We start from the raw sequence: 56,634 nt of genomic DNA on the forward strand, positions 1-56,634 counted from the left end.
GGATGTGTGGTTTCTGCAGGTAATCAAGAAACTCCTTACCCTCCAGCTCTTTCACCGGCGCATTGAGCAGCCGTGAAATCGCCGGATTGGCAAAGCGGATCAGACCGTCCTCGCCCAGCACCAGAATGCCTTCGGCAGCGTTATCCAGCACCGAGGCATTAAATGCCCGCGCCACCTCCAGATCGCGAGTCAGTTGCTGCAAGGCGCGGCGATTGCGCTGATGCTCCAGCAGTGCTTGCACCTTGGGCTTGAGGATCTGCGGGTCGAAGGGTTTAAACAGGTAATCCACCGCCCCACTGGCATAGCCCTTGATCACGGCGTCCTGAGATTGCTCGTTGGCGGTGAGGAAAATGATTGGCGTGAGGCGCGTGCGCTGACTGCCGCGCATCAGCCGCGCGACTTCAAAGCCGTCCATGCCCGGCATCTGCACATCCAGCAGGACCAGATCGACGTCGTGTTCGAGCAGAATATTGAGCGCCTCAAAACCGGATGCGGCGGTCATGACGTGCCAATCCTGACGCTGCAGCAATGCGCGCATGCTAATCAGGTTTTCAGGGTAGTCATCTACGATTAAGAGGACAGAGCTGCCTTCACTTGGCGGGGGTTGCGCGCATTCCATGCTGCTTCTCTTGTCGGGACATCAGGTCGGTTCCGGAAAAAACCGCACACATACTGAGCGTTCACTCTAGTCTTGGATCCACAAAAGCAGTAGCTGTCATCAAGCCATCATTTAACGAATGACTGGTTTAGCCGACTAACGGTCACGCTTGAAGTCCCCTGAAACAGGGAAAGGTGGCATTTCGACAGGATGTTGACGTCAACTGTCCGCCGGACGGCCGTTAACAAACTTTCCCTCTACGCTTATAAAGGCCGCCCCAAAACGCGCGGGCTAGAGCATCTGGCACGTGCGTGCAGCGAAACTTGAGTGGAAGAACCGACATGATCGATCTCGCAACCTGGAACCTCAGCGTTCCCGTTGGCAGCCCGCCATATACCGTCGAAACCTCCAAACTGGTGAAAGGCTTCAAGGATCAATACTTCCATTCCGACACCGGCACCCTGTTCTTCTGGTCACCGGTCACCGGGTCAAAAACCGAAAACGCCATCTACCCGCGTACTGAATTGCGGGAGACCTACAGCAACGGCACCCTGCGAAATTGGTATTACCCGGACGCCGACAACCTGCTACGCGCAACCGTCACGGTCAACAAAGTGCCAAGCTCCGGCAAAATCGTCATCGGCCAGATTCATGCTTATGAAAGCCAGAAGCCGATGCTCAAGCTCGAGTACCAATACAAGACTAAAACCGAAACCGGCAACCTTGTAATCAAAGTCCGCATGCGCCCCGATGACGACGAAAGCCGCGTCATCACCCTCGCCACCGGAATCAAAATGGACCGCGAATTCAACTACCTCATCCACCTCAGCCCCGGCGGCGCGTTGGGCGTGAGTGCGGCGGGTTATCAGTGGGATTCACAGATCAGCGCGACGTGGCGTAACAAGCCGCTGTATTTCAAGGCAGGGGTGTATGTGCAGGACAACACCGGCTACACCAGCGAGGGTGGGCAGGTGACCTTCAGCAAACTCGATATCGATCACGACAAATAACCCGCGTTCTCCTGTAGGAGCTGCCGAAGGCTCGGGCCGCGATCGGACGATCTTTTGATCTTGTTTTTGATGCTAGAAAGACAAATCAAAAGATCGCAGCCTCCGGCAGCTCCTACATTTAAACAGGGTTGTTTAGATTGGTCGGCGGTTACTTCCCGAAGCCTACAACAGCTTGCGTCGTTGCCTACGGGTACGCCAGAATCCGCCGGCTTGTGCGCCTGGAGGGCCATCGGTAACTTGATTCGCGTCACTGATTTCCAGTGATCGGGTTTAGTAGCCCGTGGTGTTTTTCAGTTATGTGCGTAGCGCTTCAGTCAGCTCTTGCTGTCTGACTTGATGGTGGCTGTGTGCAGGGCGCTTCGGCGCGCCGGTCAATGCTGAATACTCCCCGGTCTACTAACCTGCGCACAGCTGCCACCCTTCTTTTAGTAGAGAGGGAGAAGCGGCTCCAACAGGAGTTTTCAGCTTATGACCAAATCAACGCCACACCCGCCGACCACCGACCCGGCCTCCCCGTACGAATCCCCCGACTCAAAAAAACTCAACGACGCCGCCGAACGCGCCCTCGACCACTACCTCAATCCCGCCGCCCACATAATGGCGAGCACCAACAACCCCGAACCCATGTACCTTGCCAACCCGAAGTACAACACCGAGTCCTTGCTGGCCAATGCCAGCGAAACGTTGGGCTCAGCCAGCGAAATGCTCAACAACTTCGCGGCGATGCTCGATACCTCGCACCGCAAGACCGCGCTGGGCATTGCGCAAGTCGTCATGCTCGGTGAACTGGCGGTGAATCAAGCGCTGGATCATGTTGAGTTGAAGGAATAGTCACCCACAAAAAACCCGCCTCTCGGCGGGTTTCTTGATTCAATGGTTTAACGCTCAGGCTTAGTTCACCTTGGCGTTCAACTCACCCTTCAGATAACGCTGGTACATCGCTTCCAGCGAGATCGGCTTGATCTTCGAAGCGTTACCGGCAGTGCCGAACGCTTCATAACGCGCGATACATACATCACGCATTGCAGTCACGGTGGCGCCGAAGAATTTACGTGGGTCGAATTCGCTCGGGTTGGTGGCCATCAGGCGACGCATGGCGCCGGTGGATGCCAGGCGCAGGTCGGTGTCGATGTTGACCTTGCGCACGCCGTACTTGATGCCTTCGACGATTTCTTCAACCGGTACGCCGTAGGTTTCTTTGATGTCGCCGCCGTACTGGTTGATGATTGCCAGCCACTCTTGTGGCACCGACGAGGAACCGTGCATCACCAGGTGGGTGTTAGGGATGCGTTTGTGGATTTCCTTGATGCGGTCGATGGCCAGCACGTCGCCGGTAGGTGGCTTGGTGAACTTGTAGGCGCCGTGGCTGGTGCCGATGGCGATGGCCAATGCGTCGACCTGGGTGCGCTTGACGAAGTCAGCGGCTTCTTCCGGGTCGGTCAGCATTTGGCTGTGATCCAGAACGCCTTCGGCGCCGATGCCGTCTTCTTCACCGGCCATACCGGTTTCCAGGGAACCCAGGCAGCCCAGCTCGCCTTCTACCGAAACGCCGCAGGCGTGAGCCATGGCTACGGTCTGCTGAGTGACGCGGACGTTGTAGTCGTAGTCGGTCGGGGTCTTGCCGTCTTCGCCGAGGGAACCGTCCATCATCACCGAGCTGAAGCCCAGTTGGATCGAGCGCTGGCAGACGTCAGGGCTGGTGCCGTGGTCCTGGTGCATGCACACCGGGATGTGCGGGAATTCTTCGATCGCGGCCAGGATCAGGTGACGCAGGAATGGCGCGCCGGCGTATTTACGGGCGCCGGCCGAAGCCTGGACGATCACCGGGGAGTCAGTCTTGTCAGCGGCTTCCATGATGGCGCGCATCTGCTCAAGGTTGTTGACGTTGAAAGCTGGAACGCCGTAGCCGAACTCGGCTGCGTGGTCCAACATCTGGCGCATGCTGATAAGTGCCATTGTGTGTGTCTCTCCCGGTTTGGGTCGTTAATCGTGCCAGCCTGCCGGAGCGGCGGCGGCTATTCAAGTGATTGCAGATCGGGGGTTGAGGCCCGGCCTGGTGATTCGGTGGTACCAAAATCTTGTGAACAACACAGAACCCCTGTGGGAGCGAGCCTGCTCGCGAAAGCGGTCTGACAGACACTGCATCATCGGCAATAAGATTGCTTTCGCGAGCAGGCTCGCTCCCACATTTGGATCTCCGTACATCAATTCAATCGTGTTACTCGGCTTTGCAGCCGCGGCCGATCAGGTCATTGGTGGCGACCCAATACACCAGGCCCTCCTCACCCTTGACGTGAAACGCCAGCATGCCGTCGCTGTACAGCGTGCCCGAGGCGCCCGGTTCTTCTTTCAGGCGATAGACCTGATCACCGCCACCCAGTCGAACGTCGACTTCCTTCTGGCCGGCATCGGCGTAACGCCAGAGCACTTTGGCCTGGCTGTCGCAGGTCCAGGTGGTCCAGTTATCCGCAGGGGCGGACGACTGAAACAGGTTCAACTGCGCGCAACCGCCCAACAATGCCAACGCCGCAATGGCGATCAAGCCTTTCATCCGTGTTCCTCGACTGACGACGCACGCCGCCAGTCCTGAGTTAAAGAGTCAGACCCGTCAAGGACAACCATGTTCCTTGGCCGGGGTTTGCGTCTCGTATTTGTCCAGACCGTCCGGCCCGGAACGCTTGTTCAGCACCGGGTTGGTCTCGGCCTGCCAGTCGGCCTGATAACAGCCTTTGTGCACCGCGTCTGGCGCAGGCGTAGGCTCGGCCTTCGGGTTGCTCCCGCAGGCCGCCAGCGTACCGGTCAGCAACAACAATGCTAACGACTTGACCATGTGAACACTCCTTTGCCTGGCCAAACGGGCGGCCTCAGGCCTTGGCCCGGCTTTCCAGGACTTCAACGGCTGGCAGCACTTTGCCTTCGACGAATTCGAGGAACGCGCCGCCACCGGTGGAAATGTAGGAGATCTTTTCAGCCACGCCATATTTATCGATGGCCGCCAGGGTGTCGCCACCGCCGGCAATCGAGAACGCATCGCTGTCGGCAATGGCCTGAGCCAGCACTTTGGTGCCGTTGCCGAACTGATCGAACTCGAACACGCCGACCGGGCCATTCCACAGAATGGTTTTCGACGATTTCAGCAGTTCGGCGAAGTTGGCTGCGGTTTGCGGGCCGATGTCCAGAATCATGTCGTCGGCGGCAACGTCAGCGATGAGCTTGACGGTGGCTTCAGCGGACTCGGCGAATTCCTTGGCAACCACAACATCAACGGGCAGCGGCACGCTGACCTTGGCGGCGATGGCGCGCGCGGTGTCGAGCAGATCCGGTTCGTACAGCGACTTGCCTACCGGATGGCCGGCGGCGGCAAGGAAGGTGTTGGCGATACCGCCGCCGACGATCAGTTGATCGCAGATCTGGCTCAGGCTGTTCAGTACGTCGAGTTTGGTCGAGACCTTGGAGCCGGCAACGATGGCAGCCATTGGTTGCGCAGGCGCGCCCAGCGCTTTGCCCAGTGCATCCAGCTCGGCGGCCAGCAGTGGGCCAGCAGCGGCGACTTTGGCAAATTTGGCCACGCCGTGGGTCGAACCCTCGGCGCGGTGAGCGGTGCCGAACGCGTCCATCACGAACACGTCGCACAGGGCGGCGTATTGCTGGGCCAGTTCGTCAGCGTTCTTTTTCTCGCCCTTGTTGAAGCGCACGTTTTCGAACAGCACGATGTCGCCGGCCTTGACGTCAACGCCGCCCAGGTAATCGGCTACCAGCGGCACTTCACGGCCAAGTGCCTTTCTCAGGTAGTCAGCGACTGGCTTGAGACTGTTCTCGGCCGAGAACTCGCCTTCGGTCGGACGGCCAAGGTGCGAGCACACCATGACGGCGGCACCTTTTTCCAGGGCCAGCTTGATGGTCGGCAGCGAAGCCAGGATTCGCGCATCGCTGGTGACAACACCGTCCTTGACTGGGACGTTGAGGTCTTCGCGGATCAATACGCGCTTACCTTGCAGATCGAGGTCGGACATCTTCAACACGGTCATGGGTCGCACTTCCTACGGTTTTTTTGAAGTTGCTGTTTGCAGATAGTGTTCTGCAACGTCCAGCATTCGGTTGGCAAAACCCCACTCGTTGTCGAACCAGGCCAGGATGTTCACCAGCCGTGGGCCGGAAACGCGGGTCTGACTGGCATCGACGATGGCCGAATGTGGGTCGTGGTTGAAATCACAACTGGCGTGAGGCAATTCGGTGTAGGCCAAAAGACCCTTGAGCGGGCCGCTGGTGGCGGCTTCACGCAGGATCCGGTTGACCTCAGTGGCGTCGGTCGCCGTGGCGGTCTGCATCGTGATGTCGAGGCACGACACGTTGACCGTCGGCACGCGTACGGCTTTGGCTTGAATTCGGCCGGCAAGTTCCGGCAGCAGGCGCTCGATACCGCGCGCCAGACCAGTGGACACCGGGATCACCGACTGAAACGCCGAACGGGTGCGGCGCAGGTCTTCGTGGTGATAGGCGTCGATGACCGGCTGATCGTTCATCGCCGAGTGAATCGTGGTGATCGACACGTAATCAAGGCCGATCGCCTTGTCGAGCAGACGCAACAGCGGCACGCCGCAGTTGGTGGTGCAGGAGGCGTTGGACACCAGCAGTTCGTCGCCGGTCAGGCAGTCCTGATTGACGCCGTAAACGATGGTGGCGTCGACATCCGCCTCGCTGGCCATCGGCTGCGAGAACAGCACGCGCGGCGCGCCGGCGTTCAGGAAACGCTGGCCGTCTTCACGGGTGTTGTAGGCGCCGGAGCATTCGAGCACCAGATCGACGTCCAGCGACGCCCAATCGATGCCTTCGGGGGTGGCACTGCGCAGGACCTTCACGCAGTTGCCATTAATATGCAGACAATCGCCCTCGACCCGCACTTCGCCGGGGAACCGGCCGTGGGTAGAGTCGAAGCGTGTCAGGTATTCGATGCTGGCCATGTCGGCCAGATCGTTGATCGCGACAATTTCAAACCCGGCTTTCTCGCCTCGCTCAAACAACGCACGCAAGACGCAACGACCAATCCGGCCGTAGCCGTTGAGTGCAACTTTGTAAGGACGCGGTTGAGGCATGGGGTTCTCGATTACCGTGGTGAATCAGGCAGTGCAATGTTGCCCGAACCAACGCTTTCGCGAGCAGGCTCGCTCCCACAGGGAAACGCGTTCCAATGTGGGAGCGAGCCTGCTCGCGAAGGCGCCAGCTCAGACGACATCTATCTGGATCAGTCTTCCAGCAGCTCTTCAGCCTGACCGAGGATGTTTTCCAGGGTGAAGCCGAATTCCTCGAACAATGCTGGCGCAGGCGCCGACTCACCGTAAGTGGTCATGCCAATCACGCGACCTTCCAGACCCACGTACTTGAACCAGAAGTCGGCGTGAGCCGCTTCGATCGCGATACGCGCGCTGACCTGCAACGGCAGGACGGCTTGCTTGTAGCCAGCATCCTGAGCATCGAACACGCTGGTGCAAGGCATCGAAACCACGCGGACCTTGCGGCCCTGCTCGGTCAGTTTGTCGAATGCTTGAACAGCCAGGCCGACTTCCGAACCGGTCGCAATCAGGATCAGCTCAGGCTCGCCTGCGCAGTCCTTCAGCACGTAGCCACCGCGGCTGATGTCGGCGATCTGGCCAGCATCACGGGTTTGGTGCTGCAGGTTCTGACGCGAGAAGATCAGCGCCGATGGACCGTCCTTGCGCTCCAGAGCGTTTTTCCAGGCCACGGCCGATTCAACGGCATCGGCTGGACGCCAGGTGTCGAGGTTCGGCGTAGTGCGCAGGCTGGTCAGTTGCTCGATCGGCTGGTGCGTCGGGCCGTCTTCGCCCAGACCGATGGAGTCGTGGGTGTAGACGTGGATCACTTGCTTCTTCATCAGCGCCGACATGCGCACAGCATTGCGAGCGTATTCCATGAACATCAGGAAGGTCGCGCCGTAAGGCACCAGGCCGCCGTGCAGGGTGACGCCGTTCATGATGGCGGTCATGCCGAATTCGCGCACGCCGTAATACATGTAGTTGCCGCTGGCATCTTCAGCGCTGACGCCCTTGCAACCTTTCCACAGGGTCAGGTTGGAACCGGCCAGGTCAGCCGAACCGCCGAGCAATTCCGGCAGCAGCGGGCCGAACGCGTTCAGGGTGTTCTGGCTGGCTTTACGGCTGGCGATGGTTTCGCCTTTGGCAGCGACTTCAGCGATGTAGGCCGAGGCTTTTTCGGAGAAGTCTGCTGGCAGTTCACCGCTCAGACGACGGATCAGCTCGTTGGCTTCGGTCGGGAACGCGGCGGAGTAGGCAGCGAAACGCTGATCCCACTCGGCTTCTACAGCGCGGCCGGATTCCTTGGCATCCCACTCGGCATAGATGTCGGCCGGGATTTCGAATGGACCGTGGTTCCAGTTCAGCGCCTGACGGGTCAAGGCGATTTCCGCGTCACCCAATGGGGCGCCGTGGCAGTCTTCTTTGCCTTGCTTGTTCGGCGAACCGAAACCGATGGTGGTCTTGCAGCAGATCAGCGTCGGCTGCGCGCTCTTGCGAGCGGTTTCGATGGCGGTCTTGATCTCTTCCGGGTCGTGACCGTCAACGTTGCGGATCACTTGCCAGTTGTAGGCTTCGAAACGCTTCGGCGTGTCATCGGTGAACCAGCCTTCGACTTCGCCGTCGATGGAGATACCGTTGTCATCGTAGAAGGCGATCAGTTTGCCCAGACCCAACGTACCGGCCAGGGAAGCGACTTCGTGGGAAATGCCTTCCATCATGCAGCCATCACCCAGGAACACGTAGGTGTGGTGGTCAACGATGTTGTGGCTCGGACGGTTGAACTGCGCCGCCAGGACTTTTTCCGCCAGCGCGAAACCCACGGCGTTGGCCAGGCCCTGACCCAACGGGCCAGTGGTGGTCTCGACGCCTGGGGTATAGCCGAATTCCGGGTGACCCGGGGTGCGGCTGTGCAGTTGACGGAACTGCTTGAGGTCTTCGATCGACAGGTCGTAACCGGTCAGGTGCAGCAGCGAATAGATCAACATCGAGCCATGGCCGTTGGACAGCACGAAGCGGTCACGGTCGGCGAAGGATGGATTGCTCGGGTTGTGCTTGAGGTAGTCGCGCCAAAGCACTTCGGCGATATCTGCCATACCCATAGGTGCACCGGGATGGCCGCTGTTGGCTTTTTGCACGGCATCCATGCTGAGGGCACGAATGGCGTTGGCACGCTCACGACGGCTAGGCATCGCTGATCTCCTGGGTGTGAATAGATTGAAACGGAAAAAAGGAGGGCATTTTCCCTCACCGGAGCGCCTCGGGGCAATGACAGATAGTCATCCGGAAGCGTTTTTCCAATGGATAGCGGCGGATTAGGCAGGTGAAACCTTTCCGCTATTGGTTTGTAGAGTTAACCATCTCGTGAGAAGTGCCATCTATCGAGCAATATCAAAACTTTTTGATATTGCCCTTGCGGTGCTTTGAGGCCGTCACTAGACTGCCAACCCTATGAACTTACGCGTGCCTTCCATTCGCCATGACGATTGCGACGAGCTGGCGGCCCTGTGCAAGGCCGGCGGCGATCCGCTGCGCCTGAATGTATTGCGCGCGCTGGCCAACGATTCGTTCGGTGTACTGGAGCTGGCGCAAATTTTCGGCATCGGTCAGTCCGGCATGAGTCATCACCTTAAAGTGTTGGCGCAAGCCGATCTGGTGGCGACCCGCCGCGAAGGCAACGCGATTTTCTATCGCCGCGCCCTGCCCCACACCGAATTGCTGGGTGGCAAGTTGCACGCCGCATTGTTAGAAGAAGTCGACAACCTGGTGCTGCCTGACGACGTTCAAGCGCGAATCACTCAGGTTCACGGGCAACGGGCAGCGGCCAGTCAGGACTTTTTCGCTCGGGTAGCTGAGAAATTTCGCGCCCAGCAAGACTTGATCGCAGGCCTGCCGCAGTACCGCGAAAGCGTGCTGGCGCTGCTCGACAAACTGAATTTCGATGGTGCTGCCACGGCCATTGAAGTCGGCCCCGGCGATGGCGCTTTCCTGCCGGAACTGGCGCGTCGTTTCAGCACCGTAACCGCGCTGGACAACAGCCCGGCGATGCTCGAACTGGCGCGTCAGGTATGCGTTCGTGAACAACTGGCTAACGTCAGCCTGCAATTGGCCGATGCATTGAACGGCACCAGCCTTCAGGGCGATTGCGTGGTGTTGAACATGGTGTTGCACCATTTCGCCGCGCCGGCCGAAGCGCTCAAGCACATGGCCGACTTGCTGCAACCGGGCGGTAGCCTGCTCGTGACAGAGTTATGTAGCCACAACCAGAGTTGGGCCAGGGAGGCCTGCGGTGATCTGTGGTTGGGGTTTGAACAGGACGATTTGGCCCGTTGGGCCACCGCTGCGGGACTCGTTCCCGGGGAAAGCCTCTATGTAGGCTTACGTAATGGTTTCCAGATCCAGGTCCGCCACTTTCAGCGACCGGCTGGCGACACTCACCATCGGTAAATTCAGGAAAAAATCGAGATGAGCGAATACTCCCTCTTCACCTCCGAGTCCGTGTCCGAAGGGCACCCGGACAAAATCGCCGACCAGATTTCCGATGCGGTGCTGGACGCCATTATTGCTGAAGACAAGTTCGCCCGTGTGGCGTGCGAGACTCTGGTAAAGACCGGCGTTGCAATCATCGCTGGTGAAGTGACCACGTCGGCCTGGGTCGATCTGGAGGAAATCGTGCGTAACGTCATTCTGGACATCGGCTACAACAGCTCCGATGTCGGCTTCGACGGCGCAACTTGCGGTGTGATGAACATCATCGGCAAGCAGTCCCCAGACATCAACCAGGGTGTTGACCGTGCCAAGCCTGAAGATCAGGGTGCCGGCGACCAGGGCCTGATGTTCGGCTACGCCAGCAACGAAACCGACGTTTTGATGCCAGCCCCGATCACCTTCTCGCACCAGCTTGTTCAGCGCCAGGCCGAAGCCCGTAAATCGGGTCTGCTGCCTTGGCTGCGCCCGGACGCCAAGTCGCAAGTGACCTGCCGTTACGAAGGCGGCAAGGTTGTCGGTATCGACGCTGTAGTTCTGTCGACCCAGCACAACCCTGACGTATCGTACAAAGACCTGCGCGAAGGCGTGATGGAGCTGATCGTCAAGCACGTGCTGCCTGCCGAATTGCTGACCAAAGACACCCAGTTCCACATCAACCCGACTGGCCAGTTCATCATCGGCGGCCCGGTTGGCGACTGCGGTCTGACCGGTCGCAAGATCATCGTCGACAGCTACGGCGGCATGGCCCGTCACGGCGGCGGCGCGTTCTCCGGCAAGGATCCATCGAAGGTTGACCGTTCGGCTGCCTACGCTGGCCGTTATGTTGCCAAAAACATCGTCGCTGCCGGCCTGGCCGAGCGTTGCGAGATTCAGGTTTCCTACGCAATCGGTGTGGCCCAGCCTACCTCGATCTCGCTGAACACCTTCGGCACCGGCAAGATCAGCGACGACAAAATCGTCAAACTGGTGCGTGACGTGTTCGACCTGCGTCCATACGCGATCACCACCATGCTTGACCTGCTGCACCCGATGTACCAGGAAACTGCAGCCTACGGCCACTTCGGTCGCACGCCAGAGACCAAGACTGTTGGCGAAGACACCTTCACCACATTCACCTGGGAAAAAACCGACCGCGCCGACGCTCTGCGTTCTGCTGCCGGCTTGTAATTCCCTGGCTGCATGAAAAGCCCCGCACGGTTTGCGCCGTGCGGGGTTTTTTTATGCTTTCAAGATCCGCAACACCCCGAAAAACACCCGACCGACCTTGCTAAAAATCCTGACTAGTCTTCAGAAACCCCCATGAGCAAGGACGCTCAAGATGCGTTTGTTTTTGTTTGTTTTGCTGAACCTCATATACCTGACTGGCTACGCGTCTCAATGTCCGAACTGGGCCCTCACCCAGGCCCAGCGCGAAATCATCACCCTGCAAAAACAGATCGACCAATGGGACGACGCCTATCACCGCGAAGGCCGCGCCTTGATTGCCGACGAACTCTACGACCAATCGCGCCTGCGCCTAACCCAATGGCGACAGTGTTTCAAATTACCAATGGCGCACGAACCTTTGCGCACAGCCTCGGGCGCCATTGCGCATCCTATTGCCCACACTGGCCTGGACAAGCTGCATAAAGCCGAGGCCGTGGTGGCATGGCTGAGAGACCGCAAGGACGTCTGGGTACAGCCCAAAGTTGATGGCGTCGCCGTGACACTCATCTATCGCGCAGGGGAGTTGCAGCAAGCAATCAGTCGCGGCGACGGCGTCAACGGGCAAGACTGGACGGTATCGGCGCGCAACATCGACGCCATTCCTCAACGCTTGAAGCAACCGCTGGATGTGTTAGTGCAAGGCGAACTCTATTGGCGGTTGAACGAGCATGTTCAAGCACGCGCCGGCAGCGTCAATGCACGCGCTATCGTTGCAGGCTTGATGGGCAGAAAATCCCTGAGTACAGAACAAGGTGCCGGCATCGGCTTATTCATCTGGGACTGGCCACAAGGGCCTTCGGACTTGCCTGAGCGGCTATCGACACTGGCGGCGCTGGGCTTCGCCACAACGGTGCCCTACAGCTATCCCGTCCAGCAATTGGCAGAGGCGCAAAAGTGGCGCGAGCACTGGTATCGCTCCCCCCTGCCATTTGCCACTGATGGCATCGTTCTGCGCCAGAGCCGGCGCCCTCCCGCCGAACGCTGGCAGGCCCGCGCACCTTACTGGGCGATCGCCTGGAAATATCCGTTTGCCCAGGCATTGGCCGAAGTACGCAAGGTGAATTTCAAGATCGGTCGCACCGGCCGCATCACGCCGGTACTCGAACTGATACCCGTCATGCTCGATGACCGGGAGATCAAACGGGTCAGCGCCAGTTCACTCAAGCGCTGGCAGGCGCTGGATATCCGCCCCGGCGATCAGGTGGCAATCAGTCTGGCCGGACTCACGATTCCGCGTCTCGACAGCGCTGTATTACGCACCAGCGAGCGCGCAGCAATCAATGTCCCGAACGCCAAGGATTTTCATGCCTTGAGTTGCTGGCAGCCCACGCCCGGCTGCGAAAGCCAGTTTCTCTCGCGCCTGACCTGGCTCAGCGGCAAACAAGGACTGGCCATGCAGAATGTCGGGCGCGGTACTTGGGAGAAACTTCTCGAAACAGGCCGCGTGAAACACCTGCTGGATTGGTTGACCCTCGACGAGCCAGAGCTTGCTAACATTGCCGGCTTCGGCGAACGCAGCAGCGCGCGCCTGATGCACAGCTTTCGCAGCGCCCGCCAACGGCCATTCGCACAATGGCTCAAGGCACTGGGTATGCCGCCAACGGGCGGGGCAAAACTCCCCGACTCGTGGCAGGCACTGGCACAACGCGATACCGAACAATGGCAGAAGGAAGTCGGCATCGGCCCCGGTCGCGCAGCGCAATTGAACGCATTCTTCCGTGACGCGCAGGTGCTAGCCTTGAGTGAAATTTTACGCGCCGCCGGAATCGACGGTTTCTGAACATGCAATCCCGGCTCACCGGGAACCCAACGGTCGCCGAGGCGCTCCAACAGCGCAGCGCCCCCGACCCGAATGCCTTTGCACATGGAGCTTTTATGAAATTTTTCGCACCACTCGCCCTGCTCACCCTTTGCGGCGTCATGGCCGCTCCCGTGATGGCTGCCGAAGACGCTCCCGGCCTGACCGGCTGCGCGGCCAAGAAGCAAGGCATCGTGAACCAGATCGAGCAGGCCAAAGCCCGCGGCAACGCCGATCAGCAGGCAGGTCTGGAAACCGCTCTGCGTGAAGTCACCGAACATTGCACTGACGCCGGCCTGAAAAAAGAGCGCGAAAACAAGGTCCTCGAGGCCAAGCATGAAGTCAGCCAGCGCCAGGCCGACCTCGACAAGGCCATGAAGAAAGGTGATCCGGAGAAGATCGACAAGCGCAAGAACAAGCTCGCCGAATCGCGTAAAGAGCTGCAGGACGCGCTGGACCAGATCGACAAGTAAATAGTGGTGAGTTAAAGGCCGCCATCGCGGGCAAGCCCGCTCCCACAGGAATCTCGAGTGAACCTGGACTTTATGTACAGCAGAGAAATTTGTGGGAGCGGGCTTGCCCGCGATGGCGTCAGATCAGCCAACAGATATCAATGATCGCGAAACTCTTTATGGCAAGCGCTGCAGGCATCTTCAACCTTCTGCACCGCAGGCCCCAGGTTGCTGGCCTTGTACGGCTGGACCTTGCTGGCGACCACCAATTCACCGGTGGCGGCTTCAAGATTACGGGCCATTTCCTGGAAGCGCGCCTGCTTTTGCCAGACATCGTCTTTGGCGCTCGTGTGATCTTCTTCGCGCACTTGCGGGAAATGTTTCCACGGTTCGCGGGACAACGTATCGAGCTTCACCGCACCTTCGGCAAACTTCGGCCCGTCGAACGGAATGCGTCCACGCAACATGCCGCCCAGGTCTTCGCCGGTCTTGAGCATCTGCTTGAAGATCGTCTTGCGTTGGCCCAGCGGAGAATTCGGATCGACACCGCCACAGGCGGACAGGGTCAGACAGGCCAGCAATACAACAGCAATTCTTTTAAGAGTCATGGTGGCTTCAGGTCACGGAAATCGGCGGCCAGTATCCCCGCGTCACCGACAAACACCAATAGCCCTATTAAAAATGAGGGTTGCCGGAGCGCATGGAGCACTCTGGCGACCGGCACAGGAATCACTCCATGAACAGCCGTTTCAAGGCCTGGCGTCATCCGCTGATCACCACGCTTCCAATGCTGGCGATTCTCGCCGGTTGTACCGGTGGCGACAGCGACAAGCCGAAAACCCATGCGCTGGCCACTTATTCCAGCGCGACGTGGGAAGCACTGCCAGCGGTGTCCGATAGCGATCTGGTCGCCGGTTTCGGTTCTTGGCGCAGCGCCTGCACCCGCCTCAAAAATGATGCGGTCTGGGGCACGACCTGCGCCGCAGCAGCCAACGTGCCGCAGAGCGCCAGCGAGATTCGTGCTTTCCTCAAACAGAACTTGGATGTCTACGGCCTGCGTGCTGAAAATGACAACCCCAACGGGTTGATTACCGGCTACTACGAACCGGTGTACCCCGGCAGCCTGACGCCGACCGAAACGGCGAACGTTCCGGTGTATGGCGTGCCCGACGACATGATCATCGTCTCGCTCGACAGCATTTATCCCGAACTCAAAGGCAAACGCCTTCGCGGTCGACTTGAAGGTCGGGTGCTCAAGCCCTACGACGACGCGGCGACGATCGAAAGCAAAGGCGTGAACGCGCCCGTGGTTGCCTACCTCACCGACCCGATGAATCTGCAATTTTTGCAAATCCAGGGGTCCGGGCGGATTCAGACCCAGGACGGCAAGCAGCTACGCATTGCCTACGCCGACCAGAACGGCCACCCGTATCGACCGATTGGCCGTTGGCTGGTCGAGCAAGGCGAACTGAAGAAAGAAGACGTAACGATGGGCGCGATCAGCAACTGGGCCAAGGCCAATCCGTCGCGCATTCCGGAACTGCTGGGCAGCAACCCCAGCTATGTGTTTTTCACCCGCAATCCGGACAGCAACGAAGGCCCGCGCGGTTCGCTGAATGTGCCACTGACTGCCGGCTACAGCGCGGCGGTGGATCGCAAGGTGATTCCTTTGGGTAGCCTGTTGTGGTTGTCGACGACGCGCCCGGATGGCACGGCGCTGGTTCGCCCGGTGGCGGCGCAGGACACGGGCGGTGCGATTGCCGGTGAGGTTCGCGCAGATCTGTTCTGGGGCACCGGTGATGCGGCCGGGCAATTGGCTGGCGACATGAAACAGCAGGGGCAGATCTGGATGCTCTGGCCCAAAGGTGCACCGCTGCCACAAGTACCGCAGGTGGCCGACAAACCTTAAAAGCAAAAGATCGCAGCCTGCGGCAACTCCTACAGGGTGGATCTGTGACCTCTGTAGGAGCTGCCGTAGGCTGCGATCTTTTGACCTTGCTCTACCTAAACCGACACAAAGAAGAAGGAAGCAATCAACCCCATCCCCACAAACCACACCAGCGACCGCAGAATTGCCCAGTCCGCCAGATAGCAGATGATGTATAGCAGGCGACTGGTGATAAACAGCACCGCCAGCACATTCACGGTGACCAACTGCGCCGTCCCCACCAGATGCGCAACGATCACCGCTGCGGCAAACGCTGGCATCACTTCAAAGCTGTTCAGTTGCGCCGCATGCGCCCGCCGAGCCACGCCATTAACGCTGTCGAGAAAGTCTCGCGGGTCATGATTGTCACTGAGCCGGAAACCGCCCGAGATCTTGGCGACAATCGTGCACACGTACGGCAAAAAGATCGCGATCAACACACACCAAAGAGCCACCGTCATAACGCCATCCTTTTTTCGAGTTATAGAGTTCGCGAGCCGTCAGAACTTCATCACCAGTATGCCAATCAGCACCAGCCCACAAGCTAAGAGCCGCGACCTGCCGAAAGGTTCTTTGAGGTATCGCATTCCGAACAGCACCACCAGAATCACGCTGATCTCGCGCAACGCCGCTGCTTCGGCAATCGAGCCCAACTGCATCGCCCACAGCACCAGAGCGTAGCTGAACAACACGCAGAACCCGACCGTCAGCCCAAGTTTCCACTGCTCACGCCAGAACTGCTTGAATGCCGGACGTTTGGCGACCCACGCCAGCAACGGAAACGGCCAGGCGCTGAGCAGCGTGACCCAGACCAGGTAATCCAGCGGATGCGACCAGCGCCGCAGCGCCTGACCGTCAATGTAGGTGTAGCAGCCGATGCACAGCCCGATCAGCGCTACCACCGGCAACATCGACCACGGTAAATGTTTGCCACCGCCGCCCTGCCACAGCAGACACGCCATGCCGAACGGAATCAGCATGATCCCGAAGATCTGCTGTGCAGTGAGCACTTCACCGGCAAAGATCAGGGTCAGTGCCAGCACGACCAGTGGCGACAAACCGCGCATCAACGGATAGACCAGCCCGAGATCGCCAACGCGATAGGCCTGAATCAACAGATAGCGATAGAGCAGTTCGAACGCTGCCGACGCGAGAATCCACGGCCAGATGTCCATGGGCGGCACGTTCACGAAGGGCAACGCGATGGCGACAACCAGCAGCGCCACGGTGTCCATGCACGCCACCACCAGTAGCCGTTCGGCACTGAACTTGATCAGGGTATTCCACGCCGCATGCAGCAGCGCCGCTACCAACACCAAAGCTGTTGCCAGCACGTCTTACTCCTTATTATTTTTCACCGCACCCACGGCAATAATCGAATAGTCAGATTATTGATTCTCGATGTGTCAGCAGCTGTTTATACTGCAAGCGACCACGCCGCACTCAGTTGCGCACAGACTAATTCCAATAATTTCTGCCTGCCCCGCTCTCTTTCGAGACCGGTCGTTGGCCTGCGTATGCCTGATCACAGCGTCAAGACTACCGACAGAGACCTTGCGCATGCCACTCGCCTTGTTTGCACTCGCTGTTGCCGCGTTCGGCATCGGCACCACTGAATTCGTCATTATGGGCCTGCTGCCCGACGTCGCCCGCGATCTCGCGGTGAGCATTCCTCACGCCGGCCTGCTGATTACCGGTTATGCCCTGGGCGTGGTGTTCGGTGCGCCGATCCTCGCCATCGGCACCGCCAACATGCCGCGTAAAGCCACGCTGTTGGGCATGACGTTGATGTTCATCCTCGGCAACGTGCTCTGCGCACTGGCGCCGAATTACGCCACGCTCATGGCCGCTCGCGTGGTCACTGCGGTGTGCCACGGCGCGTTTTTCGGCATCGGCTCGGTGGTCGCAGCCGGTTTGGTAGCGCCGAACAAACGCGCACAGGCGATTGCAATGATGTTCACCGGTCTGACCCTGGCCAATGTGCTCGGCGTACCGCTGGGTACTGCGCTCGGGCAATACGCCGGTTGGCGCTCGACCTTCTGGGCGGTGTCGGTGATCGGTGTTGTCGCCGCACTCGCGCAATGGTTGTGGTTGCCCAAACACATCCCGATGGACAAGGCCAACCTCGCCAGTGAGTTCAAGGTGCTGGGCAAGATCAATGTGCTGCTGGCGCTGGGCATGAGTGTGCTGGCGTCGACCAGCCTGTTCAGCATGTTCACTTACATTGCGCCGATCCTGCAGGACATCACCGGCGTCAGCCCGCACGGCGTGACAGTGATGCTGTTGCTGTTCGGCGTCGGCCTGACCGCTGGCAGCATGCTCGGCGGGCGTTTGGCCGACAGTCGTTTGCTGCCGTCGCTGGTGGGTGTGGCAATGGCGGTGGTGCTGGTTCTCGCGGCGTTCACCCAGACCAGTCACTCGGTGATTCCAGCAGCGATCACGCTGGTGCTGTGGGGGATTTTCGCTTTCGCGCTGTGCCCGATCCTGCAACTGCTGATTATTGATCAAGCTCATGAAGCGCCGAACCTCGGCTCGACCCTGAATCAAAGCGCCTTCAACCTCGGCAACGCGGCCGGTGCCTGGATTGGCGGGTTGGTGGTGGCGAGCGGTGCCGATCTTGCGCAGTTGCCGTGGACCGGGGCGCTGGTGGGTGTGTTGACGGTGCTGACGGCGCTTTGGTTTATCTACCTGCAACGTCGCGGGGCTGCTGCGGTCAATGTGTCTGGCTGATCGAGTTGTGCCACACCCTAACCCTCTCCCAGCGGGAGAGAGGACTGACCGCGCCGTTCCGTAGAATTACGCCGACCTGAAATCGCGAGTCGAGCTCAGTTTGAAAAGCCTGAAGATCGGTTCCCTTCCACCCTCTCCCTTTGGGAGAGGGCTGTGATGTGGGGGGCTCTTGATCTCAGCTCAGATTTCCACTGTGTCTTGAATTGCCTCCAGCCCATCAAACCCCTGCACCAACGAACCGGTGCGTTTTCTTCCCACCCCTCATCCAAAGGACCCCGGATGCTTGAACTTGTCGCCGCTTTCATCTGCCTCACCACCCTCCTCACCTTCGTCAACTTCCGCTTCATCGGTCTGCCGCCGACCATCGGCGTGATGGTCACCGCGTTGCTGTTTTCCCTGCTGCTGCAAGGCTTGAGCGTGCTCGGCTATCCGGGCCTGGAAGAACGCGTACAGCAACTGATCGGCCAGATCGATTTCGGCGATCTGCTGATGAACTGGATGCTGTCGTTCCTGCTGTTCGCCGGTGCCTTGCACGTAAACCTGAATGATTTGCGCAGCTATCGCTGGCCCATCGGCTTGCTGGCGACTTTCGGTGTATTGATCGCCACGGCGGTGATCGGCAGCCTCGCGTACTACATCTTTGCCCTGTTCGGCTGGCACGTGAGCTTCCTCTACTGCCTGTTGTTCGGCGCGCTGATTTCCCCGACCGACCCGATTGCGGTGCTCGGCGTGTTGCGTACCGCCAACGCCTCGAAGCCGCTGAAAACCACTATCGTCGGCGAGTCGCTGTTCAACGACGGTACCGCCGTCGTGGTGTTTACCGTGTTGCTGGGCATCGCCCAACTCGGCGAGACCCCGACCGTCAGTGCCACGGCCATGCTATTCGCCCACGAAGCCATTGGCGGCGTGGTGTTCGGCGGGCTGATCGGTTATCTGGTTTACCTGATGATCAAGAGCATCGAGCAGCACCAGATCGAAGTGATGCTGACCCTTGCGCTGGTCATCGGTGGTTCGGCGCTGGCCTCCGAACTGCACGTTTCCGCACCGATTGCGATGGTGGTTGCCGGCCTGATCATCGGCAACCTGGGACGCAATCTGGCGATGAACGACATGACCCGCAAATACCTCGACGGCTTCTGGGAGCTGCTCGACGACATGCTCAATGCGCTGCTGTTTGCGCTAATCGGCATGGAGCTGTTGCTGCTGCCATTCAACTGGCTGCACGTGGCGGCGGCGAGCTTGTTGGCGGTGGCGATTCTGCTGTCGCGTCTGCTCACCGTGGCCCCGGCAATCCTGCTGCTGCGGCGTTGGCGCACAGTGCCGCGCGGCACAATCCGGGTGCTGACCTGGGGCGGTTTGCGCGGTGGGGTCTCGGTTGCTTTGGCACTATCGCTGCCACTGGGCGAGGAACGTGACCTGCTGCTGAGCATCACTTACATCGTGGTGTTGTCGTCGATTCTGATTCAGGGCCTGACCATTGGCCGGGTTGTTCGCGGCGTTTCTGGCCAGCAAGACGTCAGCGCTGCGAGTTCCGCGCACTGACGCACCAATGGAGCGCCGTCGTGGAGCCACCTCCACGACGGCGCCCCTTCAATTAACCGGCAGCCCGCAGCACAGCATCCACATGCTCCGCAGCACGCAACAGATTGCTGTCGTCTCTAAACCCTCCGATCATTTGCAGGCCAACGGGTAACGCCCCGGCATTGCGCACGAGAGGAAGGTTGATTTGCGGCAAGCCAAACGCCATCCAGAACTTGCTGAAATCGGAAGGTCCGGTGGCTTCAAGACCCAACGGGGCGACGATGCCACAGCTCGCCCCAAGGACGGCGTCGAAAGGCTGGAATATCGACTCCAAAACGGTGGCCAACTTTGCCAGACGCTTCTTTGCCGCTGACTCTTGCTCCCATGTCGTCAAACGGGCGCGTTCGATCATGGCTAACAGTTCTTCACTGAGTTTGTCCGGATGCATTTGCAGTTCTTTGGACAGTGATCGGGCGCCTTCGCAATCGTTAATCAGCAGATGGTCATCAAATACCCCCGCAAACTCCTCAGGCAGCAACACCTCGCTCACCTGATGTCCGGCTGAACGCAGCTCTTGAACCGCAGCTTCCAGGGATCTGGCCACGTCTTCGTCTACCTGATCCCAACGCGCCGTACGACAGAAGCCGAACGAACAGGCATGACGTTCATGCGCGGGCTTGGGAAAGCCAGGAATCAAGACGCGCGCCATCACCTCCAGATCGCGAACAGACCTGCCATACCAACCCACCGTGTCGAAGCTCGGCGCCAGGGGTTTGACCCCCTCCAGAGAAACCAGACCATACGAAGGCTTGAAGGCATACAGCCCGCAATAGGCTGCCGGTTTGATCAATGAGCCGGCCGTCTGAGTCCCCAACGCGAGCGGGAAAAAACCGGCAGCCATCCCCGCTGCCGACCCGGCGCTCGAACTGCCGGGGGTTCTGGCAAGATCATGAGGATTGCGGGTTGGACCTGTGTGCATGTAGGCGAATTCGGTGGTATGGGTCTTGCCCATGATGACTGCCCCGGCCTGGCGCAGCAGCGCAACGACATAGGCGTCACGCGAGGGGTGGTTTTGCTCATAGATCGGCGAGTAAAAACGTGTGGGATGATCGACAGTGTCATAGACGTCTTTGATCCCCACGGGCACACCTGCCAAGAGGCCTTTTGCGTTACCGTTTTTCAATTGGCACGCCTGACTGCGCACCGCGTCCGGATCGAACGAAACGAAGGCATTTATGCTGCGCTCACCCGCTTCGACACAGCCAAGAAAGTGCTCGGCTACTGCCTCTGCGCTCACAACATCCGCACGAACCATTTCAGAAATTGCGGTGGCATCAGCTTGATTGAGATTGTGCATATCGCTCCTTGGACTTCCCTTCGAAAAGCACTTGAGGGAGGTGCGCTTTTAGACGTTTCAAGTTGCATAAACCGATTGCAAATCAGTGAAGCCTTTTATCTCGATCGGGTTCCCGGCGGGGTCCAGGAAGAACATGGTCGCTTGCTCGCCGGGCTCTCCTGGAAAACGAATGGTGGGTGAAAGAACGAATTTCACTTGGCCTTCGATCAAACGGCCCTTCAAGGCAACCCAGTCCGACATCTTCAATATCACCCCAAGATGGGGCATCGGCACGTTGTGCTCACCTACTTTCCCGGTGTTGGTTACCGCAAACGGTTCGCCCAGATGCAACGACAATTGATGCCCGAAAAAATTGAAGTCAACCCAGGTCTCGGTGCTGCGCCCTTCTTCACATCCCAGCAGATCACCGTAGAACTGGCGGGAAATCTGTAAATCGCGGACGTGAATAGCGAGATGAAAAATTGACTGCATCGGTAGCTCCTGAACGTCGCCGGAAAGTGAGAGTGACTGGCTGAGTTGAAGACTGTGCGGTTTTCATCAAAAGAGATAGCATGTAATTTTTTCGCTATCGAAAGAATTTCTTATGGATACGCGTTATTTGAAAAGCCTCATTACAGTCGTGGAATGTGGCTCCATCGCACACGCCGCGCGCGTGGAGGGTTTGACGGCAGCAGCAATCAGTCAGCGAATTCTCGCGCTCGAAAGGCAGCTCGGCTTTGAACTGCTATCGCGGGTTGGGCACGCAGCCAAGCCGACCCAGGCCTGTCTCGGTTTATTGCCGAGGGCTAAACGCATCGTTCGCGAGATTGCATTGCTGGCGGGAGATGCCGACGAGGGCGGGCTTACGGGGCAGTTACGAATAGGCGCTATTTCCACCGTGCTGACCGGTCTGCTTCCCGGCGCGTTGCGCGCACTGACCGAGCTGGCGCCGGGGCTGACGCCAGTCATCGTGCCGGGTACATCGCGCGCGTTGTATCAGTCGCTTCTCTCTGGGGAAATCGACGCGGCGATCCTTGTGGTTCCGCCGTTCGAATTGCCGAAAGCCCTGCAGGCGGTATCGCTTCGCAAGGAACCTCTGGTTTTTCTGTCGAAGGAAAAATCCTCGGACAGCATCCCGGCTCAACTGAAAACCCAACCGTATATCCGCTACGACCCTGACTCGTGGGGCGGAAGGCATGCCGAGCACTATCTGGCGGACAACGGATTGCTGCCGACGCCGCTGGTAGATCTGGATGCACTGGAGACCATTGCCATGCTCGTGACTGAAGGCCTTGGCGTGAGCCTTGTGCCTTACTGGTCCGGCTTCGAACACTGGGGCCACAAGTGTGTTGTGACCCCGCTTGGCAACGACCGCTACGACAGAGAGATTGCGCTGATCAGCCACGTTCAGACTGACCGGCCCAAGATGATGGGCGCCTTGTCCAAAGTGCTTTCACTGGCACAAGCCTGACAGGATTCAATCTGGCTTGGACTCGGCATGATCCTTCTCAGGGCCATCAGGTTTCGGCGTCCCGCTTTCGCTGCGAATCTGCGCATGGCTGATCAGGGCGAAGATAAAACTGCCGCCGATGATATTGCCGGCCAGCGTCGGCCCCGCAAACACAGCCAAGAAATCGCTCCACGGCAACTCACCAGCAAACACCAGATAGGACACCTCCGCCGAACCGACGACGATGTGAGTGAAGTCACCGAGCGCCATGAAGTAGGTGATGAGGATGATGATCCACATCTTCGCGCTCTCCATCGACGGGATCATCCAGACCATGGTCGCGATCATCCAGCCGGAAACTATGCCTTTGGCGAACATCTGGCTGGCGCTGTGTTCCATCACCTTGCGGCCGATTTCGAGGAAGGCGTGGTCGGTCTTGGCGTCGAAAATCGGCAGCTCCAGCATCACGTAAGCCACCAGAATCGTGCCGCACAGGTTGCCGACCAGCACCACCGTCCAGAGGCGGATAAGCCGACCGAAATTGAGCAGCGTCGGTTTGGTCATGACCGGCAGCACGGCGGTCAGGGTGTTTTCGGTGAACAGTTGCTGGCGGGCGAGGATCACCGCGAGGAAACCTGCGCAGTAGCCGAAACTGGCAATCACCTTGAATTCGTCGCCCTCGGGCAACCGCGAAGTGAGCAGGCCCATGCCCATCAACGACAGGCCCATAGTCAGCCCTGCAGCGAGCGCCGACCACCATAGCGCAGCGATACTGCGTTCAAGTTCCTGATCGCCTTGGGAGCGGATGATTTCATGCAGAACCGCCGCGCGGGGCGGCTGGCTTTTCTCGACTTCGTGTTGCTCTTTGGCCGAGAGATCGGGGGTCTTGCCGTCGGTGGGCGTGGTCATGGCGTGGGAACCGGTGGGGGGCGATTTAGCTACGACATTCGCCGCTGACAGCTGTTCACTGACCCAATGAATCTTCAGTGATAACAGAATCGCCATCGCGGGCAGGCCCGCTCCCACAGGGATCGCCTTGCCTGTGGGAGCGAGCCTGCTCGCGAAGAATGCGCCGCCAATCTTATTGGACGGCCTCGTCATCCTTGAATTGGTCTTTCACATATCTGATCTCGGTCCGCCCGTGCGGTGCCGGCAGGCCGTCTTCACCGAGGTTGACGAAAACCATCTTCTCGACAGTCAGAATGCTCTTGCGGGTGATCTTGTTGCGTACTTCGCAGGTCAGGGTGATCGAGGTGCGGCCGAACTCGGTGGCAGTGATGCCCAGTTCGATGATGTCGCCCTGGCGCGAGGCGCTGACGAAGTTGATTTCGGAAATGTACTTGGTGACCACCCGCTGATTGCCCAACTGGACGATGGCGTAGATCGCTGCTTCCTCGTCGATCCAGCGCAGCAGACTGCCGCCGAACAGGGTGCCGTTGGGGTTAAGGTCTTCGGGTTTTACCCATTTGCGGGTGTGGAAATTCATGTTCACTCCTGAGCGTTTGCCGAAAGATGGGCGGTATCTTGGCAGACCGAGCGGTCATGCTCCATGAGCCTTCTACTATGGTCGTGATTGGTGATCTTCATTTGGCCGACAGAAAGCCTTTGGAAGATCAGTCTAGACGGCTATAATCGCCACCGTTTCAAAACGGTAACTTCCACTTGCTACCGTTTTCCCGCCACCTGTCCGAGGGGCGCTGCAGCAGGTTCAACCTGTCAGGCTCGGATGGGGCGTTGACTGGCCTAGGCCGGACACTAAACGCACAACGGCGCCCATTCGCATACATTACGAATGGAGGCTCTTCATGAGCGCTGTTATCACGCCTGCAGATTTTAACGATTACAAAGTTGCCGACATGTCCCTGGCTGCCTGGGGCCGTCGCGAAACCATCATCGCCGAATCGGAAATGCCGGCTCTGATGGGTCTGCGTCGCAAGTACTCCGGCGAACAGCCGTTGAAAGGCGCGAAGATTCTCGGCTGCATCCACATGACCATTCAGACCGCCGTGCTGATCGAAACCCTGGTTGCCTTGGGTGCCGAAGTACGCTGGTCGTCCTGCAACATTTTCTCGACTCAGGATCAGGCTGCTGCCGCTATCGCTGCTGCCGGCATCCCGGTTTTCGCCTGGAAAGGCGAAACTGAAGAAGAGTACGAGTGGTGCCTAGAGCAGACCATCCTGAAAGATGGCCAGCCATGGGACGCCAACATGATCCTCGACGACGGCGGCGACCTGACCGAGCTGCTGCACAAGAAATACCCACAGGTCTTGGATCGCGTTCACGGCGTGACCGAAGAAACCACCACTGGCGTACACCGTCTGCTGGACATGCTGGCCAAGGGCGAGCTGAAAATCCCGGCCATCAACGTCAACGACTCGGTGACCAAGTCCAAGAACGACAACAAGTACGGCTGCCGTCACAGCCTGAACGACGCGATCAAGCGCGGCACCGACCACCTGCTGTCCGGCAAGCAAGCGCTGGTCATCGGTTACGGTGACGTGGGCAAGGGCTCCGCCCAGTCCCTGCGCCAGGAAGGCATGATCGTTAAAGTGTCCGAAGTCGACCCGATCTGCGCCATGCAGGCTTGCATGGACGGCTACGAGCTGGTTTCGCCGTTCATCGACGGCATCAACGACGGTACCGAAGCGAGCATCGACAAAGCGCTGCTGGGCAAGATCGACCTGATCGTGACCACCACCGGTAACGTCAATGTTTGCGACTCGAACATGCTCAAAGCCCTGAAGAAGCGCGCCGTTGTCTGCAACATCGGTCACTTCGACAACGAAATCGACACCGCTTTCATGCGCAAGAACTGGGCATGGGAAGAAGTGAAGCCACAGGTACACAAGATCCACCGTACCGGCCCGGGCGCTTTCGACGCTCAGAACGACGACTACCTGATCCTGCTGGCCGAAGGCCGTCTGGTGAACCTGGGCAACGCTACCGGTCACCCGAGCCGCATCATGGACGGTTCGTTCGCCAACCAGGTGCTGGCACAGATCTTCCTGTTCGACCAGAAGTACGCCGACCTGTCGCCAGCCCAGAAAGCCGAGCGCCTGACCGTTGAAGTACTGCCGAAGAAACTCGACGAAGAAGTGGCCCTGGAAATGGTTCGCGGCTTCGGCGGCGTGGTCACTCAACTGACCAAGCAACAGGCTGACTACATCGGCGTCACCGTCGAAGGCCCGTTCAAGCCGCACGCTTACCGCTACTAAGATAAGAGCAGCTGCGAGCCTTAAGCTTCAAGCGGCAAGCGAGGTCAAAAGCCGGACTTGCCGTGCAAAGCGTGAGGCTCTGCCCCTATTTCAAAACAGTTTCAGGCCGCAAGCTTCAGGCACAAGAGAAAAGCGCACCTCCGCTTCTCTTGCAGCTTGAAGCGTGCAGCTTGTAGCTGGAGGTCCCCTCCGATGTCCCAAGACCGTCGCTACAGCTTCGAGTTCTTCCCGACCAAGACCGATGCTGGGCATGAAAAGCTGCTCAACGTTGCCCGTCATTTGGCAACGTACAATCCCGATTTTTTCTCCTGCACCTATGGCGCTGGTGGTTCGACGCGTGATCGCACCCTCAACACCGTTTTGCAGCTGGAAAGCGAAGTCAAAGTACCGGCCGCACCGCACCTGTCGTGCGTCGGCGACAGCAAGGGCGACTTGCGCGGCCTGCTGAAAGAGTACAAGGCTGCCGGCATCAAGCGCATTGTTGCCCTGCGTGGCGACTTGCCGTCCGGCATGGGCATGACCAGCGGTGAGCTGCGTCACGCCAATGAACTGGTTGAATTCATTCGTGAAGAAACCGGCGACCATTTCCACATCGAAGTAGCCGCTTACCCGGAGATGCATCCGCAAGCGCGCAATTACGAAGACGATCTCGCCAACTTCGTGCGCAAGGCTCGCGCCGGCGCCGACAGCGCGATCACCCAGTACTTCTTCAACGCCGACAGCTACTTCTACTTCGTCGACCGTTTGCAGGCGCTGGGCGTGGATATTCCGGTGGTGCCGGGGATCATGCCGATCACCAACTACAGCAAACTCGCGCGTTTCTCCGACGCCTGCGGTGCGGAAATCCCGCGCTGGATTCGCAAGCAGCTGGAAGCCTATGGCGATGACACTCAAAGCATTCAGCGCTTTGGTGAGCAAGTCGTCAGCGAGATGTGCGAACGACTGTTGCAGGGCGGCGCACCGGGGCTGCACTTCTATTCCATGAACCAGGCTGAACCTAGCCTGGCAATCTGGAATAACCTGAAGTTGCCGCGTTGAAGCAGCTACACGCTTCAAGCTGAAAGCTACAAGCCAGATCAAAAGATCGCAGCCTGCGGCAGCTCATGCATTGGGATTCAGTTCTCCCTGCAGAAGCTGCCAAAGTCTGCGATTTTTTGCTTTTAAAGGCCCGAGGCAGAGCTTGTAGAGGCCGTTTCTGGCTCTTTATGGTTTCTCGTCGTAATCTCAAGCCATGCCTTTGATCACGCAACTATTCGCCGTGCTGGTTTTTGCTTGCCTAAGCTTCGCCGCTCGGGGCGAGAAGCTGCGTATTGTCACCGAGCCATGGGCGCCTTACGTCTATGAAGAGAACGGTAAAAAGCTCGGACTGGACTACGAAACCACCGCCATTGTGTTCAAGCGCCTGGGCATAGAAGTCGAATGGCAGTTCCTGCCGTGGAAACGCTGCCTGTCGATGCTGGAAACCGGCCAGGCCGACGGCGCGCTGGATATTTTTCACAGCGACGAGCGCGACGCCACCCTGCTCTACCCCAGCGAGCCGCTGTCAGATGTCGAGTTCGTGATGTTCTACGCCAACGACCGACCCCACCCGTTCACCAGGCTCGACGAGCTCAAAGGCCTGACCATCGGCACTTCACCGGGTTATCTGTACAGTCCCGACTTCAGTGAATCGACCCTGTTTACCCGCGAGCCTGCGCCGACCCACGAAGCGAACTTCGGCAAACTGGTGCGCGGACGCATCGATTTGTTGATCACTGATCGCCGCGTCGGCCAGCATTTGCTCGACGAGTTGAATATTCGCGATCTGATCAGCCAGAATCCCACGGTTATTAGCCGCCAGAGCCAATTTCTTGCCGTTCGGCGCAATGCCGGGATGGATTTGCTGGTCCAGCGCTTCGGCGCCGAACTCAAGCGATTCAAGCGCGAACCGGCCTACGCCGAGCTGAGCGCACGCTATGGCGCAGCCCCTGGCCAGACGGCGCCATTGAGTCGTGCGGCGGCGGACAGCAAAACCGTTGAGCAGCAGGAAAGCAGCGCGCAGTGATTGCTCTGTTATACTCCGGCGTTCCCGCCAGGCTCACGCCCGGACGCCCGGAACCTTAACAGGCCTCTCGACCCGCTACAGCGCAGCTTTCAGCCAGCGCGAGCACTCCAGACGTGTCTTTGGAACCGCAGCAGGACCGGACGGGATTGCGTCCTCTTAAACGTGATTCGCGCCAGGCAAGATTCCCATTGGGCCAAGCCCTAACTAAAACAGGATTACTCATGTCCTTTGCTTCCCTCGGTCTCTCCGAGGCTTTAGTCCGTGCCATCGAAGATGCGGGCTATACCGAGCCTACTCCGGTGCAACAGCGGGCCATTCCCGCCGTGTTGCAAGGTCGCGACCTGATGGTTGCGGCGCAGACAGGTACTGGTAAAACCGGCGGTTTCGCCCTTCCGATCCTGGAGCGGTTGTTCCCCAACGGTCACCCGGACAAATCCCAGCGTCACGGCCCGCGCCAACCGCGCGTACTGGTCCTGACCCCGACCCGCGAACTCGCGGCCCAGGTTCACGAGAGCTTCAAGATCTACGCCCGTGACCTGAAATTCGTCAGCGCCTGCATCTTCGGCGGCGTCGGCACGAACCCACAGGTTCAGGCCATGGCCCGTGGTGTTGACGTGCTGGTGGCGTGCCCGGGTCGTTTGCTCGACCTGTGCGGCCAGGGCAGCGTCGATCTGTCCCACGTTGAAATCCTCGTCCTCGACGAAGCCGACCGCATGCTCGACATGGGCTTCGTGCACGACGTGAAGAAAGTCCTCGCACGCCTGCCGTCCAAGCGTCAGAACCTGCTGTTCTCGGCGACGTTCTCCAAAGACATCACCGACCTTGCCGGCAAGCTGCTGCACAACCCGGAACGCATCGAAGTCACGCCGCCGAACACCACGGTCGAGCGCATCGAACAGCGCGTATTCCGTCTGCCGGCCAGCCACAAGCGTGCGCTGCTGGCGCACCTGATCACCGCCGGCGCGTGGGAACAGGTGCTGGTGTTCACCCGTACCAAGCACGGCGCCAACCGCCTGGCCGAGTACCTCGACAAGCACGGTCTGCCGGCTGTCGCGATTCACGGCAACAAGAGCCAGAACGCTCGCACCAAAGCCCTGGCCGACTTCAAGGCTGGCGAAGTGCGCATTCTGGTTGCCACCGACATCGCCGCGCGCGGTCTGGACATCGACCAGTTGCCACACGTGGTCAACTTCGAACTGCCGAACGTCGATGAAGACTACGTGCACCGTATCGGCCGTACTGGCCGTGCCGGTCGTTCGGGTGAAGCGATCTCGCTGGTCGCACCGGACGAAGAAAAACTGCTGAAAAGCATCGAGCGCATGACCAAGCAGAAAATCGCCGACGGCGACCTGATGGGCTTCGACTCGAGCACCATTGAAGCCGAGAAACCGGAAGTGCGTGAGCGTCCGGACGTGCGCAACCCGCGCAATCCTCGTGGCCCGCGTGGCGACGGTCCGAATGGCGGCGGCGGTGGCGGCGGTCGTAAAGACAAGGGCAAGGAAAAGAGCAAGGAAAAGCCAGCCGGCGAACGCGGCGAGCGTCCTGCCCGTCAGCAAAAGCCTCGCGAAGGCACCCCGGCCCGTGACCAGCGTCCGAGCCAGCCGCCACGTGCTGCTGCTGACCGCGCTCCGGACGAATTCCTCGACGACGACGTGGATAACTTCGGTAACCGCGTTGACTACGTGCCCAAGCCAGCCCCTGCCGGCGGTCGCGGTCGTCGTCCAGGCGCACCGGCCCAGGGCGCAGGCGCAGGTTCGGGCGCACCACGCGGCGGTCAGTCGCAGGGTCGCCAGAACGCTCCGCGCAACACCAACGGCTCGAGCACCGGCACCCCGCCAGCCAAGCGTAGCGGTCCACGCAATGGTGCACCGCGTGACGGTCAGTCGGGTCGTCGCGACGACTCTTCCTCGTCCTCGCGCAACCGCCGCCCGGCCCGTGACGATCAACCACGTACCGAGCCAGCCGTGCAGGCTCCGCGCAGCAATGGCCCGAAGATCATGCACAAGGAATCGAAAGCCGACCGCTTCCCGACACCTGAGCAGCTCGATCAACTGCCAAGCCGCCCACGTGGCGAAAAACCAGCCTTGCTGACTCGCAATCGCTGATTTGATGCCGCAATGAAAAATGCCCCGGTTCGCAAGAGCCGGGGCATTTTTTATGGAAAAACACACGCGCACCTGTAGGAGCTGCCGAAGGCTGCGATCTTTTGACTTTGGCTTTTCCAAGATCAAAAGATCGCAGCCTTCGGCAGCTCCTACAAAGGATGTGTGTGTGGCAGGCAATCAAAAACGCCCCCGGCTTTTCAACCGGGGGCGTTTTTGTGTGGCTGGCGAAAAATTACTTCGCTTTCACGCCTTCAAACGAAACGTACAGCTCGACCGCGTCGGACTTAGGACCCAGGTCTTTCTGCTTGCCGAAATCGGAACGCTTGATGCTGGTGGTGCCTTCGAAGCCGGCACGGTAGCCGCCCCATGGATCCTTGCCTTCACCCAGGAAAGTGGCTTTGACAACCACTGGCTTGGTGACGCCCAGAAGGGTCAGGTCGCCAGTCACGTCAGCGGTGTTCGCGCCGGTGGACTTGACGCTGGTGGAGACGAAAGTCGCTTTGCCAAACTTGCTGGCATTGAGGAAGTCTGCGCTGGCGATGTGTTTGTCGCGTTCGGCGTGATTGGTGAACACGCTGGCGGTGTTGACGTTGAACTCGATCTTGCTGTCTTCAGGCTTGGCCGCGTCGAAGCTGAACTTGCCGTCGATGTCCTTGAAAGTACCGGTGATGAAGCTGTAGCCCAGGTGGCTGATCTTGAAGTCGACGAAGGCGTGCTGGCCTTCTTTATCAACGACGTAATCAGCCGCCATTACGTTGGCGGACAGAACGGCAGAACCGATTGCCAGAGCGGCCAGAGTCTTTTTCAACATGCTTTGTTTTCCTTTGGAGTCGAGGTTGAATTTCAGGCTTTGCGACCGAGCATTCGAGTGAGGGTCGCATCACGATCGATAAAGTGGTGCTTCAATGCTGCCAACGCATGGAGACCGGAAAAAATTACCACCGCCCACGCGAGCCAGAGATGAATCACCCCAGCGGTATCTGCCTGATCCGGTAGCCCGGAAACCAGTGCAGGGACTTCAAACAGGCCAAACACCGGAATACCGACACCGTCTGCGGTGGAAATCAGGTAACCGGCAAGCATCACAGCGAACAGCGCGAGATACAGAAACCCGTGGCCGAATTTAGCGCCGATACGGGTCATGCGACTGTAGCTTTGCAGCGTCGGCGGCGGTGGGCTGATAAAACGCCACAACACCCGCAACACCATCACACCGAGCAGCACCAGACCAATGCTCTTGTGCAGATCCGGCGCGTCTTTGCGCCAGGTGCTGTAGTAATCCAGCCCCACCATCCACAGGCCCAGCGCGAACAGTCCGAAGACCACCAGCGCCACACCCCAGTGCATGAAGATGCTGACCCAACCATAGCGCGAAGAAGAGTTACGTAGCTGCATTGCCCAAATCCTGTGAGAACTGCGAACCAAGACTAGCGAGTTATCTATCGAATTAAAGCGGAAAATTTCGCTTTGAAATATCGAGAAATACGATGAAGAGTCTGAAAGTGGCGTGTTAAGGAAAGATTAAAGGAGAAATTGTGGCGGGATGTTGTTGCCAGGCAATGGAATGGGTATGTCTGAACAGGCCCCTTCGCGAGCAGGCTCGCTCCCATAGGGAATTGCATTCCAGTTGAAGAGCCCGCTCGAATGTGGGAGCGAGCCTGCTCGCGAAAGCGATCTGACAGGCAAAAAAAAGCGCGGCACAAGCGCCGCGCTTCTTCATCACCGCAAGGCTTTACTGCGCCTTGGTCTCGGTCGTTGCCGCAGGCTTGGCTGCTGGCTTCTTCGCCGGCTCAGCCTTTTTCGCCGCCGGTTTGGCCGCTGGTTTCGCCGCTGGCTTTTTCGCTTCGGTTTTCGCCGCAGGTTTCTTCGCTGCTGGCTTGGCCGCGGCTTTTTTCGCAGGCTCGGCTTTTACCGGCGCCGCTGGCTTCGGCGCTTCCACCGGAGCTGGCGCAGGTGCCGGAGTTGGCGCAGGCGCTGGGGCCACGGGAGCTGGCGCTGGAGCTTTCACAGGCTCTGGCTTCTTCTCATCATCCGAACCACCGAACAGGTTGCTGAAGAAGTTGCCCTTCTTCGCTGCTACGGCACCTGCCGCGCCCGCCGCTGCTGCGGCCGGGATCACTTTGGCCGGTTCAAATGATTTGCCTGCCGCCAGATCTTCAACCTGGCTGGCCGCACGCTGACCGGTGCGCAGCGCACCTTCCAGAGTGCCCGGGTACAAGGTGTCGGTGTGTTCGCCGGCAAACGCTACGCGCTGCAGCGGACGCTCCCAGACGCGCCAGAACTTGCTGATCTGGCCCGGGCCATAGGCCAGGTACGCGCCGCCCATCGACGGGTCGGTGCTGTAGCGACGGATCTCATAACCGGTGAACGAGCCACGGGCCTGTGGATAAAACGCGTGCAGACGAATCAGCACCTGATCGACCATCTGCTTGTCGCCAAATGCCTGCATCACGCGGGCATTGTCGCCGGACAGGTTGATCACCACGTTGGCGCCGCCCTTCAGCGCGGGCTCGATCCACAACATGCCCAGACCGGTGTTGCTGTAGATCTCACCGGACATGCGCGACTTGCTTTCCCACACCGGCGTCTTGAACTTCAGCATGATCTGGTCGCGCCAACCGTAGTTGGTGCCCTTGATGGCCGCCAGACGCTGGGCATCCAGCGCCGGGGTCAGCTGAATCTTGTTCAATGCACGCAGCGGCACAGCCAGCACGACGTAATCGGCCTGGTAACCGACGCTGCCAACCTTGACGGTCACGCCGTCCTTGTCCTGGCTGATGGCCGACACGGGCGAGCTGGTCTTGATGGTCTTGATCTGTTTGACGAACGCTTGCGCCAGCACCTGGCTGCCACCGACCAGACGCGAAGCGCGCAGGTCACGGTCGGAGACGCCGCGGTACACGCGGTTCTGCTGGGCGAAATACAGCAGCGACAGACGCGAAGGCTCGTCGTAGTGGGTGCGGATGTCCTGGTTGATCAACTGACGCGCAGTGGCTGGCAGATTCTGTTTGTCGAGCCAGCTCGACACGGTGATCTGGTCCAGTGCGTGCAGGGTGTTGGTCGCTGCCGGGTTCTGTGGATCGTCGATCGAGCGCGCCAGATCGTCGAGGGTTTTCTGGTAGCGCTTGAGCGCATCGGCGGTGGCTGGTTGCTTGGTCGCCAGGTCGGCAGCGGAAAAATACTCGCCGTCGATCAGATAACCCGGCGTGCGCACGAATTCCGGTGCAGGCGTGGTGCCGAGCTTGAACGTCGAGACGTACTTGTTCAGTACCGGCTGGGTTTTGTCATTGCCGATCCACTCGCTGGTGGCCATGCCCGAGCGACCGCCCAGGCTTGGTTTGGCTTCGAGCAGCGTGACCTGCCAGCCTTTGTTTTGCAGTTCGTAAGCGGCTGTCAGGCCCGACAGGCCGCCGCCGATCACGATTGCAGTTTTATCCTTGGCCAGCGCCGTAACGCTGAACAGCCCCAACATCACCAGCGCACAGGCGCGCAGCCAACCGACAGACATTCAGCGAACTCCGGAAATACACAGAAAAAAGCAGTTGTGCGGGTCAGACGACCCAAAGAACCGCGAAGAATACGTTAGCCATCAAAACGCCGCCAGCGACGTCTATCGGCTCATACAAAGTAGCTCAATCGACACAATGGGTTGTTCCCGCGCGATGCATTGCATAGGCTTGCGCGATTGTTTGCCCGCGCCTGTCGCGAGCCGCCTCGAGGAGACTGTAAATGGGCCTTAATAATCAGTGGATGCAACGCGATCTCGCGGTGTTGTGGCATCCCTGCACCCAGATGAAAGACCACGAACAACTGCCGCTGATCCCGATCAAGCGCGGCGAAGGCGTCTGGCTCGAAGATTTCGAAGGCAAGCGCTACCTCGACGCAGTCAGCTCGTGGTGGGTCAACGTGTTCGGCCACGCCAACCCGCGGATCAACCAGCGCGTCAAGGATCAGGTCGATCAACTGGAGCACGTGATTCTCGCCGGTTTCAGCCATCAACCGGTGATCGAGCTGTCCGAACGTCTGGTGAAGATGACGCCGGAAGGCCTGAACCGGGTGTTCTACGCCGATAACGGTTCGTCCTGCATCGAAGTCGCGCTGAAAATGAGCTTTCACTACTGGCTCAACCGCGGCATGCCGGCCAAGAAACGCTTCGTCACCCTGACCAACAGCTACCACGGCGAAACCATGGCGGCGATGGCGGTCGGCGACGTGCCGCTGTTCACCGAAACCTACAAAGCCCTGCTGATGGACACCATCAAGGTGCCGAGCCCGGACTGCTACGGGCGTCCGCAAGGCATGAGCTGGGAAGAGCACACGCGCAATATGTTCGCGGCGATGGAACAGACATTGGCCGAGAACCATGACAGCGTTGCGGCAGTGATCGTCGAACCACTGATTCAGGGCGCCGGCGGCATGCGCATGTACCACCCGGTGTACCTCAAACTGTTGCGCGAGGCCTGCGACCGTTACGGCGTGCACCTGATCCTCGACGAAATCGCCGTTGGCTTTGGCCGCACAGGGACGATGTTCGCCTGCGAGCAGGCCGGCATTCGCCCGGACTTCCTCTGCCTGTCCAAGGCCCTGACCGGCGGCTACCTGCCGCTGGCCGCGTGCCTGACCACCGACGATGTCTACAGCGCGTTCTACGACGACTATCCAACCCTGCGCGCCTTCCTCCACTCGCACAGCTACACCGGCAATCCGCTGGCGTGTGCGGCGGCGTTGGCGACGCTGGATATCTTCGAGCAGGACAACGTGATCGAGAACAACAAGGCACTCGCTCAGCGCATGGCGTCGGCGACGGCGCACCTGGTCGATCACCCGAACGTCAGCGAAGTGCGTCAGACCGGCATGGTCCTGGCCATCGAGATGGTCAAGGATAAAGCCACCAAAGAGGCCTACCCTTGGCAGGATCGCCGCGGTCTGAAGGTGTTCCAGCATGCGCTGGAGCGTGGCGCGCTGCTGCGTCCACTCGGCAGCGTGGTGTACTTCCTGCCGCCGTACGTGATCACGCCGGAGCAGATCGACTTCCTCGCCGAAGTCGCCAGCGAAGGCATCGACATCGCCACCCGTGACAGCGTCAGCGTGGCCGTGCCGAAGGATTTCCACCCCGGTTTCCGTGATCCGGGCTGATCTATTTCACTTAAGCTTCAGCGGTGACCGGACTACCGTCATCGCTGGCAAGCCAGCTCCCACAGGGTCTGCGCAAGTCCTTGTGGGAGCTGGCTTGCCAGCGATGGGGCCGCCAGATTTTTACACTTTTTACAGAGACCCCGCATGAGACTGTCCCGCTTCTTTATCGATGCCCCGCTAAGCACCGGCCAACACGAATTGCCGGAAGCGCAGGCACATTACATCAGCCGCGTGCTGCGCATGGCCGAGGGCGATGCGGTGCAGATGTTCGACGGTTCCGGCCATGAGTTTCGCGGTTCCTTGCTGGAAGTCGGCAAGAAACGCGTAGTGGTGCAGATCGACGAACAGTTCGCCGGACAGATCGAATCACCGCTGCAAATCCATCTCGGCCAGGGCTTGTCCCGCGGCGAGCGGATGGACTGGGCGATCCAGAAAGCCACCGAACTGGGCGTCAATGAAATCACGCCGATCTTCAGCGATCGCTGTGAAGTTCGCCTCAAAGACGAGCGCGCTGACAAACGCCTGCAGCATTGGCGTCAGGTGGCGATCAGCGCATGTGAGCAATGTGGTCGTTCGCGGGTACCGGTGATTCACCCACCGGTACTGCTGGCGGACTGGATCAAGCAGACCGAAGCCGAGTTGAAACTGGTGCTGCACCCGGTGGCCGAGCCACTGGTGAGCCATGCCAAACCTTCGACACTGGCGTTTCTGATCGGGCCCGAGGGCGGCTTGTCCGAGGCCGAGGTCGAGCAGGCCAAGGGCAATGGTTTTCACGCTGCCCGCCTCGGACCGCGAGTGTTGCGCACCGAGACGGCGCCGGTGGTGGCGTTGGCGGTGGCCCAGCAACTTTGGGGTGATTTCTAGGACCCCAAAAGATCGCAGCCTGCGGCAGCTCCTACAGGGGTACGCATTCCAAATGTAGGAGCTGCCGCAGGCTGCGATCTTTTGATCTTGCTTCACAGGACGTAAAACATAATCGCGATAAAGTGCAGCAGACTCCCGGCAATCACAAACAAATGCCAGATCCCGTGCGCATGCCGCAGACGATGATCCAGGGCAAAAAAGATAATCCCCACGGTGTACAAAACCCCGCCCGTCGCCAGCCACGCGAAACCCGTCGCGCCCAACGCCGCCAGTAACGGCTTGACTGCCACCAGCACGATCCAGCCCATCACCGCATAGATCACGATGGACAGAATCCGCGCCTCGGAACGCGGTTTGATCTCTTGCAGAATGCCGATCAGCGCCAGCCCCCAGACAATCCCGAACAGCGTCCAGCCCCACACCCCGCGCAAGGTCACCAGGCAAAACGGCGTGTAGCTGCCGGCGATCAGCAGATAGATCGAGAAGTGATCGACCTTCTTCATGATCTCTTTCTTGCGCCCGCGCACGCTGTGGTACACGGTCGATGCGCTGTACAACACCAGCAGGGTAAACGCGTAAATCGCCACACTGACGATCTTCCATGGACTGCCATCGAGGCAGGCGATGACCAGCATCCACACACCACCGATAAAAGCCGCCACTGCCCCGACCAGATGCGTCCAGGCGTTCAATCGTTCTCCGTGATACATCTATTGCTCACCTCAAAATTCATTACCGCAGTGCGCAAGGCTCGGGCCTTGAGCGTAAAAGCGCAATGTTTCCGTTCAACATGAATCCGCGTAAGAGCTGCCGCAGGCTGCGATCTTTTGATCTTCAAAGGCAAAAGATCGCAGCCTGCGGCAGCTCCTACAAAGGGCCGCGTTTACCGTGCACAATCGGCCGATACCAAAAAGAGTCCGCGCCATGCTGATCGACGAAGAGTTGACCCTGAAAAAACTCGAGGTGTTCCTCGCTTTCATGCGCACCGGCAATCTCGCCCGTGCCGCTGCCGAGTTGCAGACCAGCAACGTCAGCGTGCACCGCGCGATTCACTCGCTGGAAAGCGCCCTGCGCTGCCCGCTGTTCAAACACGAAGGCCGCAACCTGACGCCGCTGGAAAGCGCCTATGTACTGGAGGAGCGCGCGCAGAAGCTGATCCAGGACGTGGTCGAAAGCGTACGCCTGACCCGCGAGGCCGCCGGGTTCTCCGCCGAACGCTTCAAGCTCGGCTCGCTGTATTCACTGACCGTGAAAACCGTGCCGCAACTGATCATGGGCCTGAAGATCCGCCGCAGCGAACTCAACATCGACCTGATTCTTGGCTCGAACATCGACCTGCTCTACAAGCTGAAAAACATGGAAATCGACGCGATTCTGGTGTCGCTGGACGACAGAATCAACGACCCGGATTGCGAGCAGATTGCACTGTTTTCCGATGACATTTTCCTCGCCACCCCTGCCGATTCAAGATTTGCCCAGCGCAGTGAAGTTGATCTGGCGGACGTACGCGATGAAACCTTTATCACCTTGACCCAGGGCTTCGCGACCCATCAGGACGGCAATCGGGTGTTCAAGCAGGCGGGGTTCGAGCCGAAGGTGGCGATGCAGGTGAATGACATCTTCACGCTGCTGAGCATGGTCAGTTCCGGCGTGGGTTATGCGTTGCTGCCGGGGCGGATTGCGGCGGTGTACGAGAACCGGGTCAAGCTGATTCCGCTGCAGGAAAAGTATCGGTTGCAGCAGCACATCGGCGTGGTGTTTTTGAAGGCCAAGGAGCGCGATCCGAATTTGCTCGCGTTGTTGGCGGAGTGTCGGATGTATGCGAATCGGCAGGCTGGGGTTTGACTGGGAGCAGATCAAGATCAAGAGCTACCCCCTCACCCCAGCCCTCTCCCCCAAGGGGGCGAGGGGGAAAGGGAGCTGATCGGGGGCTTTTCAGAACCGGAGTTCGACACAGAAATTTCAGGTCGATGCACCTTCAACATCCACCTCGGTCAGTCCCCTCTCCCTCCGGGCGGCCCGACGTTTCGGGAGGGTTAGGGTTTGCTTTTCAGGCGGCCGTTAACCCACCAACCCCCGCATCACCAAAAACAACACCGAAGGCCCAAGCAAACACCCAAGCGCGGTATAGAACGCCGCCGTCAGACAACCGTAAGGCACCAGCTTCGGATCCGTCGCCGCCAGCCCGCCAGCCACGCCACTGGAAGTGCCCATCAACCCGCCGAAGATCACCGCACTGCGCGGGTTGTTCAAGCCGATCATCGGCGCTACGAACGGCGTCATCACCATCACCAGAATGGCCTTGATCAACCCCGCGGCAATCGACAGCGCCATGACTTCAGAACTGGCACCAATCGCCGCACCGGTCACCGGGCCGACAATGTAAGTCACCGCCCCCGCGCCGATGGTGGTCAGGCTCACCGCATCGGTATAACCGAATGCCATCGCCACACCTACACCGGCGACAAACGACGTGCCCACCCCGACAAACAGCGCCAGTACACCGACAAACCCGGCCCGCTTGAGCTCTTCAACACTCACGCCGAACGCCGTGGCAACGATGGCGAAATCGCGCAGCATCGCTCCGCCCAGCAAACCGATACCGGACAACAGTGGAATATCCACCACGCCTTTCTGCCCACCGGTCAGCGCACCGCCAACGTAGGACAACACCAGCCCGAGCAGAATGGCGATCGCCGAACCGTGCAACCGGCCCTTGGTGAAGGTGTTGGACATCCAGTAGGACACCCACATGGTCAGGCCGACAATCAGGAAACCGCTGATCAGGCCGTAACCGGTGATGACTTTCATCAATGATTCGTACATGGCGATCACCCCACAGTCTTGGGTGGAATGACGGCGGTCGACTCCTTGTTACCAAGGCGTACCAGCACCGGCACCATGGCAAACGCAATCACCACAGCCAGCGTCCCCGCCAGAATCGCCATCGGCCCGCCCTTCAGTGCGCCGTAAACGTTTTGCTGCGCCGCCATGGCGACCACGATCGGAATGTAGATCGCACTCCAGAACTCGACTCCCTGTTCAGTCTTGCCCTTGAGCCAGCCGGTTTTGTTCAGATAACTGCCCAGGCCGATCAACAGCAGCATCGCAATGCCGACGCCGCCGACGTTGGCCGGCACGCCGATCAGCTTGCCGAGCAGTTCACCGACCCAGATACCCACCAGCGTACAAAAGGCGAGAAACGCCACACCGTAAATAATCATTGTTGTAGTCCTCAAAGTGCATCGTCGAATGTTGTTTTTGTTGTTCGAAGCTTGAGTCGGCGTTTTAGGTTCGGCGGCTACCCTCCTCACGCAACAGCGCCTGCAAGGTGTCGAGGCGAGCACTGTCGAAGGCAGTGACAGTGCCTGATTCGAACACCCGGCGCGCCAGCCCGGTCAGCACCGCACCGGGCGGCAGTTCGATCTGTAGCCGTACGCCGCGCTCGTAGGCGCTTTGCACGGTGCCGCGCCAGTCCACTACGCGGCACATGTTGAAAGCGAGGTCGTCGCGCAGGGCATCGACCTTAGTCACCGGGCGCGCCCGGCTGCCACTCAGGTAAGCGATTTTCGGAGTTTGCAGTTGTATTTTGGCGAAGGCTTCAGCGAGGGCCTGAGCCGGTTGATCCAGCAGCGGACAATGCGACGGCACGCTGACCGCCAGACGTTTCGCCAGCCCCGCGCCACGACTGCGCGCCAGTTCGGCAACCGCTTGCATCGCCTTGTCACTGCCAGCAATGACCACTTGGTTATCGGCGTTGATGTTGGCCAGATAAACCGGCGTTTCGGCGCTGTGAACCTGCACCAGCAACGCTTCGACTGTGGACAACTGCAAGCCGATAATCGCGGTCATGCCAAAGCCCTGTGGATAAGCCTGCTGCATCAACTCACCGCGCAGGCTGACCAGATGCAGTGCATCGCTGAAGCTCAAGGCACCCGCCACCACCGCTGCCGGGTAAGCGCCGATGGACAAACCTGCGACGTAATCCGCCGTGAGCCCGTGCTGCAGCAGTTGCCGCGAAGCGGCTGTGCCTGCGATCAACAGACACAACTGAACCGCCCTTGTCGTGCGCAACGCTTCGGCAGAATCGAGCAGCAACACGTTTTCGCCGAGCACATCGCTGGCCTCGACCAAGGTTTCCCGGGGCAACCGCTGGAGCATGCCCGGTTGCTGCGCGCCTTGGCCTGGGAACACCAAAAGGCTGCTCACGCTGCCTGCTCCTGCACATTCCATGGATCTGCCACCAGACACGCCTGATGGGCGTTTTTCAGCAGCACCCGCGCTGAGGGGCCAGCCCATTCGCGCAGGGCCACCGCGCCGAATGGCGTCTGCAATTGCATGTCGACCCGGCAGGCTGCCTGATCGAAAAGCGCTACCAGTTCGCGCGCCTGATTACGCGCCAACAGGTGCGGCGTACGCAGGATCAGATCGAGATCGCTGCCCTCATGCATCGCCGTAAAACCACTGGCCAGTTCAAACCCGGCACTGCCACTGACGCCCCAGACCCAACCGCACTCATCGAGCATCGGCCGCAACTGTTCGAGCGCGCGCAGGGCCGGCAGTTTGCGATCACTGTCGACATGACAAAGCGCTTCCGGACTGACCCGACAGGCAATCGAATCGACTGCCATGAACGCCGCCAACCGCTGCTCGCGCAAAACACCGCGCACGCCAACGGCAACAAAACCATCAGCGCTCATTGCCCGGCGCACCACCACCGGTTGCCCGACCTTGAGCGATTCAACCGCCCACTGCGGCGCATCCACCGGCAACTGCGCAGGCGTCATGCCCCAGAGCAGGTCGTGGGCCAGAGGCATGTTCACCACTGCGCCCTCAGCAGTTCGCGTACGCGGCTGGAAGCTTCACGATTGTTCGCACCGAGACGACCGCTCAGATCATTGCCGCTGACATCGTTGATCGCTTGGTTCAGGCATTCAGTCACCCGGGCCAGATCCTCGGCTGTCGGCTGTTCGATCTGCTGCACCGACAGGGTTTCCCAGAGCAAGCCGAGGCTGGCATAGCTGTCGATGTCATAAGCCATCGGCGGCACGCTGGCGGCCAGTGCTTCGAGTTCTTCGACGCTGCGCAACGTGACCCGCGCCGCCGAAGCCTTGCCCATCGCGTGCACCATCACGCCGGGATCGCGCAGGGCAATCAACCGGTTGGCCTGATAACCGTGGGCAAGAAACGCCCCGGACATCGCTTTGCCCACCAGAAGCCCAATCACCGGGTGCCCGGCCAAACGTGCGCGGGCATAACTGTCCGCAGCACCGGCCAAAGCCTGATGAATGCCCAGTGCTTCTTCGCGACGACCATAGGCCTGGCTGGGTACATCGACGATGGCGATCAGTGGGCGCTTCTGTGATTTGTCGCGGTCAGCCGTGATCGCGTCATCCACAGCCTTGGCCAAACCCCAGCCTTCCAACAGCCCGACTTCACCGTTTCGAGCACGGGGAAAGCGATTGTCCGGGTCAGCGACCACGGCGATAAAACGCCCGAGCTGGCCATCGGCAACTTTCAACGATGACGGCAACCCTTCGACCTCTACGGCGCCAGCGCTCAACGCGTTGAACCAGTTCAAACCGCGCACGGAATAGCTACTCATGAGCGCTCTCCTTGATACAGATCGCGAACCACCGAAGGCTCGATTTGCTTGTCAGTGTCGAGGCTGGCCAGACGCTGCAGGAACCACTCGGCGCGCTGACTGCGCGGTTGCGTCGGCAAATCTTGCTGCAACAGTTCACCGACCTGCTGACGAATCTGCGCCACATCATCGGCGACATAACGGTCCACCAACCCACTGGCGAAACGCTGCTCGCCACCGGTCAGGCTCCAGATAAATGGCCGGTCGCGAGAGTCGTATTCTTCGATCCCGGCTTCCTGCTCGATCACTTGCGGGCCGTTCAGGCCAAGGCGTGCTTCCTGGGTCACCAGCAGATAGCTGCACAGCGCAGCGGCAATCGACATGCCGCCAAAGCAACCCACGCTGCCCGCCACCACACCGACGACCGGTTGGTACTGCTGCAAATCGACAATTGCCGCGTGAATATCGGCAATCGCCGCCAAGCCGAGATTGGCTTCCTGCAAACGCACGCCACCGGTTTCCAGCAGCAATATGGCGCGGGTCGGGATGCCTTTGCGGTTGTCCTCGGCGGCCAGCTCCAGCGCGCCGGCAATCTTCGCCCCGCCGACTTCGCCGAGGCTGCCGCCCTGAAACGCGCCTTCGATGGCGGCGATCACCACCGGCAGGCCATCGACGCTGCCCTTGCCGATCACCACGCCGTCATCGGCCTGCGGCACCACGCCCTGGCGTTCAAGCCATGGCGACATGACGCGCTGGAACGGGTCAAGCAATTCGCGAAAGGTGCCGGCATCGAGCAAGGCTTTCGCCCGTTGCCGCGCGCCGAGTTCAACGAAGCTGTGTTTGTGCAAAAGCGCTGCGCTGTCAGTCATGGCCGATCTCCTCGAAACCTTGCTCCAGACGCAACCGCACCACACCCGGCGTCGCGCCGAAATCGTGGATATCGATGGCCATGGCGGGCGGCGTGGTGCCGTCGAACATCCGCGCAAACAAGTGCTGCCAGCGCTGCTGCGCGCCGTTGACCGAGGTCTGCACGTTGATCGTCAACTTGCCGGCCAGTCCCGGTTCGATCAGCACTTCCAGGTCGCCCGAGCCAACACAACCGACCAGCGCGCGACCGCGTGGCGGCTGCCCGGCAGGGAATTCAAACGATAGGGTTTCCATCAAAACGCTCCCTGAAAGAGGCCGTCGCGCTCGATTCGGTCGAGCAGTAGCGTGGCGGCGAGCAAGTCGGCGGCGCCACCGGGCGAGGCATTCAATGCGATGAGTTGTTGATCCAGTTCGTGCAGTCGACGGCGGCCGGTGAGGCTGGCGCTACCGCCGGCATCCAGCACCGCTTGCGCGCCTTGCTGCATGGCTTGCAACCCCGCTTCGCCGGCGCGATAGAGCACGCAGGTGTCAGCCAGGTCAGTCATGATCGCCAGCAAAGCGTCGAGCCGGGCGTTCTGTTCGCCGTGACCACGGGCGCGACTGCTTTTGAGTTGCGGCAAGCCACGTTGCAGCACCGACGGAAAACCCAGTTGCGCTTCTTCGCGAGCACCGCGTGCGCCGTACCGCAGTGCGACTTGCGCGCCGTGACTTAGCGGGCGCGGTGCATAGCGATCATCGAGCAGCGCCAGACGTGCGGCCCTCACGGAAACTGTACCGACCGTGCTGGATTTCGCGTCCAGTGCCGCCGCTGACACGATCAGGCCCAACGCCCAGATCGCGCCGCGATGGGTATTCACGCCGTGAGTGGTCGCGAGCATCGCTTGCTCGCCTTCACGGCCAATCCGACCAACCGCTTCGCGCAACGGCAAACCGACTTCGCCAATGTCGACAGCCGCTTCGGCCATCTCCTTGAACGCTGGCCACAACGACAGCGCCGAAGCGTGCATCAGGCCCAGGTGCAGATCGGTGTGCGCGCCGTTGCCACGACGATCCACCAGTGCCGGTTTCGGGGACAGATCCGCTTCGTCGATCAATGCGTCGACCGCCAGATCCGCCAGTCGCTCGGCCAGGCTCAGAGGTTTCGTTTGCAGGTTGAATGCGTGCATTACCAGCTCCTGAACTTGGCGGGCGGGTTGTAGAGGCCGCCGGACCACTCGACCAGATCGGCCACGCTCTTCGCCGCCAGCAGTTCGCGGGTGGCGTCAGTGCGACGGATGCCGAGGTCTTCGGGCAAGGCGATCAAGCCCTCGCGGCGCATGCGCTCGGTGTCTTTGGGGTTGTGGCGCAGGCCAATGGCGGTGACGCCCGCAACAGCTGCGATCATCGCTTGGCGCTCTTCCAGCGAACGCGCTTTATAGAGGTAAGCGATGCCTTCTTCGGTCAGCAGGTGGGTCACGTCGTCGCCGTAAATCATGATCGGCGCCAGCGGCATGCCGCTCTTCTTCGCCACTTCCACCGCATCGAGGGTTTCGACGAAGGTCGGTTTGCCGCCCTCCTGGAACGTCTCGACCATTTGCACCACGAGTTTCTTGCCGCGTTCGAGCATCGGTTGCTGCGAGTCGTCGTGGCGCATATCGAGCCATGCAGGCGTGCCGTGGCGGCGGCCACGCGGGTCGTGGCCCATGTTCGGTGCGCCACCGAAACCGGCGAGTCGGCCACGGGTAACGGTGGAAGAATGGCCGTCTCCATCGACCTGCAATGTCGCGCCGATAAACAGATCCACCGCGTACTGCCCGGCCAGTTGGCAGAACATCCGGTTGGAACGCAGCGAGCCGTCGCGACCGGTGAAGAACACGTCTGGCCGGGCGGCGATGTAATTTTCCATGCCCAGTTCGGTGCCGAAGCAATGCACGCTTTCAACCCAGCCACTTTCAATCGCCGGGATCAGCGTCGGGTGCGGGTTGAGCGTCCAGTTGCGGCAGATCTTGCCCTTGAGGCCAAGGGATTCGCCGTAGGTCGGCAGGATCAGTTCGATGGCCGCGGTGTTGAAACCGATGCCGTGGTTGAGCGACTGCACGTTGTGTTTTTCGTAGATGCCGCGGATCGCCATCATCGCCATCAACACATGCACAGGCTTGATGTGACGCGGGTCGCGGGTGAACAGCGGTTCGATGTAGAACGGCTTGTCGGCCACCACCACAAAATCGACCCATGACGCAGGAATGTCCACGCGGGGCAGTTCGCTGACATCGTCGACCAGTTGATTGACCTGGACGATGACGATGCCGTCGCTGAACGCTGCCGGTTCGATAAGCGCCGGGGTGTCTTCGGTGCTTGGGCCGGTATAGATGTTGCCGGCACGGTCGGCCATGAATCCGGCCGAGAGCACGACGTTGGGAATCAGGTCCACCACCAGCCGTGCGTAGAGTTCGATGTAGGTGTGGATCGCGCCGACTTCCAGCAACCCGTCCTCAAGCAACTGACTGATGCGCAGGCTCTGGGTGCCGGCGAAGGAGAAATCCAGCTTGCGAGCGATGCCGCGTTCGAACAGGTCGAGGTGCTCGGAGCGGCCGACGCTGGGCATGATCATGTGCAGGTTGTGGAGCTTTTCGGGATCAGCCTTGGCGAGAGAGCGAGAGAGGAAGTCCGCCTGCTTCTGGTTATTGCCCTCCAGCACTACACGGTCGCCGGGCAGGATCAACGCCTCAAGCGCCGCGACGATCTTGTCGGTGGGCAACACCACACCGTCGGCCAGCCCACGCACCTTGTCGAGACGGCGCTGCTTCTCATCGCGCCGCCGCGTCCAGCGCGAGTCGGGGGAAATTGTTGTTGTCATGCTCACTCCACGGGTTCGCTGTCGTGGAGCTAAGTTAGGCGTGTGGAATGGGTCCATCAATCAAGCAGGGTGGTGAATCATTACGCTTGGCGTAATGATCAAGAACACCCTCACCCTAGCCCTCTCCCGGAGGGAGAGGGGACCGATTGGGGGATGCTCAAGAAATACGCTGACCTGATTGTGCTTTACCGAATCCATAATCGACCGGGTTTTCAGGTCGGTGCATAACGCCAGACACTGCGATCGGCCCCGTCTCCCTCCGGGAGAGGGCTGGGGTGAGGGGCTTTTGGCTTACTCGGTTGGCACTAACCTGTCCAGCACCCGATTGACCGCCAGCTCCGCCAGCATTACCACTTGCGCGATACCTTGCAGGGTTTTGCGGTGGGTGCCTTCGACCATCGCCACATGGTTGTGCAGCATGACGGTGGCCGAGCCGAGGGTTTCGCTGGCGTCGGCCAGCAGTGACTCGGTATCAGCTTCGGGGTCTGTCATGTACAGCTTGTTGGGCTTGTAGGGTGCGGCCATGATTTCGGCGGTCGGTGGGCCGAGGTAATGGTCGAGGGCGCGCTCGGCGGCTTCGTGGAGTTTCTTGGAATCGGGCGATTCGTAGGGGGATGCCGGGTCTGTGACCGGCGGGTTAGGCGTTGGTTTGAACATGGGGATGAACCTCTGTGAGGCCGCACCATCCCGCTGCTAAACGATAGGGTGGCGGCTGTGCGCAAGTTAGCAGACCGGTCAAACCCCAACCCGGCGCACCCGAAGGCGCCATGCGCACAGCCACCATCAAGTACAGGCGAATGCCTGACTGGATGAGATTTGTGCAACCGAGGTAAGGACGAGCCGGGCTGCTAAACCCGATCACTGCGAATCAGTGACCCGATCCAAGTTACGCAGCCAGCCCTGGGCGCACAAGCCGGCGGATTCTGGTGCATGCGTAGGCAGCGGCGCAAGGATTTGTAGGCTCCTGGGCGTAACACCGAGTGTCTTTAAACATCAGCGCCGGAAAGGGTTTATTGCACTACAGAAGTTGCGGATTTGCCTGTCGGCATCTGGCCACGCGACTGGCCTCATCGCTGGCAAGCCAGCTCCCACAGGGTTTTGTGTGGTTCACAAGATTCGAATACAACTCGGACACTGTGGGAGCTGGCTTGCCAGCGATAGGGCCATTCAGAGCACCACAAATGCTGGATCAATGGACAAGCCCCGCCTCCACCAACAACTGCTCAAGTGCCAACAAATCCGGCACCTTCGCCACCTGCTCCCCCACCTGCACCGCTGCCTGCTCCAGCGCACACAACGGCACATCAACGTAACTCAACTGACTGTCGAGTTTGTAAGACCGAGGAATCCCCTGCACCAGCAGCGCAATGAACTTGAGCTCCGGCAGCCCGCCCAGCGCATTGAGAATCACGATCCGCGCCCGCTCGCCAATCACGATTTTTTGCCCGCAGGCAGATTCAAAACTCAACAGCGGAATCTGCCGCTCACGCCACATCACCCGCCCCAGATACCACGGCGGCGTATCCAGATCGAAGGCGCTGGCCTGATAGTCGATCAGCTCCGCGACTGCCACGTTCGGCAGGATCAAATTGCGATCCGCCAGCGGCAGCAGCAGCCCGGTAAGTTGGCTGGTGCGCGGGTTGTGCCGGCGCTCATGCATGTTTCTTGCTCCAGTGGGCAATGCTTTCGAGCAGCACCGATTCCTGATACGGCTTGCCGAGGTAGTCGTTGACGCCGATGGCCATGGCGCGGTCGCGGTGTTTCTGCCCGGTGCGCGAGGTGATCATGATGATCGGCAGGTGTTGCAGACGTTCGTCGTTGCGCACCTGGGTCGCCACTTCGAAACCGTCCATGCGCGGCATTTCGATGTCGAGCAGCATCAGGTCGGGCATGTGTTCTTCGAGCAGGAGCATGGCGTCGACACCATCCTTGGCGGTCAGTACGTTCATGCCGTGGCGCTCAAGCAAACGGCTGGTGACCTTGCGTACCGTCACCGAGTCGTCGACCACCATCACCAGCAGCGGTTTCTGCGACTCGCTGTCGATTTCCGGGCGCGTCGGATGCTGCGTAACGCGCGCCTGCATCGCGCGGATCGGCGCGAGCAAATCAAGAATCAACACGACCCGACCATCACCGAGAATCGTCGCGCCGGACACACCCTGCACCGCCGCGAACTGCGCGCCGAGGCTCTTCACCACAATCTCTCGAGTACCCGCCATGGCATCAACCTGCACCGCAATGTGCCGATCGTTGTAATGCACCAGCAGCACCGGCAATGGCAGATTCTGGCCGAGCAGTTTCGGCCGTGGCGCGGTTTTCAGCAGTTCGCCCAGATAGCACAACTCATAGCGTTGGCCGCCGTACTGATAACTCGGCGGGTCGAGACGGAAATGTCCTTCGAGGTCATTCGGCAAGACACGGACGATGCCTTCAATGGTGTTCAGCGGAATCGCGTATTGATCCTCTGCGCACTGCACCATCAACGCGCGATTGACGGACACCGTGAACGGCAAACGGATGCGGAAGTGCACGCCCTGCCCCGGCACCGAGTCGATGCTCATGCTGCCGCCCAGTTGGCGGACCTCCTCGTGAACCACGTCCATGCCGACGCCACGCCCGGAAATCTGGGTAATTTTTTCGGCGGTGGAAAACCCCGGCTGAAGGATGAACTGCAACACATCGCGGTCGCTGATCTCGGCGTTGGGGGCCAGCAAGCCGCGCTTTATCGCCTTGCGCCGCACGGCTTCCAGCGGCACACCCGCGCCATCGTCGCGAATGTCGAAAACGATGTCGCCACCCTCGCGCGACAGGTCGAGGCTGATTTGTCCTTGCGTCGGTTTCCCGCAGGCCTGGCGTACCTCGGCAGATTCCAGACCATGGTCGACGGCGTTGCGCAGCATGTGTTCCAGCGGCGCGACCATGCGCTCGAGGACGTTGCGGTCCATCTCGCCTTCGGCATTGCCGACGACGAACGCAACGTCCTTGTTCAGCTCTTCAGCCACCTGACGGACGATACGTTTGAGGCGCGGCAACAGACGTTCGAAAGGCACCATGCGTGTACGCATCAGGCCTTCCTGCAATTCGGTGTTGATCCGTCCCTGTTGTTGCAGCAGGTTCTCGGCGTCGTGGTTGCGTCGGTCGAGGGTTTCCTTGAGGTCGAGCAAGTCCGAGGCGGATTCGAACAGCGCTCGCGACAGTTGCTGCAACTGCGAATGACGGTCCATTTCCAGCGGATCGAATTCTTCATAGCCAAGGCGCTCGGCATCGACCTGCTGCCGGCTGAGAATCCGTCCCTGGGTTTCGGTGTCGAGGCGACGCAGTTGATCGCGCATACGCTCGATGGTGGTTTCCATCTCGTTGAGCGCTATCTGCGCGTCGTTGACTTGCTGTTCGATACGCCCGCGGAAAATCGAGGTTTCCCCGGCCAGGTTGACCAGTTCGTCGAGCAGTTCGGCGGAGACCTTGACCATGTCAGCGCTGGCGTCGACGGCAGGTGGCGCGGCCTCGGTCTTGACCGCAAGCGGCAACGGCGGCGGGGTTTCCAGCGTCGCTGGATGACTGAAATTCTGAATCGCATTGATCAGCCGATCCGCCGGCGGGCACGGTTGCCCGGCGCGCACGGCGTCGAGCATTTGCGCCAGTCGGTCGTGGCCGCGCTGGACCAATGCGAACAACTCGGTCGACGCTTGTAACGTGCCGGCGGAGAGACTTTCGTAAAGGTATTCCAGCTCATGGGCAAGGTCGCCGATCGGGCCGATCTCGACCATCCGCGCGCCGCCCTTGAGGGTGTGCAGATCGCGCAGCAGGGTTTCCACTTCCTGGCGATTGCCCGGTTCGGCCTGCCAACGCAGTAGCGCGGCGCCGGAGTTTTCGATGATGTCGAAACCTTCTTCGAGGAAGATTTCCAGCAACTCCGGATCGTGCCCGGCACCTTCGTGATCGACGGCAGGTTGCGCCGTTTCGACGCTGGCGCACGAATCTTGGCGAAACTGCCGAATCGCCTCAATCAGATCCTGCGCCGGGTTCAGCGGCTGATGGTCTTGCAGCTGTTCCAGCAGCAGCGCCAAACGCTCATGGCTCTTGTGCAGCAAGCGACCGAGGGCTTCGCTGTGGCTGTGGCGCCGATCAACCAGGCCTTCGTAAAGGCTTTCCAACTCTTGGGCCAGATCCCCAATGGCTTCGACTTCAGCCATCCGCGCACCGCCCTTGAGGGTGTGCAAATCGCGCTGCAACGAGGACAGCGGCGCGGCGTTGTCCGGGTCGTTCAACCAGCGCTGCAAGGCTTGCCCGGCGCTGTCGAGAATGTCCACGGCCTCTTCGAGGAAGATGTCGACGATCTCGTCGTCCGGCGCTGGGATAGACGTGGATTGTGCAAGCTCAGCGGTCGCGGCGCCCAGTTCGCGGATGCTCAAGGTGCGGCTGCCGTCGCTGCGGATCAGGCCCATGGACGAGGGATCGAGACTCTCATCGAGCAAGTCGTGCAACGCACGAATCCGCGCAGGCTGCGGCGTGACTTCCTGGCCCGCGGCCAGCTCGTCGAGCATGTTGATCAGCGCTTCGTGGGCGTTTTGCGCTTCGTGGAAGAACCGGTCGCTGACCGCCAGGCTGCTTTCTTCCACGGCGCCATACAGGTCGAGCAAGGCTTCGCACAACACATCGACCGGCAGCAGATCCGCCAGGTGCGCGCCTTCGCCGAGGGTGGTCAGTTCATCCAGCAGCGCGCTCAATTCCTGCCGTTCGCCGGGGTGTTGCTGCCAGCGCTGCAAGAGGCTTTCGGCGTCGAGCAGGATATCCATGCCTTGCGCAAGAAAGTTGTTGATCAGTTGCGGATCACGCTTGATCCGCAGGCCGGTGTTCGGCGCATTGAGGATCGATTCCAGACGCTCGGCGAGCAGCGCTTCGGTGCGTTTGATCAGTGACTGCGCGCCGACAATCGGCGCCAGCGGATCATGCTTGAGCTGACGTAATCCGACACGGAACAGGCCCTCGGCTTCGAGGAGCAATTCCACTTCATCGAGGTCGAGCGGCAGTTGATGCGCCTTGAACTCTCGGGCCAGTTGATCGAGCGGCGCAGCCAGTTCGGCAATCGGCAACACACCCGCCATCGACGCGCTGCCCTTGAGCGTGTGCAAGGCGCGCTGCAATTCGTCGCTGGCTTGCAGCGGCACGTGTTCAGCGGCCTGATCGAGAAAGCGGTTGAGGCTGGCGAGATGGGTTTCGGCTTCGTTGCGGAAGATCTCCAGCAACAATGGATCGAGCGCCGCGACGTCATCAACGTCCTCGGCGGCCCGTGGTTCGTCGCCCTTGGCCAAGGCATGGGCGCGCGCGGCGAGTTGATCGACATCGCTGCGCTGACGCTGGCGATTAGTGGCGAATTCGCTGATCAGTTCCGGCAGCAACAACACCGTGTCGGTCAGCAGTTGCTGGACCACCGAACCGGGTTCGACGCTTTGTTCCAGCACGCGGTTGAGCAGGTTTTCCACGGCCCACGCCAGTTCGCCGAGAATCAGCGCACGCACCATGCGACCGCTGCCTTTCAAGGTGTGGAAGGCGCGGCGCAGTTCGGTCAGCGCGGCGTGATCCTGCGGATTGGCCGACCAGCGCGGCAGGTATTCGTGAAGGACTTCGAGGACCTCGTCGGTCTCTTCGAGGAACACTTCGCGCAGCTCGTCATCCACCGGTTCTTCATCCGCCGGTGGCGGCATCAGGCTGCCGGGCGTGATCCGCGCGGGCGGGTTGAGCACCGACACCGGGCTGGCCAGGACCTCGGCCAGCGACTGTACAATTTCAGGATCGTCCAGCGACTGCGCGTCCTGCATCACCAGTGCTTCGCTGGGACTGAGCACGTCGTCGAGCACCGGTACATGGACCTCACCGGGCTGCTCGCTGGGAAAGAAACCGAGGCTGGCGAGACTCTTCTGTGCGATATCCAGCAGTTGCTCGCCGGGCGCCAGCGGGTCGTCGGTCAAGCGTTCCAGATAGTACTCAAGACTGCTGATGACATCGGCCAGGTTGTCCAACTGCTCCCAGCCAGGCTCATGCGGATCGAGCAGCAGGTGTTCGCGAATAAAACCGTTGCAGGCCTCGACCAGACTCGCCGCACGCGCAAGCGGAATCATCGCCAGCGCCCCACGCACCTGAGTGAGCAGCGCCGGCAGCGGTTGCAGCTGCTGGCGGTCCCAATCGGCGTCGATGTAGTCGACGATCATGTCCTTGGCCTGTTGCAGGCAGATGCGTGCTTCCTTGATCACGATCTGATGAATCTGCGTGAGGTCGGTGGTCGGCAGGCGCGCGTCTTCCGGACTTTCCGGTTCGACGGTGCCGACCATCCCGGCCAGGGTCGCTTCGACGTAGAGCAAGGCACCGGCGACGTCCATCAGAACCGCGTCGTTCGGTTCACGCTGGCCTTGGGCGATGCTCAAGACCACCGCCAATTGGTCGATGATGACTTTGCGCGGTTGGCCGAAACCGAGCACGGCCAGGGTATCGGCGATCTGCCGCAATGGTGCCAGCAGACTTTCCAGATCGGACGTATGTTGGCGGTCGCTGCGCACGAACAGGTCGAGCCGCTCTTTGACCCGCACCAGTTCTTCGCACAGTGCCGCGAGCACCGAGCGCATCGCATCGCGGTCGGGACCGGCCAGGCGCGCGCGCTCTTCGTCGACCATCGCGCTGTCGGGCAGAGCATCATCCAGCGAGTAGCGATCTTTCATGGTCAGCATCTGCCCGGTGGGATTTTCGGCTTTGGCGATATAGAACAACAGGCTTTTGAGCAGCTCCGCAGGAGGCGGCTGATTGAGCCCTTGCAGGCCTTGTTCGAGCAGGCGCTTGAGCTCTTTGTCGGCATCCTTGAACAGGCTGCGTAGCGCCGGGCTGTTGGCGATCACACCCTCACGCATACCTTCGACCAATGCCGATGCAACTTGCCACAACGGACTCAACGGCGCATCGCCGCTTAGCGCCTGGAGACGGCTGAAGACCTTGGCCAGATAATCGAGGTGAGTGTGATCATCCTGTTCACGCAGCAACCCGACCAGCGCCATTTGCAGCGTCTGGCGCAACTTGCGCAGTACGCTCGGCAGTTCGGCCGGTTCTAGCAGCGCCAGCGCCTCTTCACTCAGCGGCGCCAGTTCCGGCAGTTGCGGGCTGAACAGGCTGGTTTCCGAGAGCAGGCTTTCACCACGGGCGCTGCGCAAATCATTGATCAGCGGCAAGACCACCAACGGCAGATCGCGACGGGCGCTCTGCACACGCTCAAGGTAAATCGGCAATTGCCCCAAGGCTTGTAACAACAGGTGCAGAGCTTCGTCGCGATGGCTGACGCGCTCGTGCTGGAGGGCTTCGACCAGATGTTCCATTTCTTCGGCGAGCAACGCCGCGCCGTAGAACTCGACCATCTGCAAACTGCCGTGGACCTGATGGATGTAACTCAGGCACTCGTCGAGCCCGGGAAAGGCCTGCGGATCATCGAGCACGGCTTCGATCGCCTGATGCGCCTGTTTCAGCGTTTCGGCAATTTCGCCCTTGACCCATTCGAGGGCCACGTAATCGTGCCGATCACCCATAACCGCTCCAATCACACTTTATCCGTCGCCGACGCGGACGCCGCCGGCAAGGTGAAACCGGACACCGAACGGCGCAACTGACCGGCCATTTTCGCCAGGTTGCCGATGCTTTCGGCGGTGGCCGTGGAGCCGGACGACGTCTGCGACGTGATCTGCTGGATCACGTTCATGGTCAGGGAAATCTGCCCCGCCGAAGACGTCTGCTGTTGCGCCGCGTTGGAGATGCTTTGAATCAGCGCCGCGAGCGTCTTGGATACGCCTTCGATTTCTTCCAGTGCCACACCGGCATCCTGCGCCAGTCGCGCGCCGCGCACCACTTCGGTGGTGGTCTGTTCCATCGAAATGACGGCTTCGTTGGTGTCGGTCTGAATCGCCCGCACCAGGGTTTCGATCTGGCGTGTAGCGGCAGATGAACGCTCGGCCAAGCGCTGCACTTCGTCGGCGACCACGGCAAATCCGCGCCCGGCATCCCCGGCCATCGACGCCTGAATGGCGGCGTTGAGGGCGAGGATGTTGGTCTGGTCGGCAATGTCGTCGATCAGGCTGACGATGTCGCCGATTTCCTGAGACGACTCACCGAGACGCTTGATGCGTTTGGCGGTGTCCTGAATCTGTTCACGAATGTTGTCCATGCCGTGGATGGTGTTGTGCACCACCTCGTTGCCCTTGTTGGCGATTTCCACGGAACGCTCGGCCACCGCCGAGGATTCGGCAGCGTTGGCCGACACCTGATCGATGGACTGGGCCATATCGCTGATCGCCGTCGACGCTTCAGAAATCTGCTGGGCCTGATGTTCCGAGGCCTGGGCCAGATGCATGGCAGTGGCCTGGGTTTCCTGCACAGCGGCGGCGACCTGGCCGGCGGTGAGGTTGATGGTCGCCACCAGATCGCGCAGTTGGTCGACGGAATAGTTGATCGAGTCGGCAATGGTGCCGGTGAAGTCTTCGGTCACCGAAGCGGTCACGGTCAGGTCGCCATCGGCGAGATCTTCGATTTCATCGAGCAAACGCATGATCGCGTTCTGGTTGCGCTCGTTCTTTTCCGCCGTTTCGCGCAGTTGCCGATTGGTCTCGCGCACCATCACCAGACCGATGAGGATGATCGAGGCCAGCGCCAGCAAGCCGAGCACGTAGCCGCCGATGGTGTCGGTGCTGCGCCCGCCGGCCAGGTTTTCGAAACCGTTGGCCAGGTGCGAGGCTTCGTCGAGCAGGGTTTGCGAGAGGCTGAAGATGTTGCTGGCCGACTCACGGACCTTGAACAGCTCCGGTGAGGTTTCGAGGATTTCATCCACAGAGCCGGAGACGAACTGGAACAGCTCGGAGATTTCACTCAGGCGAGCACGGGCGTCGCGGTCTTCGACCTGGCTGATTTTCAGCGCCGGGTTGCCCTGGAGCATGCCATTGAGCACCTGACCGAAACGCGTGGCATCGCGGCCGAAGGCGTCCGCGGCTTGTTGCGAATTTTCGTCGCCAGCGAGCACGGTGTTGACCGCCCCGAGGATGCGTTCAGCCAACAGCGATTGACGCTGGGCCATCGCCACTTGCGCTGCGGGGGCGCCGCGCTGGAGGAGGATTTCGACGACTTTTTCGTATTCGATCTGCAACTGCGGCACGGTTTCGGCCAGGGTCGCGGCGACCTGATGCAGCGACAGCACGGTCTGTTCGCTGGAAAGAATGGCGTCGGTGTTTTTCAGCAGGCGTTCCCAATCGAGCTGCACGGCGCGCATTTCCGGGCGCACGGTGGACGGCGCCGGCGGCAGGCCGGTGGCCGGGTCGCCTTTTTTCAGGTAACCCCAGCGCTGGGCGAAATCGTTGCGGGCGTCACTCAGCAGTTTGAACGCGGCAGCCTTGCCGGCGGCGGCTTCGGTGGCGTTCTTGGCGATGCGTTGCGAGAGCACGCGCAGCTCACCGGCATGGCCGATGTACTGTTTATCGTAATTCGCCTGGGTGTTGAGGTACGCGAAGTTGGCGAACAACAGCATGATGAACACGATCAATGCAATGAACAGCACGACGATCTGCGAGCGACTGCGCGATCCCTCTGCTGACTTGCCTGTTTTTGCTTTTGTCATCGGTCCTCGCCTATTCCCGCGCCATTTGAAGCTCACCGAAAACCCTGTGGGAGCGGGCTTGCCCGCGATGAGGCCGGCACATCCGACATCTATAGCGACTGATCTGATGCCATCGCGGGCAAGCCCGCTCCCACAGGGTTGGGTGGCGTTTCGACTAAATTGCTACGCTCATGAACACCGGGGATCTGGCCAGCGCAAACAAACTGAACACCCGCCAGTTCTGCTCGCGCCGGAAATAGCCTTTGACGAACTCGGCCTTCGAGCCCTGGCGTTTGCTGATCGACAGCGGTTCAAAACTGTCTTGTTCGAAGTGCTGCAAGCCGATGACTTCATCGACCATCAACCCGGCAAACACCTCCTCATGCTCGACCACCAATACCCGCCGCTGTTTGCGTAGCGGTGACAGTTCATGCCCGAAGAAACCGCACAGGTCCATGATCGGCAGCAAGCGGCCACGCAGGTTGGCCACACCCTTGACCCACGGTTTGACTCCGGGCAATTGGGTGAAGCGCGGTTCGTGCAGCACCTCGCTGACTTCGCCCATCGGCGCGACATACCAGTGTTCGCCGAGGCGAAACCCGATACCGCTCCAGCGATCCTGGCGCGCGGGTTGCGACGGCAGGTCCGCCGCCAACAAGCGGCAGCGCTGGTCGATCTGCCAGAGCAGTTCGAACGCAGTCAGTGTTTCGCTCATGGCTGCGCGATCAACCGTTCAGCACGTTGTTCAGGGTTTTGATCAGAGTGTCTTCGTCGACCGGCTTGGTCAGGTAATCCTTGGCGCCCTGGCGGGTGCCCCAGACCTTGTCGGTATCCTGATCCTTGGTGGTGATGATGATCACCGGGATATGCCCGGTTTCCGGATCCTTGGTCAACTGACGAGTCGCCTGAAAACCATTGAGGCCGGGCATGACGATGTCCATCAGCACCGCGTCGGGTTTTTCCTGACGGGCCAGTGCGACGCCGTCGGCGCCGTTTTCGGCCTTGAGCACTTGATGGCCGTGCTTTTCGAGCATGCCGGTCAGTTTGTACATTTCAGTCGGCGAATCATCGACGATCAGGATACGTGCCATGGTCTTCCCCATTTTTCTTGTCGACACCCGGCCCGTTGGCCGAGCGTCTCAGTGCTTTTCTTACTGCGGCAAAACGGCGGCGAAGCCCGGAACATGGGCCTGGATCGCGCTGAGCAGTTCTTCCTTGCTGAACGGTTTGGTCAAAAATTGATCGGAGCCGACAATCCGCCCCTTGGCCTTGTCGAACAACCCGTCCCGGGACGACAGCATGATCACCGGCGTGGCCTTGAACGCATTGTTGTTCTTGATTAAAGCGCAGGTCTGATAACCATCCAGACGCGGCATCATGATGTCGACGAAAATGATCCCGGGGTGGTTGTCGGCGATCTTCGCCAAAGCGTCGAAACCGTCGATTGCCGTGATGACTTCGCAACCGACATTCTTCAACAAGGTTTCGGCGGTACGGCGAATCGTTTTCGAGTCGTCGATCACCATGACCTTCAAGGCGCTGGACTGCTGTTCCATAAGAGGGCTCTACCGTCGCCTTTGCGAATCAAATTGTCCGTTTTGCTATCAGTAATGGCCGGAAACCCTTGATGTTCAAGGGCCGGCACTGCATGGCAGCCTTTTTAGCACAGTCTCCAGATGCAATCTATCGACGGGTTTTCCCTTGACCGAAAACCCTGCCGGCGCCACTCTGGCGGCACTTTTTTCATACCGATCCGGTAGCCAATTTTCGAGGAAAACCCAATGAGCGTTCGCGTCGGGATT

52 protein-coding genes and 1 riboswitch (2 of these 53 only partly in view) are annotated in these 56,634 nt (G+C 60.0%); of the genes, 18 read left to right on the forward strand and 34 right to left on the reverse strand.

The window, feature by feature from the left end; genetic code table 11:
* Window positions 1-619, reverse strand: partial view of a putative bifunctional diguanylate cyclase/phosphodiesterase gene (locus H8B20_RS10140; RefSeq protein ID WP_210623064.1) — the 5' portion only. 1,505 nt of this gene lie to the left of the window's left edge; the window shows 619 of its 2,124 coding nt (coding positions 1-619); the start codon lies at window positions 617-619; its stop codon lies beyond the left edge, outside the window.
* Window positions 620-939: 320 nt separating this feature from the next.
* Here H8B20_RS10140 and H8B20_RS10145 point away from each other — a divergent pair, with 320 nt between their 5' ends.
* Together H8B20_RS10145 and H8B20_RS10150 are read left to right on the forward strand one after the other, a co-directional pair.
* On the forward strand, window positions 940-1,608 hold the full coding sequence (locus tag H8B20_RS10145; protein WP_150601922.1) for a polysaccharide lyase family 7 protein: 669 nt from the start codon (window positions 940-942) through the stop codon (window positions 1,606-1,608).
* A 468-nt stretch (window positions 1,609-2,076) separates the two neighbouring features.
* A complete protein-coding gene (locus H8B20_RS10150) occupies window positions 2,077-2,439 on the forward strand; it encodes a DUF6124 family protein (protein ID WP_047303878.1) in 363 nt (120 codons plus the stop codon).
* Window positions 2,440-2,499: 60 nt separating this feature from the next.
* Here the strand turns inward: H8B20_RS10150 and fba are convergent, their stop codons facing one another.
* From fba to tkt, 6 genes are all read right to left on the reverse strand, one after another.
* Window positions 2,500-3,564: a class II fructose-bisphosphate aldolase gene (fba, locus tag H8B20_RS10155; protein WP_007913760.1), complete on the reverse strand. Its 1,065-nt coding sequence runs from the start codon at window positions 3,562-3,564 to the stop codon at window positions 2,500-2,502.
* A gap of 262 nt (window positions 3,565-3,826) precedes the next feature.
* Entirely contained in the window at window positions 3,827-4,159 is a 333-nt protein-coding gene (locus H8B20_RS10160) for an MliC family protein (protein WP_008081029.1), read from the reverse strand.
* A 57-nt stretch (window positions 4,160-4,216) separates the two neighbouring features.
* Entirely contained in the window at window positions 4,217-4,438 is a 222-nt protein-coding gene (locus H8B20_RS10165; RefSeq protein ID WP_042561491.1) for a hypothetical protein, read from the reverse strand.
* 34 nt (window positions 4,439-4,472) lie between these two features.
* Entirely contained in the window at window positions 4,473-5,636 is a 1,164-nt protein-coding gene (locus H8B20_RS10170) for a phosphoglycerate kinase (RefSeq protein WP_210623065.1), read from the reverse strand.
* 12 nt (window positions 5,637-5,648) lie between these two features.
* Window positions 5,649-6,701: an erythrose-4-phosphate dehydrogenase gene (gene epd, locus H8B20_RS10175; RefSeq protein ID WP_150593634.1), complete on the reverse strand. Its 1,053-nt coding sequence runs from the start codon at window positions 6,699-6,701 to the stop codon at window positions 5,649-5,651.
* 149 nt (window positions 6,702-6,850) lie between these two features.
* Window positions 6,851-8,848 (reverse strand): transketolase, encoded by a 1,998-nt coding sequence (gene tkt, locus H8B20_RS10180; protein ID WP_042561494.1) that lies wholly within the window; start codon window positions 8,846-8,848, stop codon window positions 6,851-6,853.
* A 259-nt stretch (window positions 8,849-9,107) separates the two neighbouring features.
* On the opposite strand from tkt, the gene H8B20_RS10185 reads away from it, so the two are divergent.
* From H8B20_RS10185 to H8B20_RS10200, 4 genes are all read left to right on the forward strand, one after another.
* Window positions 9,108-10,103 (forward strand): ArsR/SmtB family transcription factor, encoded by a 996-nt coding sequence (locus H8B20_RS10185; protein WP_210623066.1) that lies wholly within the window; start codon window positions 9,108-9,110, stop codon window positions 10,101-10,103.
* Window positions 10,104-10,121: 18 nt separating this feature from the next.
* Window positions 10,122-11,312, forward strand: a complete 1,191-nt coding sequence (gene metK / locus H8B20_RS10190) for a methionine adenosyltransferase (protein WP_042561496.1) — start codon at window positions 10,122-10,124, stop codon at window positions 11,310-11,312.
* A gap of 151 nt (window positions 11,313-11,463) precedes the next feature.
* Entirely contained in the window at window positions 11,464-13,131 is a 1,668-nt protein-coding gene (gene ligB, locus H8B20_RS10195) for an NAD-dependent DNA ligase LigB (RefSeq protein ID WP_210623067.1), read from the forward strand.
* Between the two features lie 95 nt (window positions 13,132-13,226).
* On the forward strand, window positions 13,227-13,622 hold the full coding sequence (locus H8B20_RS10200) for a DUF1090 domain-containing protein (RefSeq protein WP_042561498.1): 396 nt from the start codon (window positions 13,227-13,229) through the stop codon (window positions 13,620-13,622).
* A 137-nt stretch (window positions 13,623-13,759) separates the two neighbouring features.
* Here H8B20_RS10200 and H8B20_RS10205 read toward each other — a convergent pair whose 3' ends face one another.
* Window positions 13,760-14,209, reverse strand: coding sequence for a c-type cytochrome (locus tag H8B20_RS10205; RefSeq protein WP_042561499.1), 450 nt, complete (start codon window positions 14,207-14,209; stop codon window positions 13,760-13,762).
* A 128-nt stretch (window positions 14,210-14,337) separates the two neighbouring features.
* Here H8B20_RS10205 and mltA point away from each other — a divergent pair, with 128 nt between their 5' ends.
* Window positions 14,338-15,510: a murein transglycosylase A gene (gene mltA, locus H8B20_RS10210; RefSeq protein ID WP_210623068.1), complete on the forward strand. Its 1,173-nt coding sequence runs from the start codon at window positions 14,338-14,340 to the stop codon at window positions 15,508-15,510.
* Window positions 15,511-15,605: 95 nt separating this feature from the next.
* Here the strand turns inward: mltA and H8B20_RS10215 are convergent, their stop codons facing one another.
* Together H8B20_RS10215 and H8B20_RS10220 are read right to left on the reverse strand one after the other, a co-directional pair.
* Complete coding sequence (locus H8B20_RS10215) at window positions 15,606-15,989, reverse strand: MAPEG family protein (protein WP_042561501.1); 384 nt, start codon at window positions 15,987-15,989, stop codon at window positions 15,606-15,608.
* A 39-nt stretch (window positions 15,990-16,028) separates the two neighbouring features.
* The gene (locus H8B20_RS10220; protein ID WP_210623069.1) at window positions 16,029-16,862 is read right to left on the reverse strand and encodes an EamA family transporter; all 834 of its coding nucleotides are present in this window, start codon (window positions 16,860-16,862) and stop codon (window positions 16,029-16,031) included.
* A 226-nt stretch (window positions 16,863-17,088) separates the two neighbouring features.
* Here H8B20_RS10220 and H8B20_RS10225 point away from each other — a divergent pair, with 226 nt between their 5' ends.
* Together H8B20_RS10225 and H8B20_RS10230 are read left to right on the forward strand one after the other, a co-directional pair.
* Window positions 17,089-18,258 carry an MFS transporter gene (locus H8B20_RS10225; protein ID WP_210623070.1) on the forward strand — a complete coding sequence of 390 codons (1,170 nt, stop codon included), beginning with the start codon at window positions 17,089-17,091 and terminating at the stop codon, window positions 18,256-18,258.
* Window positions 18,259-18,537: 279 nt separating this feature from the next.
* Window positions 18,538-19,800: a cation:proton antiporter gene (locus tag H8B20_RS10230; protein WP_047303891.1), complete on the forward strand. Its 1,263-nt coding sequence runs from the start codon at window positions 18,538-18,540 to the stop codon at window positions 19,798-19,800.
* A 52-nt stretch (window positions 19,801-19,852) separates the two neighbouring features.
* Here H8B20_RS10230 and H8B20_RS10235 read toward each other — a convergent pair whose 3' ends face one another.
* Window positions 19,853-21,136 carry an amidase gene (locus tag H8B20_RS10235; RefSeq protein WP_210623071.1) on the reverse strand — a complete coding sequence of 428 codons (1,284 nt, stop codon included), beginning with the start codon at window positions 21,134-21,136 and terminating at the stop codon, window positions 19,853-19,855.
* 57 nt (window positions 21,137-21,193) lie between these two features.
* Complete coding sequence (locus H8B20_RS10240; protein ID WP_210623072.1) at window positions 21,194-21,607, reverse strand: VOC family protein; 414 nt, start codon at window positions 21,605-21,607, stop codon at window positions 21,194-21,196.
* A gap of 112 nt (window positions 21,608-21,719) precedes the next feature.
* On the opposite strand from H8B20_RS10240, the gene H8B20_RS10245 reads away from it, so the two are divergent.
* Window positions 21,720-22,586, forward strand: coding sequence for a LysR family transcriptional regulator (locus H8B20_RS10245; protein WP_200616860.1), 867 nt, complete (start codon window positions 21,720-21,722; stop codon window positions 22,584-22,586).
* A 6-nt stretch (window positions 22,587-22,592) separates the two neighbouring features.
* Here H8B20_RS10245 and H8B20_RS10250 read toward each other — a convergent pair whose 3' ends face one another.
* Together H8B20_RS10250 and H8B20_RS10255 are read right to left on the reverse strand one after the other, a co-directional pair.
* A complete protein-coding gene (locus H8B20_RS10250; RefSeq protein WP_042562232.1) occupies window positions 22,593-23,474 on the reverse strand; it encodes a formate/nitrite transporter family protein in 882 nt (293 codons plus the stop codon).
* A 172-nt stretch (window positions 23,475-23,646) separates the two neighbouring features.
* On the reverse strand, window positions 23,647-24,051 hold the full coding sequence (locus H8B20_RS10255) for an acyl-CoA thioesterase (RefSeq protein WP_042561508.1): 405 nt from the start codon (window positions 24,049-24,051) through the stop codon (window positions 23,647-23,649).
* Window positions 24,052-24,248: 197 nt separating this feature from the next.
* Window positions 24,249-24,347, forward strand: a riboswitch (S-adenosyl-L-homocysteine riboswitch).
* Between the two features lie 23 nt (window positions 24,348-24,370).
* Between H8B20_RS10255 and ahcY the strand changes: the two genes are divergently transcribed.
* The 4 genes from ahcY to H8B20_RS10275 all read left to right on the forward strand — a co-directional run bounded on the left by ahcY (window position 24,371) and on the right by H8B20_RS10275 (window position 29,929).
* A complete protein-coding gene (gene ahcY / locus H8B20_RS10260) occupies window positions 24,371-25,780 on the forward strand; it encodes an adenosylhomocysteinase (protein ID WP_210623073.1) in 1,410 nt (469 codons plus the stop codon).
* A gap of 192 nt (window positions 25,781-25,972) precedes the next feature.
* A complete protein-coding gene (metF, locus tag H8B20_RS10265; RefSeq protein ID WP_210623074.1) occupies window positions 25,973-26,818 on the forward strand; it encodes a methylenetetrahydrofolate reductase [NAD(P)H] in 846 nt (281 codons plus the stop codon).
* A gap of 193 nt (window positions 26,819-27,011) precedes the next feature.
* Window positions 27,012-27,824 carry a substrate-binding periplasmic protein gene (locus H8B20_RS10270; RefSeq protein ID WP_210623075.1) on the forward strand — a complete coding sequence of 271 codons (813 nt, stop codon included), beginning with the start codon at window positions 27,012-27,014 and terminating at the stop codon, window positions 27,822-27,824.
* A 221-nt stretch (window positions 27,825-28,045) separates the two neighbouring features.
* A complete protein-coding gene (locus H8B20_RS10275) occupies window positions 28,046-29,929 on the forward strand; it encodes an RNA helicase RhlE2 (protein WP_042561512.1) in 1,884 nt (627 codons plus the stop codon).
* Window positions 29,930-30,161: 232 nt separating this feature from the next.
* On the opposite strand, the gene H8B20_RS10280 is transcribed toward H8B20_RS10275, so the two are convergent.
* From H8B20_RS10280 to H8B20_RS10290, 3 genes are all read right to left on the reverse strand, one after another.
* Window positions 30,162-30,740, reverse strand: coding sequence for a YceI family protein (locus H8B20_RS10280; RefSeq protein WP_042561513.1), 579 nt, complete (start codon window positions 30,738-30,740; stop codon window positions 30,162-30,164).
* Window positions 30,741-30,772: 32 nt separating this feature from the next.
* Window positions 30,773-31,324: a cytochrome b gene (locus tag H8B20_RS10285; RefSeq protein ID WP_042561514.1), complete on the reverse strand. Its 552-nt coding sequence runs from the start codon at window positions 31,322-31,324 to the stop codon at window positions 30,773-30,775.
* A 337-nt stretch (window positions 31,325-31,661) separates the two neighbouring features.
* A complete protein-coding gene (locus H8B20_RS10290; RefSeq protein WP_210623076.1) occupies window positions 31,662-33,437 on the reverse strand; it encodes a flavin monoamine oxidase family protein in 1,776 nt (591 codons plus the stop codon).
* Window positions 33,438-33,658: 221 nt separating this feature from the next.
* Between H8B20_RS10290 and H8B20_RS10295 the strand changes: the two genes are divergently transcribed.
* Window positions 33,659-35,065, forward strand: coding sequence for an adenosylmethionine--8-amino-7-oxononanoate transaminase (locus H8B20_RS10295; RefSeq protein ID WP_210623077.1), 1,407 nt, complete (start codon window positions 33,659-33,661; stop codon window positions 35,063-35,065).
* Between the two features lie 144 nt (window positions 35,066-35,209).
* Window positions 35,210-35,929, forward strand: a complete 720-nt coding sequence (locus tag H8B20_RS10300) for a 16S rRNA (uracil(1498)-N(3))-methyltransferase (protein WP_210623078.1) — start codon at window positions 35,210-35,212, stop codon at window positions 35,927-35,929.
* A 92-nt stretch (window positions 35,930-36,021) separates the two neighbouring features.
* Here H8B20_RS10300 and trhA read toward each other — a convergent pair whose 3' ends face one another.
* On the reverse strand, window positions 36,022-36,639 hold the full coding sequence (trhA, locus tag H8B20_RS10305) for a PAQR family membrane homeostasis protein TrhA (protein WP_115147123.1): 618 nt from the start codon (window positions 36,637-36,639) through the stop codon (window positions 36,022-36,024).
* A gap of 214 nt (window positions 36,640-36,853) precedes the next feature.
* Here trhA and H8B20_RS10310 point away from each other — a divergent pair, with 214 nt between their 5' ends.
* Window positions 36,854-37,774: a LysR family transcriptional regulator gene (locus H8B20_RS10310; RefSeq protein WP_210623079.1), complete on the forward strand. Its 921-nt coding sequence runs from the start codon at window positions 36,854-36,856 to the stop codon at window positions 37,772-37,774.
* A 216-nt stretch (window positions 37,775-37,990) separates the two neighbouring features.
* Here H8B20_RS10310 and madM read toward each other — a convergent pair whose 3' ends face one another.
* The 16 genes from madM to pilG all read right to left on the reverse strand — a co-directional run bounded on the left by madM (window position 37,991) and on the right by pilG (window position 56,388).
* Window positions 37,991-38,755 (reverse strand): malonate transporter subunit MadM, encoded by a 765-nt coding sequence (gene madM / locus H8B20_RS10315; RefSeq protein ID WP_042562233.1) that lies wholly within the window; start codon window positions 38,753-38,755, stop codon window positions 37,991-37,993.
* 5 nt (window positions 38,756-38,760) lie between these two features.
* Entirely contained in the window at window positions 38,761-39,153 is a 393-nt protein-coding gene (madL, locus tag H8B20_RS10320) for a malonate transporter subunit MadL (RefSeq protein WP_042561520.1), read from the reverse strand.
* 64 nt (window positions 39,154-39,217) lie between these two features.
* Window positions 39,218-40,138, reverse strand: a complete 921-nt coding sequence (gene mdcH, locus H8B20_RS10325) for a malonate decarboxylase subunit epsilon (RefSeq protein WP_210623080.1) — start codon at window positions 40,136-40,138, stop codon at window positions 39,218-39,220.
* Window positions 40,135-40,755 carry a malonate decarboxylase holo-ACP synthase gene (locus tag H8B20_RS10330; protein WP_210623081.1) on the reverse strand — a complete coding sequence of 207 codons (621 nt, stop codon included), beginning with the start codon at window positions 40,753-40,755 and terminating at the stop codon, window positions 40,135-40,137. Before H8B20_RS10330 ends, mdcH begins: the two co-directional genes overlap by 4 nt.
* Window positions 40,749-41,534, reverse strand: a complete 786-nt coding sequence (mdcE, locus tag H8B20_RS10335; RefSeq protein WP_210623082.1) for a biotin-independent malonate decarboxylase subunit gamma — start codon at window positions 41,532-41,534, stop codon at window positions 40,749-40,751. Before mdcE ends, H8B20_RS10330 begins: the two co-directional genes overlap by 7 nt.
* The gene (locus H8B20_RS10340; RefSeq protein ID WP_210623083.1) at window positions 41,531-42,382 is read right to left on the reverse strand and encodes a biotin-independent malonate decarboxylase subunit beta; all 852 of its coding nucleotides are present in this window, start codon (window positions 42,380-42,382) and stop codon (window positions 41,531-41,533) included. Before H8B20_RS10340 ends, mdcE begins: the two co-directional genes overlap by 4 nt.
* Entirely contained in the window at window positions 42,375-42,674 is a 300-nt protein-coding gene (locus H8B20_RS10345; protein WP_003229075.1) for a malonate decarboxylase subunit delta, read from the reverse strand. Before H8B20_RS10345 ends, H8B20_RS10340 begins: the two co-directional genes overlap by 8 nt.
* Window positions 42,674-43,546, reverse strand: coding sequence for a triphosphoribosyl-dephospho-CoA synthase (locus H8B20_RS10350; protein ID WP_210623084.1), 873 nt, complete (start codon window positions 43,544-43,546; stop codon window positions 42,674-42,676). Before H8B20_RS10350 ends, H8B20_RS10345 begins: the two co-directional genes overlap by 1 nt.
* Window positions 43,546-45,216: a malonate decarboxylase subunit alpha gene (mdcA, locus tag H8B20_RS10355; protein ID WP_115147116.1), complete on the reverse strand. Its 1,671-nt coding sequence runs from the start codon at window positions 45,214-45,216 to the stop codon at window positions 43,546-43,548. The genes H8B20_RS10350 and mdcA overlap by 1 nt, the downstream gene beginning before the upstream one ends.
* 291 nt (window positions 45,217-45,507) lie before the next feature.
* The gene (locus tag H8B20_RS10360) at window positions 45,508-45,873 is read right to left on the reverse strand and encodes a DUF6124 family protein (RefSeq protein ID WP_210623085.1); all 366 of its coding nucleotides are present in this window, start codon (window positions 45,871-45,873) and stop codon (window positions 45,508-45,510) included.
* Window positions 45,874-46,405: 532 nt separating this feature from the next.
* Complete coding sequence (locus tag H8B20_RS10365; RefSeq protein ID WP_200616848.1) at window positions 46,406-46,876, reverse strand: chemotaxis protein CheW; 471 nt, start codon at window positions 46,874-46,876, stop codon at window positions 46,406-46,408.
* Window positions 46,869-52,781 (reverse strand): Hpt domain-containing protein, encoded by a 5,913-nt coding sequence (locus H8B20_RS10370; RefSeq protein WP_210623086.1) that lies wholly within the window; start codon window positions 52,779-52,781, stop codon window positions 46,869-46,871. The genes H8B20_RS10365 and H8B20_RS10370 overlap by 8 nt, the downstream gene beginning before the upstream one ends.
* Window positions 52,782-52,792: 11 nt before the next feature.
* A complete protein-coding gene (locus tag H8B20_RS10375; protein WP_210623087.1) occupies window positions 52,793-54,853 on the reverse strand; it encodes a methyl-accepting chemotaxis protein in 2,061 nt (686 codons plus the stop codon).
* 154 nt (window positions 54,854-55,007) lie between these two features.
* A complete protein-coding gene (locus H8B20_RS10380) occupies window positions 55,008-55,547 on the reverse strand; it encodes a chemotaxis protein CheW (protein WP_150593608.1) in 540 nt (179 codons plus the stop codon).
* Window positions 55,548-55,557: 10 nt separating this feature from the next.
* Entirely contained in the window at window positions 55,558-55,923 is a 366-nt protein-coding gene (pilH, locus tag H8B20_RS10385; protein WP_042561532.1) for a twitching motility response regulator PilH, read from the reverse strand.
* A gap of 60 nt (window positions 55,924-55,983) precedes the next feature.
* The gene (gene pilG / locus H8B20_RS10390; protein ID WP_042561533.1) at window positions 55,984-56,388 is read right to left on the reverse strand and encodes a twitching motility response regulator PilG; all 405 of its coding nucleotides are present in this window, start codon (window positions 56,386-56,388) and stop codon (window positions 55,984-55,986) included.
* A 225-nt stretch (window positions 56,389-56,613) separates the two neighbouring features.
* On the opposite strand from pilG, the gene gshB reads away from it, so the two are divergent.
* Window positions 56,614-56,634, forward strand: partial view of a glutathione synthase gene (gene gshB, locus H8B20_RS10395; protein ID WP_210623088.1) — the 5' portion only. It continues 951 nt past the right edge of the window; only the first 21 of its 972 coding nucleotides appear in the window; it begins with the start codon at window positions 56,614-56,616; its stop codon lies off the right edge, out of view.

Source organism: Pseudomonas sp. P42 (assembly GCF_017973755.1).
GTDB lineage: Bacteria > Pseudomonadota > Gammaproteobacteria > Pseudomonadales > Pseudomonadaceae > Aquipseudomonas > Aquipseudomonas iridis.

What these genes read in the sequence shown, in the direction of transcription:
- H8B20_RS10145 (WP_150601922.1), top strand. Translation starts at nt 940, where the DNA reads ATGATCGATCTCGCAACCTGGAACCTCAGCGTTCCCGTTGGCAGCCCG.
- H8B20_RS10150 (WP_047303878.1), top strand. Translation starts at nt 2,077, where the DNA reads ATGACCAAATCAACGCCACACCCGCCGACCACCGACCCGGCCTCCCCG.
- fba (WP_007913760.1), bottom strand. Translation starts at nt 3,564, where the DNA reads ATGGCACTTATCAGCATGCGCCAGATGTTGGACCACGCAGCCGAGTTC.
- H8B20_RS10160 (WP_008081029.1), bottom strand. Translation starts at nt 4,159, where the DNA reads ATGAAAGGCTTGATCGCCATTGCGGCGTTGGCATTGTTGGGCGGTTGC.
- H8B20_RS10165 (WP_042561491.1), bottom strand. Translation starts at nt 4,438, where the DNA reads ATGGTCAAGTCGTTAGCATTGTTGTTGCTGACCGGTACGCTGGCGGCC.
- H8B20_RS10170 (WP_210623065.1), bottom strand. Translation starts at nt 5,636, where the DNA reads ATGACCGTGTTGAAGATGTCCGACCTCGATCTGCAAGGTAAGCGCGTA.
- epd (WP_150593634.1), bottom strand. Translation starts at nt 6,701, where the DNA reads ATGCCTCAACCGCGTCCTTACAAAGTTGCACTCAACGGCTACGGCCGG.
- tkt (WP_042561494.1), bottom strand. Translation starts at nt 8,848, where the DNA reads ATGCCTAGCCGTCGTGAGCGTGCCAACGCCATTCGTGCCCTCAGCATG.
- H8B20_RS10185 (WP_210623066.1), top strand. Translation starts at nt 9,108, where the DNA reads ATGAACTTACGCGTGCCTTCCATTCGCCATGACGATTGCGACGAGCTG.
- metK (WP_042561496.1), top strand. Translation starts at nt 10,122, where the DNA reads ATGAGCGAATACTCCCTCTTCACCTCCGAGTCCGTGTCCGAAGGGCAC.
- ligB (WP_210623067.1), top strand. Translation starts at nt 11,464, where the DNA reads ATGCGTTTGTTTTTGTTTGTTTTGCTGAACCTCATATACCTGACTGGC.
- H8B20_RS10200 (WP_042561498.1), top strand. Translation starts at nt 13,227, where the DNA reads ATGAAATTTTTCGCACCACTCGCCCTGCTCACCCTTTGCGGCGTCATG.
- H8B20_RS10205 (WP_042561499.1), bottom strand. Translation starts at nt 14,209, where the DNA reads ATGACTCTTAAAAGAATTGCTGTTGTATTGCTGGCCTGTCTGACCCTG.
- mltA (WP_210623068.1), top strand. Translation starts at nt 14,338, where the DNA reads ATGAACAGCCGTTTCAAGGCCTGGCGTCATCCGCTGATCACCACGCTT.
- H8B20_RS10215 (WP_042561501.1), bottom strand. Translation starts at nt 15,989, where the DNA reads ATGACGGTGGCTCTTTGGTGTGTGTTGATCGCGATCTTTTTGCCGTAC.
- H8B20_RS10225 (WP_210623070.1), top strand. Translation starts at nt 17,089, where the DNA reads ATGCCACTCGCCTTGTTTGCACTCGCTGTTGCCGCGTTCGGCATCGGC.
- H8B20_RS10230 (WP_047303891.1), top strand. Translation starts at nt 18,538, where the DNA reads ATGCTTGAACTTGTCGCCGCTTTCATCTGCCTCACCACCCTCCTCACC.
- H8B20_RS10235 (WP_210623071.1), bottom strand. Translation starts at nt 21,136, where the DNA reads ATGCACAATCTCAATCAAGCTGATGCCACCGCAATTTCTGAAATGGTT.
- H8B20_RS10240 (WP_210623072.1), bottom strand. Translation starts at nt 21,607, where the DNA reads ATGCAGTCAATTTTTCATCTCGCTATTCACGTCCGCGATTTACAGATT.
- H8B20_RS10245 (WP_200616860.1), top strand. Translation starts at nt 21,720, where the DNA reads ATGGATACGCGTTATTTGAAAAGCCTCATTACAGTCGTGGAATGTGGC.
- H8B20_RS10250 (WP_042562232.1), bottom strand. Translation starts at nt 23,474, where the DNA reads ATGACCACGCCCACCGACGGCAAGACCCCCGATCTCTCGGCCAAAGAG.
- H8B20_RS10255 (WP_042561508.1), bottom strand. Translation starts at nt 24,051, where the DNA reads ATGAATTTCCACACCCGCAAATGGGTAAAACCCGAAGACCTTAACCCC.
- ahcY (WP_210623073.1), top strand. Translation starts at nt 24,371, where the DNA reads ATGAGCGCTGTTATCACGCCTGCAGATTTTAACGATTACAAAGTTGCC.
- metF (WP_210623074.1), top strand. Translation starts at nt 25,973, where the DNA reads ATGTCCCAAGACCGTCGCTACAGCTTCGAGTTCTTCCCGACCAAGACC.
- H8B20_RS10270 (WP_210623075.1), top strand. Translation starts at nt 27,012, where the DNA reads ATGCCTTTGATCACGCAACTATTCGCCGTGCTGGTTTTTGCTTGCCTA.
- H8B20_RS10275 (WP_042561512.1), top strand. Translation starts at nt 28,046, where the DNA reads ATGTCCTTTGCTTCCCTCGGTCTCTCCGAGGCTTTAGTCCGTGCCATC.
- H8B20_RS10280 (WP_042561513.1), bottom strand. Translation starts at nt 30,740, where the DNA reads ATGTTGAAAAAGACTCTGGCCGCTCTGGCAATCGGTTCTGCCGTTCTG.
- H8B20_RS10285 (WP_042561514.1), bottom strand. Translation starts at nt 31,324, where the DNA reads ATGCAGCTACGTAACTCTTCTTCGCGCTATGGTTGGGTCAGCATCTTC.
- H8B20_RS10290 (WP_210623076.1), bottom strand. Translation starts at nt 33,437, where the DNA reads ATGTCTGTCGGTTGGCTGCGCGCCTGTGCGCTGGTGATGTTGGGGCTG.
- H8B20_RS10295 (WP_210623077.1), top strand. Translation starts at nt 33,659, where the DNA reads ATGGGCCTTAATAATCAGTGGATGCAACGCGATCTCGCGGTGTTGTGG.
- H8B20_RS10300 (WP_210623078.1), top strand. Translation starts at nt 35,210, where the DNA reads ATGAGACTGTCCCGCTTCTTTATCGATGCCCCGCTAAGCACCGGCCAA.
- trhA (WP_115147123.1), bottom strand. Translation starts at nt 36,639, where the DNA reads ATGTATCACGGAGAACGATTGAACGCCTGGACGCATCTGGTCGGGGCA.
- H8B20_RS10310 (WP_210623079.1), top strand. Translation starts at nt 36,854, where the DNA reads ATGCTGATCGACGAAGAGTTGACCCTGAAAAAACTCGAGGTGTTCCTC.
- madM (WP_042562233.1), bottom strand. Translation starts at nt 38,755, where the DNA reads ATGTACGAATCATTGATGAAAGTCATCACCGGTTACGGCCTGATCAGC.
- madL (WP_042561520.1), bottom strand. Translation starts at nt 39,153, where the DNA reads ATGATTATTTACGGTGTGGCGTTTCTCGCCTTTTGTACGCTGGTGGGT.
- mdcE (WP_210623082.1), bottom strand. Translation starts at nt 41,534, where the DNA reads ATGAGTAGCTATTCCGTGCGCGGTTTGAACTGGTTCAACGCGTTGAGC.
- H8B20_RS10340 (WP_210623083.1), bottom strand. Translation starts at nt 42,382, where the DNA reads ATGACTGACAGCGCAGCGCTTTTGCACAAACACAGCTTCGTTGAACTC.
- H8B20_RS10345 (WP_003229075.1), bottom strand. Translation starts at nt 42,674, where the DNA reads ATGGAAACCCTATCGTTTGAATTCCCTGCCGGGCAGCCGCCACGCGGT.
- H8B20_RS10350 (WP_210623084.1), bottom strand. Translation starts at nt 43,546, where the DNA reads ATGCACGCATTCAACCTGCAAACGAAACCTCTGAGCCTGGCCGAGCGA.
- mdcA (WP_115147116.1), bottom strand. Translation starts at nt 45,216, where the DNA reads ATGACAACAACAATTTCCCCCGACTCGCGCTGGACGCGGCGGCGCGAT.
- H8B20_RS10360 (WP_210623085.1), bottom strand. Translation starts at nt 45,873, where the DNA reads ATGTTCAAACCAACGCCTAACCCGCCGGTCACAGACCCGGCATCCCCC.
- H8B20_RS10365 (WP_200616848.1), bottom strand. Translation starts at nt 46,876, where the DNA reads ATGCATGAGCGCCGGCACAACCCGCGCACCAGCCAACTTACCGGGCTG.
- H8B20_RS10370 (WP_210623086.1), bottom strand. Translation starts at nt 52,781, where the DNA reads ATGGGTGATCGGCACGATTACGTGGCCCTCGAATGGGTCAAGGGCGAA.
- H8B20_RS10375 (WP_210623087.1), bottom strand. Translation starts at nt 54,853, where the DNA reads ATGACAAAAGCAAAAACAGGCAAGTCAGCAGAGGGATCGCGCAGTCGC.
- H8B20_RS10380 (WP_150593608.1), bottom strand. Translation starts at nt 55,547, where the DNA reads ATGAGCGAAACACTGACTGCGTTCGAACTGCTCTGGCAGATCGACCAG.
- pilH (WP_042561532.1), bottom strand. Translation starts at nt 55,923, where the DNA reads ATGGCACGTATCCTGATCGTCGATGATTCGCCGACTGAAATGTACAAA.
- pilG (WP_042561533.1), bottom strand. Translation starts at nt 56,388, where the DNA reads ATGGAACAGCAGTCCAGCGCCTTGAAGGTCATGGTGATCGACGACTCG.